Annotated in this window: 36 protein-coding genes, 1 other RNA gene and 2 pseudogenes; 15 read left to right on the top strand and 24 right to left on the bottom strand. The window is 63.6% G+C overall.

The genetic code is table 11. From position 1 onward, the window contains the following. A partial coding sequence (locus tag K288_RS54660; protein ID WP_027579332.1) for a transposase occupies positions 1–281 on the top strand: 281 nt, incomplete at its 5' end. A gap of 354 nt (positions 282–635) precedes the next feature. Here K288_RS54660 and K288_RS45100 read toward each other — a convergent pair. Both K288_RS45100 and K288_RS54045 read right to left on the bottom strand, forming a co-directional pair. After that, positions 636–1,076, bottom strand: a pseudogene (locus tag K288_RS45100) (hypothetical protein). A 151-nt stretch (positions 1,077–1,227) separates the two neighbouring features. Then, positions 1,228–1,392 carry a hypothetical protein gene (locus tag K288_RS54045; protein WP_167529453.1) on the bottom strand — a complete coding sequence of 55 codons (165 nt, stop codon included), beginning with the start codon at positions 1,390–1,392 and terminating at the stop codon, positions 1,228–1,230. A gap of 297 nt (positions 1,393–1,689) precedes the next feature. Here K288_RS54045 and K288_RS0109485 point away from each other — a divergent pair, with 297 nt between their 5' ends. Next, positions 1,690–1,917 (top strand): hypothetical protein, encoded by a 228-nt coding sequence (locus tag K288_RS0109485; RefSeq protein ID WP_244443112.1) that lies wholly within the window; start codon positions 1,690–1,692, stop codon positions 1,915–1,917. A gap of 348 nt (positions 1,918–2,265) precedes the next feature. Then, positions 2,266–2,970 carry a hypothetical protein gene (locus K288_RS0109480; protein ID WP_027579330.1) on the top strand — a complete coding sequence of 235 codons (705 nt, stop codon included), beginning with the start codon at positions 2,266–2,268 and terminating at the stop codon, positions 2,968–2,970. A gap of 39 nt (positions 2,971–3,009) precedes the next feature. On the opposite strand, the gene K288_RS0109475 is transcribed toward K288_RS0109480, so the two are convergent. From K288_RS0109475 to K288_RS0109445, 6 genes and pseudogenes are all read right to left on the bottom strand, one after another. Next, positions 3,010–3,945: a DUF2493 domain-containing protein gene (locus tag K288_RS0109475; protein ID WP_027579329.1), complete on the bottom strand. Its 936-nt coding sequence runs from the start codon at positions 3,943–3,945 to the stop codon at positions 3,010–3,012. A gap of 324 nt (positions 3,946–4,269) precedes the next feature. Continuing rightward, the gene (locus K288_RS0109470) at positions 4,270–5,331 is read right to left on the bottom strand and encodes a toprim domain-containing protein (RefSeq protein WP_027579328.1); all 1,062 of its coding nucleotides are present in this window, start codon (positions 5,329–5,331) and stop codon (positions 4,270–4,272) included. Beyond that, positions 5,331–9,662 carry a strawberry notch family protein gene (locus K288_RS0109465; protein WP_027579327.1) on the bottom strand — a complete coding sequence of 1,444 codons (4,332 nt, stop codon included), beginning with the start codon at positions 9,660–9,662 and terminating at the stop codon, positions 5,331–5,333. Before K288_RS0109465 ends, K288_RS0109470 begins: the two co-directional genes overlap by 1 nt. Positions 9,663–9,938: 276 nt before the next feature. Further along, positions 9,939–10,352, bottom strand: a complete 414-nt coding sequence (locus K288_RS0109455; RefSeq protein ID WP_027579326.1) for a hypothetical protein — start codon at positions 10,350–10,352, stop codon at positions 9,939–9,941. Positions 10,353–10,450: 98 nt separating this feature from the next. Continuing rightward, positions 10,451–12,589, bottom strand: a pseudogene (locus K288_RS45095) (ParB N-terminal domain-containing protein). Positions 12,590–12,762: 173 nt separating this feature from the next. After that, positions 12,763–13,959 carry a hypothetical protein gene (locus K288_RS0109445; RefSeq protein ID WP_027579325.1) on the bottom strand — a complete coding sequence of 399 codons (1,197 nt, stop codon included), beginning with the start codon at positions 13,957–13,959 and terminating at the stop codon, positions 12,763–12,765. A 216-nt stretch (positions 13,960–14,175) separates the two neighbouring features. Here K288_RS0109445 and K288_RS0109440 point away from each other — a divergent pair, with 216 nt between their 5' ends. The 4 genes from K288_RS0109440 (at position 14,176) to K288_RS0109415 (ending at position 20,511) form a co-directional block, all read left to right on the top strand. Then, on the top strand, positions 14,176–15,021 hold the full coding sequence (locus tag K288_RS0109440) for a DUF6088 family protein (protein ID WP_043159535.1): 846 nt from the start codon (positions 14,176–14,178) through the stop codon (positions 15,019–15,021). Continuing rightward, a complete protein-coding gene (locus K288_RS0109435; RefSeq protein ID WP_027579323.1) occupies positions 15,018–16,094 on the top strand; it encodes a nucleotidyl transferase AbiEii/AbiGii toxin family protein in 1,077 nt (358 codons plus the stop codon). Before K288_RS0109440 ends, K288_RS0109435 begins: the two co-directional genes overlap by 4 nt. A gap of 814 nt (positions 16,095–16,908) precedes the next feature. Beyond that, complete coding sequence (locus tag K288_RS0109420) at positions 16,909–18,612, top strand: recombinase family protein (protein WP_027579322.1); 1,704 nt, start codon at positions 16,909–16,911, stop codon at positions 18,610–18,612. Positions 18,613–18,891: 279 nt separating this feature from the next. Further along, a complete protein-coding gene (locus K288_RS0109415) occupies positions 18,892–20,511 on the top strand; it encodes an oleate hydratase (RefSeq protein WP_027579321.1) in 1,620 nt (539 codons plus the stop codon). A 57-nt stretch (positions 20,512–20,568) separates the two neighbouring features. Here the strand turns inward: K288_RS0109415 and K288_RS0109410 are convergent, their stop codons facing one another. The 5 genes from K288_RS0109410 to K288_RS0109390 all read right to left on the bottom strand — a co-directional run bounded on the left by K288_RS0109410 (position 20,569) and on the right by K288_RS0109390 (position 24,971). After that, a complete protein-coding gene (locus tag K288_RS0109410; RefSeq protein ID WP_027579320.1) occupies positions 20,569–21,489 on the bottom strand; it encodes a metallophosphoesterase in 921 nt (306 codons plus the stop codon). Between the two features lie 216 nt (positions 21,490–21,705). Further along, entirely contained in the window at positions 21,706–22,746 is a 1,041-nt protein-coding gene (gene ruvB, locus K288_RS0109405) for a Holliday junction branch migration DNA helicase RuvB (protein ID WP_027579319.1), read from the bottom strand. Between the two features lie 121 nt (positions 22,747–22,867). Next, on the bottom strand, positions 22,868–23,485 hold the full coding sequence (gene ruvA / locus K288_RS0109400) for a Holliday junction branch migration protein RuvA (RefSeq protein WP_027579318.1): 618 nt from the start codon (positions 23,483–23,485) through the stop codon (positions 22,868–22,870). Continuing rightward, positions 23,482–24,009: a crossover junction endodeoxyribonuclease RuvC gene (gene ruvC, locus K288_RS0109395; RefSeq protein ID WP_027579317.1), complete on the bottom strand. Its 528-nt coding sequence runs from the start codon at positions 24,007–24,009 to the stop codon at positions 23,482–23,484. Before ruvC ends, ruvA begins: the two co-directional genes overlap by 4 nt. 215 nt (positions 24,010–24,224) lie before the next feature. Next, a complete protein-coding gene (locus K288_RS0109390) occupies positions 24,225–24,971 on the bottom strand; it encodes a YebC/PmpR family DNA-binding transcriptional regulator (RefSeq protein ID WP_027579316.1) in 747 nt (248 codons plus the stop codon). Positions 24,972–25,173: 202 nt separating this feature from the next. Here K288_RS0109390 and K288_RS0109385 point away from each other — a divergent pair, with 202 nt between their 5' ends. The 5 genes from K288_RS0109385 (at position 25,174) to K288_RS0109365 (ending at position 31,683) form a co-directional block, all read left to right on the top strand. Then, entirely contained in the window at positions 25,174–26,967 is a 1,794-nt protein-coding gene (locus tag K288_RS0109385; RefSeq protein WP_043159533.1) for a methyl-accepting chemotaxis protein, read from the top strand. Between the two features lie 266 nt (positions 26,968–27,233). Further along, on the top strand, positions 27,234–27,698 hold the full coding sequence (locus K288_RS0109380) for a (2Fe-2S)-binding protein (RefSeq protein WP_027579314.1): 465 nt from the start codon (positions 27,234–27,236) through the stop codon (positions 27,696–27,698). 10 nt (positions 27,699–27,708) lie between these two features. Further along, positions 27,709–29,913, top strand: coding sequence for a molybdopterin cofactor-binding domain-containing protein (locus K288_RS0109375; RefSeq protein ID WP_027579313.1), 2,205 nt, complete (start codon positions 27,709–27,711; stop codon positions 29,911–29,913). Next, positions 29,910–31,253, top strand: coding sequence for a cytochrome c (locus K288_RS0109370; RefSeq protein ID WP_027579312.1), 1,344 nt, complete (start codon positions 29,910–29,912; stop codon positions 31,251–31,253). The genes K288_RS0109375 and K288_RS0109370 overlap by 4 nt, the downstream gene beginning before the upstream one ends. A 193-nt stretch (positions 31,254–31,446) precedes the next feature. Beyond that, positions 31,447–31,683 (top strand): hypothetical protein, encoded by a 237-nt coding sequence (locus K288_RS0109365; protein WP_027579311.1) that lies wholly within the window; start codon positions 31,447–31,449, stop codon positions 31,681–31,683. On the opposite strand, the gene K288_RS0109360 is transcribed toward K288_RS0109365, so the two are convergent. Both K288_RS0109360 and K288_RS0109355 read right to left on the bottom strand, forming a co-directional pair. Continuing rightward, positions 31,625–33,109, bottom strand: coding sequence for a hypothetical protein (locus K288_RS0109360; protein ID WP_027579310.1), 1,485 nt, complete (start codon positions 33,107–33,109; stop codon positions 31,625–31,627). The genes K288_RS0109365 and K288_RS0109360 overlap by 59 nt on opposite strands. Before the next feature lie 178 nt (positions 33,110–33,287). Continuing rightward, positions 33,288–33,938 (bottom strand): LysE family translocator, encoded by a 651-nt coding sequence (locus tag K288_RS0109355; protein WP_027579309.1) that lies wholly within the window; start codon positions 33,936–33,938, stop codon positions 33,288–33,290. Positions 33,939–34,218: 280 nt separating this feature from the next. On the opposite strand from K288_RS0109355, the gene K288_RS54655 reads away from it, so the two are divergent. Together K288_RS54655 and K288_RS45085 are read left to right on the top strand one after the other, a co-directional pair. After that, positions 34,219–34,764 (top strand): hypothetical protein, encoded by a 546-nt coding sequence (locus K288_RS54655; protein ID WP_244443111.1) that lies wholly within the window; start codon positions 34,219–34,221, stop codon positions 34,762–34,764. A 146-nt stretch (positions 34,765–34,910) separates the two neighbouring features. Next, entirely contained in the window at positions 34,911–35,660 is a 750-nt protein-coding gene (locus K288_RS45085) for a response regulator transcription factor (protein ID WP_043159531.1), read from the top strand. A 188-nt stretch (positions 35,661–35,848) separates the two neighbouring features. Here the strand turns inward: K288_RS45085 and K288_RS0109340 are convergent, their stop codons facing one another. The 4 genes from K288_RS0109340 to K288_RS45075 form a co-directional block, all read right to left on the bottom strand. Further along, positions 35,849–37,249, bottom strand: coding sequence for an HlyD family type I secretion periplasmic adaptor subunit (locus K288_RS0109340; protein ID WP_244443110.1), 1,401 nt, complete (start codon positions 37,247–37,249; stop codon positions 35,849–35,851). A gap of 20 nt (positions 37,250–37,269) precedes the next feature. Further along, the gene (locus K288_RS45080) at positions 37,270–39,024 is read right to left on the bottom strand and encodes an ATP-binding cassette domain-containing protein (protein ID WP_051334444.1); all 1,755 of its coding nucleotides are present in this window, start codon (positions 39,022–39,024) and stop codon (positions 37,270–37,272) included. 114 nt (positions 39,025–39,138) lie between these two features. Beyond that, positions 39,139–39,603 (bottom strand): hypothetical protein, encoded by a 465-nt coding sequence (locus tag K288_RS0109330; RefSeq protein WP_027579306.1) that lies wholly within the window; start codon positions 39,601–39,603, stop codon positions 39,139–39,141. A gap of 301 nt (positions 39,604–39,904) precedes the next feature. Continuing rightward, positions 39,905–41,305 (bottom strand): hypothetical protein, encoded by a 1,401-nt coding sequence (locus K288_RS45075; protein WP_051334441.1) that lies wholly within the window; start codon positions 41,303–41,305, stop codon positions 39,905–39,907. Between the two features lie 366 nt (positions 41,306–41,671). Between K288_RS45075 and K288_RS0109320 the strand changes: the two genes are divergently transcribed. Then, entirely contained in the window at positions 41,672–43,591 is a 1,920-nt protein-coding gene (locus K288_RS0109320; RefSeq protein WP_160168953.1) for a BTAD domain-containing putative transcriptional regulator, read from the top strand. Positions 43,592–43,763: 172 nt separating this feature from the next. Here K288_RS0109320 and K288_RS0109315 read toward each other — a convergent pair whose 3' ends face one another. The 5 genes from K288_RS0109315 to K288_RS0109300 form a co-directional block, all read right to left on the bottom strand. After that, on the bottom strand, positions 43,764–44,588 hold the full coding sequence (locus tag K288_RS0109315; protein ID WP_027579304.1) for a TIGR00282 family metallophosphoesterase: 825 nt from the start codon (positions 44,586–44,588) through the stop codon (positions 43,764–43,766). A 6-nt stretch (positions 44,589–44,594) separates the two neighbouring features. Then, positions 44,595–45,170: a 5-formyltetrahydrofolate cyclo-ligase gene (locus K288_RS0109310; RefSeq protein WP_027579303.1), complete on the bottom strand. Its 576-nt coding sequence runs from the start codon at positions 45,168–45,170 to the stop codon at positions 44,595–44,597. 172 nt (positions 45,171–45,342) lie between these two features. Then, positions 45,343–45,504, bottom strand: a non-coding RNA gene (gene ssrS, locus K288_RS50170) — 6S RNA. Between the two features lie 91 nt (positions 45,505–45,595). Next, positions 45,596–45,979 carry a cell division protein ZapA gene (locus K288_RS0109305; RefSeq protein ID WP_027579302.1) on the bottom strand — a complete coding sequence of 128 codons (384 nt, stop codon included), beginning with the start codon at positions 45,977–45,979 and terminating at the stop codon, positions 45,596–45,598. Then, positions 45,976–46,299: a DUF4164 domain-containing protein gene (locus tag K288_RS0109300; RefSeq protein ID WP_027579301.1), complete on the bottom strand. Its 324-nt coding sequence runs from the start codon at positions 46,297–46,299 to the stop codon at positions 45,976–45,978. Before K288_RS0109300 ends, K288_RS0109305 begins: the two co-directional genes overlap by 4 nt. Positions 46,300–46,426 lie beyond the last annotated feature (127 nt).

Raw genomic sequence — 46,426 nt, 5'->3', positions numbered from 1 at the left:
GCTACATCGCCACCGGACGCGCCAAGCGCCCCACCGCCGACAACGGCAAGGTCGGCGGACCGCTGACACAGGCGATGAGAAAAAAGATTGCCGATGGCGGCTTCGACACCCCCTACCGGCTAAGAAAGCAGATCGTGGAGGCGGTGTTCGGACAGATCAAGCAGGCGCGCGGCTTCCGCCAGTTCCTGTTGCGGGGCCTGGCAAACGTGCGTGCCGAATGGGCGATAATCTGCACCGCCCACAACCTCGTGAAGCTCGCTAACCTCGCAAGGCCCCCATGAGCGGGATTTCGTGTCGAAATGCGCCAACCAGAAAGCTATCTGGACGGGCTCCTATGCGCCAACTTGGGATCCGGCAAGAGAACGGGCGAACGAAACCTCCCCGCGCGAACCGAAAACGGGCAGTCGCTTCCACGAACATTACTCGGCGGCACGCCCCCACCTACACCAGTCGGCATTGCACCGTGGCTTGGGCGTGGCTGAGCCCGCCATCGTTCACGGGCGCCTCGCGCTGGGCTCGAGAGACGATCGGTCTGAGCCTCACCGCTCCGATCAACAGCACGCCTTCACACGGCGACGGCCGCGTAGCTATCGAAAGTATGATCTGGCCCCGCCTCGTCTTCCGCTGAGACGGGATCAGTCTCGTACCAGGCCTTGTCCGGCTGGTCCGGGCGCGGCCACGCCTGTGAAACGCAGGAACGCCGTGACGCTGACCGCGATGGCGCCGACGACCGAGATGATCATCTGCCAGGTCGCCGACGGCATCACCATTTGAGCGATCCCATGCGTGGCGCATGTAGCCGGCAACGGTTGCCGGCGCAACGAAGAGGAGAATGAGCAGCAGTCGCAACCACGTCCACGGTACGAAGCCGAGCGCGAATTGTCCGATGCCGAAGGTCGCGCCACCCGCCGAACTGCCGATCAAGATACCGCCGAACACACCGCACCGGTGTCGAAGGCCCAGATGCCAACCGTCAGGCCGACAAAGAAAGGCAGCGCAAAGACGGCAAGCGTGAACATGAGCCAGCACAAGAAGCCGATGCCGACGATGACAAGCGGTGGTCCAAGGATCATCATGGTGGTCTCCGCGAGATACAATTCTGACGGTCGCGCCTTCCACCACCACCACCACGGCGCAGGCCGGAGCATAGCCGAAAGGGAATGTGATCGGGAGCGGAAATCCGAAAGGACGTCCGCTCGCGAACCGGCACGCTGCGGCATTCCCTCCTCATGGAAAGGGATCGAATTCGTGGACGACGGCTGCAGGATCGCCGTCGTATTCAGCGGCCGGCATGACGCCGTATCCGCCGGTGCCGGCCCGGAAGATGACGACGCAGACCATGAGGGTGGTGGCGAGGCTCCAGCCATTGGCGAAAGCGAGAGACTGAGACATTGATCCGGCTCCTGTGCTGTGGCGGGCCATCCCGCGCGACAGGCGCCCGATGTGTCCGGCCAGGGGCCGCAATCACCGCGTAGGCGAAGGCGAAGCGGCGGCACGCTTCAGCGTAAGCCGACCCCTCGCGGGTTGATGGCGTCAGGCTCCTGGCCGGACCAAGGATCAGCGCCATGGAAACGGGGTGGCGTCCGCTGGCAGGAGCCGTGTCGAAGCCCACTGTCGAGTGCGGCCGAAACCTCGTTCTCTTCACGGCACGCCGACCGTTCGGCTAAGCTGCGCTTGCGAGTCGACACGATGGCTGAGGTGGGCGCCATGGCAGAGTTCACGGGACGCGAACTGCATCTGGTGAAGAAGGCGCTTGCCATTGCGGTGCTGGCTATTGAAAGGCAGCCGGGACCGTTTCAATCGACGTCTGACCAGAATGACATGAAGGCGCTACTCGACGGGCTGATCGAGAGCGATACCGAGCTGGCCTTCTATGCGCGCGCTGCGCAGATCGCAGTGACTGGCGAGCCGGACTGAATGCGGAAAATCGCGGCAGTCCACCGTCTGGCCGCGTTAGCGATTGAAGCCGAATGGCGGAAACACGGCAACGTCGTGGTTCCGGCGCAGCCGAAAGCGCGGCCCGCAGGGCAACGCACAGGTATTGACGTTCGACGGAGGGGAAGCGTTGTAGCAGGACATCTATCCTCTGAGCATCATGGACGACTACCGTAGCAAAGAAAGAGCGCCTGCGATTTTTCTAGACTTGTCCTGATATTATTTGTCGAGGCATTGCGATTCTTACTGTGGCTGACTTCTCGCCTGCGTCCGCAGCCCGAAGTCGTCACGATCATTCGAGCCTCAACGGGCAGAACGAGGATACGCGATATGGGAGAGATCAATATCCCCCGTGATCAACAAGATGTCCTTGCGGCCATCGATACCAACGAGCTGGACAGGGTTATCGAGCAAGCCATCCGCGGGGAACGATTGGGTGATTTGCACCGTCTCCCTCTCACAGGCTGCGGACCCTACATTGCAAAGCAACTCCATTACTTCGAACAGGCCTTGACGGAACACCGCGAAGCCAAGGCGCCACGAAAGCGCGCGGAAACAGCGGACGCCCTCCGACGCGCGGGCCGTGACCTGTCCTTCGCACTTCAGGCTATGAAGCACCGGTTGGAAACGGAACAGAAGGATGGCCAGCTCTTCCACGTCGATGACGAGATCATACCGCCTTGCCGCTTTGACAAACGCCTGAGTGTCAGAGTGAGCTATCGGTGGCGCCGGACCCTCGATGACGAGTGGAGGTTCGGCAGCATAACATTCGTCCATGACGTAGATGTACGCCCCAACTATGCGATCCCGGTCCCCAAACGAAAGCCGAGTGCCGCCAAGCGGGAGCAGGATCGGCAGGCTCAACTCTATCAAACATGGCAGCACCTGATGAGAGGAGCGCTCTATTCGGTCAGGGACTATTTCAGGGGAGGTGGTAACGGAGACAAGATCCCGGAAACATTCCAGGCGACGGTCGATTCGTACACCCGCGATCTGAACAATTGCAGCACCCAGTTCTGGCGCCCGCAAACTTGAATTCTTGCGTCTACCCGGAGCACTGAAGATGGCGGCGCTTTAAGCGCCGCGCGTGCCGAACCTCCAGACCGGGATGCCGAGCTTTTTGGCCTTGTCGGCGAGATTATCCTGGATGCCGGTGCCCGGGAAGTGCATCACGCCGATCGGCAGCACGTCGAGCATCGCATCGTTACGCTTAAACGGCGCGGCCTTGTTATGCTTCGTCCAGTCGGGTTTGAAGGCGATCTGCGGTACCTTGCGGTTGTCGGCCCATTTGGCGGCGATCAATTCGGCTCCCTTCGGCGATCCGCCGTGCAGCAGCACCATGTCGGGGTGCTTGGTGTGGACTTGGTCTAGCTTGGCCCAGATCAGCAGGAGGTCGTTGAAGTCGAGCCCGCCCGTGAGCGCCACCTTCGGCCCTGCCGGCAAAAGCACCTGGTTGTCGGCGCGCTTCTTCGCAGCCAGGAAATCGCGACTGTCGATCAACGCCGCCGTGAGATTGCGATGGTTGACCTTAGACCCATTGCGCGGCCGCCAAGCGGAGCGGGTGTGCCGTTCGAACTGGTCAGCGGCCTGGTCGCGCATCAGCTCGAAGGTGTTACGTCGCTCGATCAGCGTTTGGCCTTCTGCTGTTAGTCGCTCCAGCTCGACGGACTTGACTTCGCTGCCGTCCTGCTCCCGCTGCGACCGCTGCTGCGCCAACTCATTGTCGTCGAGTTCGCGCTCGATCCTGTCGATGGCGCGATGGAAGACGTTCACCGTCGACCAGAGCAGGTCTTCGAGGTCGGGCTCAAGGCGGGTGTCGGACAGCGCCACCACGAGGGCGTCGAAGATGTCGGCGATGCTGCCGACGAGAACGTTTGCTTCGGGAAGCGGCCGGGGATCGGGCTCGTCGTGGAAGGGTCTATAACCATGGAGCTGGAGTTCCTGGAGGACTTGATCGGTCGGGGATGAGCCATGGTGCGGCTCGAAATCATCATTGTGGTCCGTGGTCATTGCGGCTTTCCTTCGGTGGATTGACCGCGCCCATCGCGGCCTTCATGGCGACAAAGGCGGCAGGCGGAACGGACTTGCACCCGCAGCGCAGCGGAGGGCCGAAGCGGAGCGGAGGACCGACGGGGGCCGGCTATTTTGCCTCGCGATGTAAAGGCGGCTCTGCCGCCGACGGAAAATAGTCGGCCCACGAGGTTGCCGGTCCGGGCCGCTTGCCGCCCGATCGCCCTCTCAGAAGGCCGTGGGTGCGGTCCTCTCCGGCGCCGAGGGAAGCATGACCAGCGGCTCGCGGTGAGACGCGGCCGCGTCGCCCTCACCCTGTTCCGGCTATGCCACCAGCTCCATGAAACGGGCAACATCTTGCGCTACGACCTGCACGCGGCTGGCGACCCGAAGGGCGTCAAATCCGAGCAGGCGAAGATCCTCGTTAAAGTCGCCAAGCCGTGGCGAGATCACGATCGCCTCGATCCCGGCTTCCTGCGCCCGGTCGATCAAGGCTGCCACGGCGCCGTCACCGGCAGGATCGTTGTCGCGGGCGATGTACAGCCGGCGGAGCGTGTCCGGGAGGATGATGGCGGAGAGATGTGCCGCCGAGAGCGCTGCGACCATCGGCATGGTCGGCAAGGCGCAGCGGAGCGACAGCATCGTCTCGATGCCCTCCCCGGCCGCCATGACTTCGCCAGCTACGCCAAATCGAACGGCGTGACCAAGCAGGTCGCCCATCGCCCGTTTCGGCGTGTCGATCGGCGCCTTGCCGAGCGTCATCTCGCTGAAGCCCCCGGGGTCAAGCCAAGTGCGATGTGCGCCGGTCAGATGGCCGGAGAGATCGGTGACGGCGGCGATCATCGCCGGCCAGGTCTCGGTCGCACTGTGCTCGTTGGGCCGATAGTAGCAATACGGGTGAAAGCGCAGACTTCCGGTTTCGTGCAAAGCCGTAATACCGCGATTGCGGAGATACGCTTCTACGAGTGTGCCCAGGATCGACTGCGACATGCCGAACAGTCGCCGTGCCGCCTGTGGTGATCCGAGGGGCGCGGGCGATTTTCTCGATCGGAGGCGATTTGGCTTGGGCTCCAGTTCTGGACGCGGCAGACTCAGAAAGCGTCGTGCCTCATTGACGACATCGCGAAAATCGATGAAACCGCAGCTCTCGCGGATCACATCGAGGAGATCGCCATGTTCGGCCGAGGCGGCATCGGTCCACTTGCCGGCCGGTCCCTTAGCGGACTCCTTGAGCCGTACGAACATCGAGCGGCCGGGCGTATTGCGTACGTCGCCCACCATCCAGTAACGGCCCTGGCGCCGCCCATTGGACAGGTAATGGCGGCACACCGCCTCGGCGTCACGCGCGAGACGGCGGGCCAGTTCGGAGGCGTTGTCGCGGGCCATCAGGCCGCCTCCCGCTCGACGATGCGCTCGATCGGATAGTGGTCGAGCACCTTCGCCAAAACCCCGGCGCCATTCGCATCGGCCCGCACGAACATGCGCAGTTTCCACGAGATGATCTCGCTGAAGAGGCCATAGGCGCGCAGCCGGTCACGCATCGTATCGGTGAAGCCGGATAGCTCGATGCGGTGGGCACCCATGACGCGCATGCGGCGGAGCTGCAGGCCCTCGGCAAGGTCAAGGACGATTCGGCCCTCCATCAGCGCTGAGTAAGCTTCATCGGGGCGCAAACTGGTGGTCCCGGTCACGGAAGCGTTCGCCGCCCAGGCTGACGTAACCCTGCGACCGATGATGCGCTCGCCCCCGTCGGTCTGAAGCCGATAAACCCGCGTCGAGCCGTTCGGGAGCCGCTTCCAGATCGGCAGCAGCAGACCGGCAACAATGTGGAGCGTGCTCTCGGCGAACTCCGGCACGACCGTGACTTCGCCGTTCCATGCTACGGCGAATGTCTCGCGATCCGCCGGCTGCCAGTGGCTCTCATCCATCATCGCCAGAGAAACATGATGGTGCTCCATCGGCCGGATCAGCCGCACGCGGCGTTCGATCTCGCCGTCATCGAGCATGAGGCTCGGCGCCGGAATCTGCACCGCGGCCCGGCTCGAGCGCTCATTGACCAGCAATACCGCGCGAGGATCGGCGAGATACTCGAGCGCTTGATCCAGCGTCATGGGGCGATTGCGACGGCGCTCGGTTATCGTGAGCAGCCGGGTTTCCGCGCCGGTCGCAGGGTGCGTGTAGATCGAGCGCCGGCCGGTGACGACGAAGCTGTCGGCCTGCAGTGTCTCCAGACCGACGTCGTAGACGCCGCTGGCGATGGCACCCTCAACCTTGGCGTTGAGGAGCTGCTCGAAGGCCGTGAACAGCACCCCTTGCAGGTCGATGGTGAGTGCGAGCAACCGGTTCAGGAACGTGGTGATCGGCGGCAAGTCGTCCTTGATGCCGTTCGCGTCCATGAGCTTTAGGCCCGTGGCGTCCTCGAACGTCCGGAGCGAGCAGCCTTCGACCTTGCCGCGCACGAGCAGCAGATAGAGCTGTCGCAGCGCATCTCTGGCGTAGTGGCTCTCCAGATTGTCCTCGGGCCGGAACAGGCCCTGGCCGCCGGTCTGGCGCTGGCCGCGCGTGATGGCGCCGAGCGTGTCGAGGCGGCGGGCGATGGTCGAGAGGAAGCGCTTCTCGGCCTTCACGTCGGTGGCGATCGGACGGAAGAGCGGCGGTTGCGCCTGGTTGGTGCGGTTTGTTCGACCGAGCCCCTGAATCGCCGCGTCGGCCTTCCAGCCGGGTTCGAGCAGATAGTGGACGCGCAGTCGCCGGTTCCGCGCTGACAGCTCGGCGTGATAGCTGCGCCCGGTGCCGCCAGCGTCCGAGAATACAAGCACGCGCTTCAGGTCATCCATGAAGGCGGCGGTCTCGGCGAGATTGGCGGAGGCGGCACGGTTCTCGACGGCGAGGCGGTCACTCCTGCGCACCACGCGCCGCGAACGTCCAGTCACTTCCGCTACGAGCTCTGTGCCGAAACGCTGTACGATCTGGTCGAGCGCCCCGGGAACAGGTGGAAGCGAAGCGAGCCGCTCGATCAGCTCACCCCGGCGGGCGACGGCCTCGCGGCTTTCGACCGGCTGGCCGTCGCGGAATACGGGCCGGGACGAGAGATTGCCCTCGCTGTCGGTGAAGGGCTCGTAGAGCTGCACCGGGAAGGAATGGGCGAGGTAATCCAGCACGTATTCGCGCGGCGTGATGTCGACGCGGACGTCATTCCATTCCTCAGTTGGGATCTCGGCGAGCCGGCGTTCCATCAGCGCCTCGCCGGTCGACACGATCTGGATTACCGCGGCATGGCCATCGGCCAGATCCCGTTCGATGGAGCGGACCAGGGTCGGCGTCTTCATGCTGGTGAGCAGATGGCCGAAGAAACGCTGCTTGGCCGACTCGAAGGCCGAGCGCGCGGCCGATTTGGCCTGGCGATTGAGCGTGCCGGTCTCGCCGGTGATGTTGGCGGCCTGCATCGCCGCCTCGAGGTGATTGTGGATGATGGCGAACGCGCCAGCATAGGCGTCATAGATCCGGCGCTGCTCGTCGGTGAGCTGGTGCTCGACCAGTTCATACTCAACACCGTCGTAGGAGAGCGAGCGGGCGGTGTAGAGGCCGAGCGCGCGCAGGTCGCGTGCCAGGACCTCCAGCGCCGCGACGCCACCGTCCTCGATCGCCTCGACGAACTCGGCGCGCGTGGCGAACGGAAAATCCTCCCCGCCCCAGAGCCCGAGCCGCTGGGCGTAGGCGAGATTGTGGACCGTGGTGGCGCCGGTCGCCGAAACATAGACGATGCGGGCGTTGGGCAATGCGTGCTGCAAGCGCAAGCCCGCACGACCCTGCTGCGAGGGGGCGACATCGCCCCGCTCGCCCTTGCCGCCGCCGGCATTCTGCATGGCATGGCTCTCGTCGAAAATGATGACACCGTCGAAATCGGAGCCCAACCATTCAACGATTTGACGAACGCGCGAAAGCTTCTCGCCGCGGTCGTCGGACCGCAGCGTAGCGTAGGTTAAAAATAAGATGCCTTCGGTGAGAAGGATCGGCCGCCCTCGCACGAAGCGCGACAGCGGTGTGACGAGCAAACGCTCCATACCGAGTGCCGACCAGTCGCGCTGGGCGTCCTCGAGCAGCTTGTCGGACTTGGAAATCCAGACCGCCTTGCGCCGGCCCCTCAGCCAATTGTCGAGGATGATGCCAACCGACTGACGACCCTTGCCGGCGCCAGTGCCATCGCCGAGCATGAAGCCCCGACGGTAGCGGACAGCGTTCGGCGCATCATCGCGGGCGGCGGTGACGAGGTCGAGGGTCTCGTCCACCGTCCAGGCACCGGCGAGATGGTCGCCATGTGCCTCGCCGGCATAGATCACCGTCTCGAGCTGGGCGTCAGAGAGGATGCCGTCAGTGACGAGGTTCGCCGGCAACCGGGGCCGATAGCTCGGCTTCGGTGGGGCGACCGAGGCCATCGCGGCCGACTGCACCAGCTTGGTCGGGTGCGCCTGCGCGCCGGTAATCCGGATCGACTGCAGCCGGTATTCCTCGTAGATGGCGTCGCTGAGGCGCGCGCCCTCGGGCGGCGTCCAGTCGATCGTCTCATAGGCGAGGTCGACGGATTCGGGATCGGTGATCGACGCCTTGGCCGAAAGTGCGGTGGCCCGTGCGAGATAGCCGCGCACGGTGCGAGGCTCTGGCGAGGCTGATATGGGAAACGCGCCGGTCGATGCGACGGTCAGGCGAGGTGGAACGTGCTCGCCGATCCACCGGAGCAGCGTCGCGACGTCGGGTGCGATTCCTGGCGACTCCGGGAAGGCGTGCGGGTCATCGGCCGGCTCCTTGTCGATGACGGTCAACCGCGTCTCGATCGTCGTGCCGTGCTTGGCATAGACCCCGCCGTCGATCGCGGCGGTGAACACCACGCGGCCGCGCCCCTGCAAGCGGGCGAAAGCCTCACGCCAGGCCGAGGCTTCGGGTGAGAAACTTGCGCCGGTGATTGCCACCAGCCGGCCGCCATCGGCGAGACGCGCCAGGGCCGAGGCGATGTGACGGTACGCCGTGTCGGCGATGCGGCCGGAAACATTCGCCATCGCCGAGAACGGCGGGTTCATCAGCACGACGCTCGGAACGATCGGAGGATCCATGTGATCGTCGATTTGAGCAGCGTCGAAGCGCGTGACGGAGATGGCCGGAAAGAGGGTAGAGACCAACTTCGCCCGGGTCTCGGCCAGCTCGTTCAGCACGAGCGCGCCGCCGGCGATCTCGGCGAGGATGGCGAGCAGGCCGGTGCCTGCGGACGGCTCCAGCACGCGGTCCGCTAACGTGACGGCGGCCGCAGTCAAAGCGGCGAGGCCGAGCGGGATCGGCGTCGAGAATTGCTGGAAGGTCTCGCTCTCGACAGAGCGGCGCGTGTGCGTCGGCAGAAGGCCCGCGATCTTGTCTAAAGCGGAAAGTCGTGAAGCCGGAGAGTCGGCTTTGCGGAATAGCGCCTTTCCATATTTGCGGAGGAACAGGACGGTAGCGGCCTCACAGGCGTCGTAGGCCATCTTCCAATCCCAGGCGCCCGCAGCATCGGATGCGCCGAAGGCCGCTTCCATCGCGGCCCGCAGGATTGCGGCGTCGATGCATCGGCCACGTTCGAGATGCGGGAGGAGCTGCTCCGCGGCAACGATGATGACGCTGGCTTTCTCGGGAGCGCGGACAGGCGAGATCGGCGCGACCTGGTCGGCCGCGATCGGGGAAAGGTCGGTCATGAAGGAAGCCTTAAGGAGAGCGGGAACAGGCGAGCCGGACGGCGCTCTCTCTTGGACCGCACCGGCTCAAACCCGTTCCGGCCGTCCTCTCCCTCTCAGCGTTGTGGCCGTGGCCGGCATGAGAAAAAGCGCCTCGCCGGCTGGCGGGGCGCCTTTCACAGAGCGTTCGTCAGTGTCCGAACTGCCAGCATGGCCAGGCAGTATTGCCGTTCGCGGCGGCGACCGCTTCCGTGAGGTAGCTCGCATCGCCTTCGACGACGGTGACGATGTATTGCGTCATGACGCACCTCCCTCGATCGGATCGTTTTCGCCCGCGAGAATGGCCTCGGCCTTCGCGATGGCGGTGTCCGCCCGTCGGCGCCAAAGCTCGACATCCGCTGAGCCGCCCTCCGGAACGTGGGCCAAGATTTTGAGCAGACCGAGCAGCAACTCGAAGTGATCGGCCTTGCGCTGGACCTGCTCGCCGAAACGTGAGGGGATCGGCAGGGCCCGGCCGATATAGGCGGCGTCGCGGCCTTCCCAGATGCCGGTGACATAGGTCTCGCCGGATGCTTCGACGTCCGACTTGTTGTCGTCCCAGTCCTCGTCGACAATCGCGAGATCGCAGGCTTGGTCGAGCGTTTCGGCTTCGTAGTTTCGCTGCCGGTGGATCGGCAGATGATAGGTCGTCTCGATGGTGAAAAGGGGCACGAGAGTCTCCAGAATGCAAAAAGCCCGGCGCGAGCCGGGCTGTGGGTGGATTGGCAGTGAGAGACGCGGGACGACCGAAGCCGGCCCGCGCGGTCGAGCTATTCGGCCGCAATCATGTGCGGCTCGTCCGCTTCATCGACCGGAGTTTCCTCATCGTCGCGGTTGAGAAATTCTGGCAGCGGCTCGCCATCGGCCTCGGGCTCCGCGGCGTCGACGGCCGCGGGCTGCTCCGGGTCGGCCATTCTCAGGGACTCGGGCAGCCAGCCGGTCTTGGCCAGGAGGCGTTCAGCCTCCTTGGCCATGTCGCCCTTCTTGAGATGATCGATGAGCTGGGCCGACCGCTCGCCGGCGCCTTCACGCACAGCCTCGAGGATGCGGCGCTTCGGGACCCGGCCGAGATAGTTCTCAACGGTGGGACGCCATCCGGCTTCCACCATGTCGAGATCGACGGCCCTCGCGATACGATCGGCATCGGCGATGCGCTGCTCGACCATGTGCGGCGTGGTGCCGCCGCCGTAGCGGTCGCCCTTCTCGTATAGCGCGTTGACGCCGAACGACGCGCAATGCGCAAAGAGCGACGCCTGCTCGTCCCCCGTGAGGCCGGTGAGCCAATCCCAGAGGTCGGCCTTGTCCTTCGGCAGGCGCCCCTCCCAGACCTTGTGGCGCGCGTCGATCGCCCTGGCCGCCGACGTGTCCTTCAGCCCCTGCGCCTGCACCGGGAAGCTAGTGCAGCGCACGGAGACCTCCATCGCCGTCCCGTAGGAGGAATAGCGGGAGAAGGCGTCGAGGCAAAATTTGTGCAGCACCGCCTGGAAGGCGACCGCAGGCGTGGTTGCCAACTTGTCGCGCAGTGCCAGCGTCCGCTCTGCCGTGAGCTCGGTCAGCAGGCGGTCCGGCAACGGCTTCACCGCATCATCGTCCTCGGGCTCCGCAACCTGACCGCCGATGGTGATGACGGCGCGCTGTGTGACCGGGGCCGATGGTTCGGCGCCGTCCATGACCGCAGCAGCGGGTCCGCCATCGCTCTCCTGCCCCAGCTCGGCCACGGGCACCTCGTCCTCGGGCCGGACATAGCCGCGGTCGACCAAGAGCGTGCCTTCGGCGTCGATGCCGACGAACGCGCCCGCGCGGGCGATGTCGGCCGGCTGATAAATGACAGGTCGATCATCGAAGGCGGCGAGAGCCGTCTCGATCTCGCCGAGCCGCTGGTCGACCTCGTCAGGCAGCTCGTCCACGCTGTCATGCTCGGCTTCGAGCCTCGCGTATTCAGCGCTGAGCGCCACGATAGTCACCTGCTCTTCAGCCGTTAGATCAGCGGGCACGCCGTCCAGCTCGCGCAAGCCTCGAGTATGGCCGTAGGGGAAGTCGATAGCGACCTCGATCCACTTCCAGCCTTCGGTGGCGATCGTTTCCGCCTCTGCCTTCAGCTTGTCGGCGAGCAGGCTGTCGAGCAGAGCGACGTCTTCGAGCCAGCCGCCGTCGTCCGACTCGAATAGGTCGCGCAGCACCACGCCCCCGGCCGCCTCGTAGACGTCGAGGCCGACAAACGTGGCTCGCCGGTCGGAGGCGCGCACCGTCTTCTCCGTCAGCATGCGGCGGATCTGATAGGGCTCCTTCTGCCAAGAGCCGGAGATCGCCTGCCAGACCTGCTCCTGGCGAGCATGCTCCGCGGTGACGGTGAAGGCCATCAACTGTTCGAGCGACATGCCATCCTCGGCATAGACGTCGAGCAGCGCGGGCGAGACAGACGCGAGGCGCAGGCGCTGCTTCACGACGTTGACCGAGGTGAAGAAGGCAGCGGCGATGTCCTCCTCGGTCCGGCCCTTCTCGCGCAGAGCCTGGAAGGCGCGGAACTGGTCGAGCGGATGTAGCGGAGCTCGCTAGACGTTCTCGGCGAGCGAATCGTCCTCGGCGAGAATGCCGGTCGCGGGATCACGCACAACGCAAGGCACCAATGCGGTCTTGGCGAGGCGCTTCTGCTTTACGAGCAGCTCCAGCGCGCGGTAGCGGCGCCCGCCGGCCGGTATCTCAAAAATGCCAGTCTCGGTGCCTTCGGCGTCGAGGACCGGCCGGACGTTGATGCTTTGGAGCAAGGTACGCCGAGCGATGTCCTCGGCCAACTCCTCGATGGAAATGCCGGCCTTTACGCGCCGGACGTTTGACTGGCTGAGCACGAGCTTATTGAAGGGAATGTCGCGCGAGGACGAGAGGGTGATCTTCTGAACGGTAGTCGCCATGGGTGATACTCCGCGACGGGCGGCCCAAAGACTCTCCTCTGGGCCTCCAACCCGTCACGAAGCTCAGCGCCGCCCTCTTCCTCTGAGGGCAGCACCGGCCAACCGACGATCAGGAAAAACGGAAAGGCACGAAGCCGGAGACACGCCGTTCCGCATCTCCGGCTTTCCGGGTATCAGGCTGCGCGGTCGAGCAGCTTTTTCGCGCGCGCCTCCAGATCGAGTCGTGCGTCCTGATGGGTCTTGCCCCGCGCAACCGCTGTGATGCCTTGCACGAAATCGAAGACGCTCTCGGGCTTGCGTCCTTCCTCGGACAGCACCGTTTCGATGATCTTCGCTGTCTCAGTCTTCGAGAAGCCGCGCTTGCGTAGGAACTCGCTACGGTCATCGTCGGTGCGGGCGACGATCATTTCTCGCGCGGCCCTGATGCCATTGACGAAGGGCATGGATGAGGAATTGGCAAAGCTCGTCAGCGCCGGCACCGCCTCATGCGCGAAGCGGGAGGCGGCGTATTTGGAGTGGCGGATGGTGATCTCCTCGAAATCCTCTACACCCCAGAGATTGCGGTTCTGGCAGACGGCGCGGAGATAGAAGCTCGCCATCCCGAGTGTCTTGGCACCCACCTCGGAATTCCAGCAGTAGAAGCCGCGGAAGTAGAGGTCCGGCGAGCCATCACGCAGCCGGCCGGCCTCGATCGGGTTGAGGTCGTCGACCAGGAACAGGAAGACGTCGCGGTCCGACGCGTAGAGCGTCGTCGTATCCTCGCTGATGTCGACATGCGGATTATAGACGCCGGTCGACCAATCGAGCACGCCCGGGACTTTCCAGCGCGTGTCGCCCGTGCCATTGCCGGCGATGCGCTGAACGGCCGCCACGAGTTCGTGGTCAAAAATACGCCCGTATTCGGGCCCCGTAACCGCGCGAAGCTCGACGCGACCGTCTTCGATCTCGAGCGTCTTGACCTGCTCGCCTCGATGAGAGCTGAGGCCAAATTGGAGATTGATGCCAGCGAGCGGCGCCGGAAGCTGCCGGAGGTAGGCGGCCGGCGCGCCGATCAGGCTCGCGAGTTGGCCGAAGCTCCAGTGGGTCGGTGCGATAGGCGTATCGGAGCCGGGCAACGTTAGCACCAGCCGTTCCGCGTCGTTACGATCCGCCTCGACGCGGATCGCTGCGCTCTCCACCGTCCGGGTCCGGCTACGCTCGGTCCGTCCGCGCACGGCGGCATAAAGGTCCGACAGGGACAGATAGCGCTCGTCCGCCGGCCGCGAGAACCACTCCGAGGATACGCGGCCAACTCGCTCACCGCGGGTCAGGTCCACCTTGTAGCCGCCGATGCGGTCGCGGCCCGTGCTAAGAACTTCGACTTGGGTCATGGGTCGTCTCCATGACGGGCGCCGGAGGCCTCTCCTCCAGCCCTCAACCCGTCGCGGAAAACCCGGTCAGCACTCTCACTCTTTCGGGAGCATTGCGGGGACTCGGATGCCAGGGGAAGGCGTTCCCCCTCAAGTGACTAGACTGTCCGAAATTTGTATATCTATTTCCGACAAGAAGCTTGCCCTTCGTCCGAAAAAGGGCTACAATTTTCGGACATGACCAGCCACCCGCCCGACCTCAAGACCACCATGCTTGACCGCATCCGTGCGGACGCGCCGCGGAAGGTCTGGACGCCTAGTGATTTCGTCGACCTCGCCTCGCGGGACGCCGTCGATAAGACGCTGCAGCGGCTGGCGAATGCCGGAACCCTGAGGCGGATCGATCGCGGGCTCTACGATCAGCCTGGCTTCAACAAGCTCACCCAAAAACCTAACCCGCCCGATCCGCGCTCGGTCATCGACGCCGTCGGAAGACGCGACCAAACGCGGATGCTTGTCGACGGCATGACCGCGGCGAACGATTTGGGTTTGACTGATGCCGTCCCGGCCAAAATCGTGATGCACACCGAGGCGCGTCGTCGCGCGATCAAGCTTGGTAACGTGACGATCACCTTTCGTCCAACCGCAGCCAGCAAGCTATTCTGGGCCGGGCGACCGGCCATGCGCGTTGTCCAAGCACTTCATTGGCTGCGGGATCTCTTAACGCGTGAAGGCGAGAGCGATCAGGTCAAGCGTAAGCTCGCCAGGCTTTTCGAGGATCCGACGGCGGGGTCGCCGCTCAAAGCCGATCTCACCGCCGGCATGTCGGCTCTTCCGACATGGATGCGGGTGTTTCTCAAACCGCTCATCGCACCCGATGCCGGCCTTGGTCGCCGGCACAACGATGATGATCGTGATGATGCTGATCATGGTGGCGTTGATCATGATCGTCATCGACAAAGAAGAGGCGACGGTGATGATGGCCAGCGTCACGCTGCCGCCGCACGTCCGAAGCCGAAACCGCGCTCCACGCGGAAGAAGCCAACTGCCAATCGCGGCACAAGTCGGAGGGCCAAGGCATGAACCCGGCTTTCGATGAGGTTCTCGCGGCCGGGTCGGACGCGATGTTGAGTGCTTTTGATACGACGGCGCTGCGCCTCGGCACGGCATCCCAGAATATCGAGAAGGACTTTTGGGTCTGCTGGACGCTGGATGCCTTGTTCAATGGCCTAAAGGCGGGAGGACCCCGCCTCCTTTTCAAAGGCGGAACATCCTTGTCTAAAGGCTTCGGTCTGATCAATCGTTTCTCTGAAGATATAGATGTAACGGTGTTTCGGGATGATATCGGCGAGCCGGCGACCATCGAGGAGCTCGACGCGCTCAGCGGCAAGAAACGTCGGGCGCGACTTGATGCAATCAAGGACGCCTGCCAAGCTTACATTAATGGCTCGCTGAGCGCTGAGTTGACGCGGATCCTCCAGGATCGGCTTCAGGCGGCCGGCTTCGATGCCGGTGCGGCACGCGTGGAAGCCGACGAGGCCGATCCCGATGGGCAGACGTTGCTGATCTGGTATCCCGCTGCGACGCCGCGGTCGGATTATGTGCGGGCGGCGATCAAGATCGAGTCAGGCGCAAAATCCGCGCTCGACCCAAATACCGATGTGCCGATCAAACCCTATGTCGATGACGATCTGCCGACGCTTGACCTCACCGTTCCGGCTGTGCGCACCGTCGATCCCAAGCGCACCTTCTGGGACAAAGTCGTCATCCTCCATGGGTTGCGCCGCTGGTTCGACCAGCGCGGTGAGCTGCGCGGCGGCGGTCAACGCGTGTCCCGTCACTACTACGACCTGCACCAGCTAGTTCGGGACCCGATCGGCGAAGCCGCTATGGCTGACACAGGGCTCGGCGCGGACTGCGTCGCGCATGCCCGCATGTTCTTCAATCGACCGGACTTTGATCTTGCGAGTGCGGCGCCCGGTTCGTTCGCGTTGGCCCCACATGACGCGATGATCGACCAGTTGCGCGTCGATTACAGAGCCATGAAAGGCATGATCTTCGGCGAACCGCCAAACTTTGAAGCTGTGCTCGCCAGCATCAGTTCGCTCGAAGCTCGCCTGAACCAGAACGGAAGGGGCCAACGAGAGGCGCGATGAAGCCATAAGCGTCCACTCCGACGAATTGCGCCCGCTTTTCCTGAGGCGCGCGCCGCGCCGATAAATGACGCTCGGTATCAGGGGAAGTACTAAGAAATTAGCCCGAACCGATGCTCCCTTTGTCTGACTGCCCGCGAGGCGAATGCGAGCGCTGGGTCGCCGAGCGCAGCGGAAGCCTTCCTGCCCATCAACTCGTCGCCGTCACGCGCAAGTATTTTTACTCCGCTCTGCTTAGCAGATCTGCTCCCGCCCACGACCACCATCGCGGGAGTGCGCTAACGCTCGATCCCCGGCATTGATGTATCTGAAGAATCTCATTTTCATTTGCCGCTACAGCGGCCAACATGAATTGGCTCACAGCCCGCAGATCGAGATTTAAGCGAGCGCTTCAAAAAGGGCAAAAGTCATGCGCCATCCTGATCCTGCAATGATCCCGGTCGGGTTGTGGCCACAGCCAACGGAAGCTGTGGCCAAAGGACGATCTAGATCGGATTGTCGCGCCGGCGAAGGTCATGAAACCACGGAAAAGGGACGGGAGGGATCGAGCCTGGAATCAAGCGCCGCAAATGATTGCCGCCCGGCTGTAGCGCGGGCCGGCACTTTACGTTAACATCCGCTGGCCAGCTTGTAATGCGTACCCGAATCCGATCGCCTCGGGAGCAAAGGGCGATCATCCGACCGCTTGACCCTTCCCACCCTCAGAGCTGGGACAATCCCGATAATGAGGAAATTTGGCTTGAGTTGGCGCGCGCCATTGGGCGGCAGATTGCACGGGACGAAAAGGATGGTCACGGGCAGCCGATAGGGGAACGGCATGACGACAGCGTCACCCAAAATGAGAGCCGTACTATACGCGCGCTATTCCAGCGACATGCAAAAGGCGACCTCGATTGACGGTCAGCTATTGCTCTGCCGAAAGGTCGCCGAACGCAATAAGCTAGATGTTATCGATGAATTCGTCGACGCCGCAAAGTCTGGTCTTACCGAAGATGCGCGGGACGGCTATCAACGATTGCTAAACGGTGTTCGAAACCATGACTTTGACGTGGTCATCGTTGAGCATTTCGACCGCTTGTCGCGCGATCCCGCAACGATCCAGCGCCTAAAGCAGGTTTTCGAGTTCAACGGCGTTGAGCTGATGGATCAGAAAGGCATTTACGCCACCGCTACCGATATCAGCATCGCAAGTCTCTATAACACGATTTACAAGCCGCAGCTTGCCGACAAGGTTCGGCGCGGCCATGACAACGCTGTCGCTAACGGAAAAATTCCCGGCTCATACGCGTATGGCTATCGGCCGAGGCCTGGTGCGCCCGGCGAGCGCTTGATCGATAAGAACGAAGCAAAGATCGTACTTCGCATCTTCAAGGAATATGCTTCGGGCCGTTCAACCCGAAATATTGCAGCTGATCTCTCCCGCGAAGGTGTACCCTCGCCTGGCGCCACCCGTCACAAGAACAAGGCCGGTCGCACCACTTGGAATCATCAGTGCATCACTGGCGGTCGTCATGGTCGCGGCATTATCGGCAACGAGTTGTACATCGGCGAGATACATTGGAACGTTCGCTCGACAATTCTCAACCCGGAAACGCAGAAGAAACAGAAGCGCCGCAATCCGGAAGAACGGCACATCATCGTCAAGAATCCCGAGCTGCGGATCATTCCACAAGCACTCTGGGATACGGTGCAGAAGGTTCGCAGCGCGCGCGCTGTCCATATGTTCGGGCCGACCGGCAAGCCGCAGCGTCGCTCAATGATTCCGCGCAACAATGAGCACCCGCTTGCCGGTGTCCTCCGGTGCGGCGTTTGCAACGGCCATATGCGAATTGCGCAATCATCCCGGAATGGCGCGCCGCGCGCCGCATGCGCCAACGCGCATCAGCGAGGCACCTGTGAGCACACCCGTAGCTTTGACATGGACGTTCTACTTGAGGATGTTTCCATCAAGATCGACGTGAAATTGCTTTCGGCAAAAGCCATTGAAGAGGCGATGAGTGCTTGGCAGCAGGAACGCAAGAAAGATCGAAAAAAAGTTAGCGAACGCACCAACCTCGAGCGTCGACGCCGTACGCTAACTGCCGAGATAGAGCGCCTATCATATGCCATCGCAAACAGCCGTCGTAAACCCGATGAGCTGCTCAAGCGGATCGATGCGTGCGATATGGAGCGAGAAAACGTTGATGCGCGCTTGCGGCTGCTGGGCAACGGCAGCGAGAACGTGATCCCGTTCGACCACCCGAAGTTCGGTGAGCTTTACCGTTCGGAAGTTAAAAAATTGGTCGCCGCGCTCAAGATCAATTCGAAGGCGATCGAAACCCGGATCGCCTTCCGTAACTTGATTGACTGCATTGTGGTGCATCCAGTTCGCAAGCGGATGCCCTACGAATACACGCCCTACCTGAACAGTGCCGCCCTTTGCGGCATGAAGCTTTTCCCCGAAAACCGCCGCAAGGGAGAAGAAATCGGCATGTTTGCCTACTACGATAACGGCAAATCAGGGAAATCCGTGTCCTCGTAATAGACACGGACCTGCATGTGATGGCGGCCGTCGCGGACCTCGCCGTCGAGATGAGCTGTCTGCACCGTTGGACCTCGGAAATCATCAATTGATCGTGACATGCCCTCGCATGGAGCCGACGTCAACGCCGGACCGCGCGAAGATTGATTGAGGTCAAGACCGGCGAGATCGCCGCGGCCTATCCGAGAAACACAAGCAAAGAAGGCTCCAGTCGCCAGAACTCCCGGAACCCGTCTCCGGCGGCGCCACCTGTCTCAATCCTGCGAAAGCGAACATATCATGGCAAACACGGATCGATCCGCACAGCGAAGCGAAACCAAGGCCTATCTGGTCGGCGGCGGGATCGCATCGCTGGCGAGCGCCGCCTACCTGATCCGCGACGGCGGCCTGCAGGGGCGCAATATCACGATCTTCGAGGAGACGCCGCTGCTTGGCGGCAGCCTCGACGGCGGCGGGTCGCCGGATCAGGGTTACGTCATTCGCGGCGGCCGAATGTTCACCTATGAGGCCTATACCTGCACGTTCGATCTGTTGTCGTTCATCCCGTCGCTGAGCGATCCCGCCAAGACCGTCAAGCAGGAGATCTACGAATTCAACGAGAAGCACATCCCGCATTCGCATGCCCGGCTGGTGCGCGGCGGCCAGAAGGTCGACGTGTCAAACATGGGATTTTCCAACCAGGACCGCCTCGAGCTGATCGAGATCATGGCGGTGTCGGAAGCGTCCCTCGGCGACAAGCGGATCGAGGATGTGTTCTCGCCGCCGTTCTTCACCACCAATTTCTGGTACATGTGGGTTACGACTTTTGCGTTCCAGCCGTGGCACAGCGCCGTCGAACTGAAGCGCTATCTGCATCGCTTCATTCAGGAGTTTCCCCGCATCCACACGCTCGGAGGCGTTCGCCGCACGCCCTATAACCAGTACGATTCGATCGTGCTGCCGGTGACGAACTGGCTAAAGGCGCAGGGCGCGAACCTGCAGACGGGGACCGTCGTCACCGACCTCGACTTCGTCTATGGACCGAAGGGCAAGGGTGTCGAGCGGCTGCATTGCGTCCGCGACGGCAAACCGGAAATGATCGCGGTCGGCGCCGACGATCTCGTGTTCGTCACCAACGGATCTATGACGACAGCGTCGAGCCTGGGATCGATGACGCGGCCCGCCGCGCTATTGGCCAAGGACGGCAAGACCGACGGCAAGACCGACGGCTCCTGGGCGCTGTGGGAGAAGCTCGCCGCCAAGGATGCCCGATTCGGCCGGCCCTCGGTTTTCAACGGCAAGGTCGACGAGTCGAAATGGCTGTCGTTCACGGTGACGATACGCGATCCGACCTTCTTCGAGCTGATGGAAAAATTCACCGGCAATGTCGCCGGCACCGGCGGCCTTGTCACCTTCACCGATTCGAACTGGCTGATGTCGGTGGTGCTCGCCGCGCAGCCACATTTCATCGGTCAGCCAGACAACATCAAGGTGTTCTGGGGCTACGGGCTGTTCGTCGACCAGATTGGCAACTTCGTGAAGAAAAAGATGTCGGATTGCAGCGGCGAGGAGATCCTGACCGAGCTGCTGGGCCATCTGCGCTTCGAAACGCACAAGGAGCTGATCCTCAAGACCTCGAACTGCATCCCCTGCATGATGCCCTACATCACCAGCCAGTTCATGCCGCGCGTGAAAGGCGACCGGCCGCCGGTCAAGCCGCCAGGCACCACCAATCTCGCCTTCATCGGACAATATTGCGAGATTCCCGATGATGTCGTGTTCACCGTCGAATACTCGGTGCGCTCGGCGCAGACAGCGGTGATTGCGCTGCTCGGCCTCGATAAGAAGGTCTCCCCGCTCTACAAGGCGCAGTACGATCCCGCCGTGCTATTCAGCGCGGCCAAGACGCTGGCTCACTGAGGCTGTGACAGTTATCGGAGCGCAAGCGCGACAGAGCTTGCGTGCGCTTTTCGATCACTAAGCCACCGCCGGCCCGGCCTTGCCGAGCGTCACCAGCACAATCTCCGGGGGAACGCCGATACGGAACGGCATGATGCTGCAGCCGAGGCCGCCGGAGACGATGACGTCGCAATTGGTGCGCAGGTGTCCGTAGGCGAGTTCGACGCCATGCCGCGGCGGCACCGCGGGCGACCAGCCGAGCAGGCGGACCTGGCCGCCATGGGTATGGCCGGACAATTGCAGCGCCACGCGCGAGGGGACGCGCAGCGCAACGTCGGGCTCGTGTGCCAGCAGGATCACCGGCGCATCGTCGGTGACTTTCGCAAGCGTCGCGCCGAGATCGTCGACGCCGATGCGACGCACCGGGCGGAAGCGTCGCGCCGGCATATAGGCGAGCTGATCGCCGAGGCCGGCGAGCCAGAACGGGCGACCCGCCTTGGTCAGGCGCGCGGCGTCGTTCTCGTAGACGGGAATGCCCACCGCTTCCAGTGCACGGTGGGCCACCGTCAGCCCCTGCCCCTCGCGCTGCACGGCCTTGTCTTCCCAATAGTCATGGTTGCCGAGGATCGCGTGCACGCCAAGCGGCGCCTTGAGGTTCGCCAGCACCGCGGCCCACTCGCTCGCCGGAATGAAACGGGTGACATGGCGGTGGCCGGCGACGTAATCGCCGAGCATGACGATGATGTCGGGCTCAAGTGCGTTGGTGCGTGCGACGATCGCCTCGATGCGCTCCAGCGACATCCACGGATCGCAGGCGTGCAGGTCGGCAATCACGGCGATCTTGAGCGGGAGATCCGCCGGCCATCCTGCCGGCGTGAGATGGTAACGCGTGACGCGGAGCCGCAATACCGGCTCGACGCCAAAGCCATAGGCCGAGGTCGACGCAGTGAGGGCGGTCAAACCGCCGAGGGATCTGAAAAATTGACGCCGTGAAAACATGGGGGTGATCGGTGATGCCCCCCGTTGATGGGGTCCGATTGGAGCGAAATTGCGGTGCGTTTGTGCAGATTATCAGGGGTTCTGCCGCACGAGGGTGTGAACGGACCTTTTGCCGTAGCCCGGGTGGAGCGAAGCGCAACCCGGGACTCCTGCGCCAACGTTCACGAGCGGCCCCGGGTTACGCTAGCGCTTCACCCGGGCTACGAGAATCGAAGATCAGTCGTCGTCGCCGAACAGGCCGAATTGCGAGGGATCGCGCGAGGGTTCGGCGAGGCCGAGGTGGCGGAAGGCGTGCGAGGTGAGTAGCCGGCCGCGCGGGGTGCGCTGCAGATAGCCGCACTGGATCAGATAGGGCTCGATGATATCCTCGATCGCATCGCGCGGCTCCGACAGCGCAGCCGCCATCGTCTCGACGCCCACGGGGCCGCCGCCATAGTTCATCGCGATGGTGCTGAGGTAACGGCGGTCCATGGCGTCGAGGCCGGCAGCATCGACCTCGAGCGCGGAGAGCGCGTGATCGGCGATGGCGCGGTCGACCGACGTTGCGTCTGCTGCTGAGGCAAAATCGCGCACCCGGCGCAGCAGGCGCCCGGCGATGCGCGGCGTGCCGCGGGCGCGGCGGGCGATCTCGTTGGCGCCGTCAGGGCTCATGCCGATGTTGAGCACACGGGCGCCGCGGGTGACGATCTTCTCCAGCTCCTCCTCGGTATAGAAGTTGAGCCGGACCGGAATGCCGAAACGGTCGCGGAGCGGATTGGTGAGCAGGCCGGCGCGCGTGGTGGCGCCGACGAGGGTGAATTTCGCCAGGTCGATCTTCACCGAGCGCGCCGCCGGCCCCTCGCCGATGATGAGGTCGAGCTGGAAATCCTCCATCGCGGGATAGAGATGTTCTTCCACCGCCGGGCTCAGGCGATGGATCTCGTCGATGAAGAGGACGTCGCGCTCTTCCAGATTGGTGAGCAGCGCGGCGAGATCGCCGGCTTTGGAAATCACCGGGCCTGACGTGGCGCGGAAGCCGACGCCGAGCTCGCGCGCGACGATCTGCGCCAGCGTGGTCTTGCCGAGCCCGGGCGGGCCGACGAACAGCACGTGATCCAGCGCCTCGCCGCGCTTGCGCGCGGCCTCGATGAAGATCGAGAGATTCTTGCGCGCCTGCGCCTGGCCGACGAATTCGGACAGCGATTGCGGACGCAGCGCCGTGTCGCCGACATCATCGGCGCGGCGCTCGGGCGTGACGATGCGGGAGGGGCCTGTCATCTGACAAACCTAACACGAGACGCGCAGATTGTAGGGCGGGCAAAGCGCAGCGTGCCCACCATGACGAGCGGAGTGTGGATGGTGGGCACGCTGCGCTTTGCCCACCCTACGGTCTGAGCATTCACTTCGCGAGCTCCTTCAGACCGAGACGGATCAGCTGTGCGGTTTCCGCCTTCTCGCCTGCGCTGCGCGAGGCTGCGGCGATGGCGGCGGCGGCCTGTGGCTGGCCGTAGCCGAGATTGACCAATGCCGAGATCGCATCGGCAACCGGACGCGGCGCGCGCTCGTTGTCTATGGCGCCGGCGAGGTGGACCACGGCGGGATCGACATTGGCAAAGGCAGGCGCCTTGTCCTTCAGCTCGCTGACGATGCGCTCGGCGACCTTCGGCCCGACGCCCGGCGTGCGGGCCACCGCTGCCTTGTCACGCAGCGCGATCGCGTTCGCGAGGTCGGTAGGCGGCAGCGTGCCCAGCACGGCGAGCGCGACCTTGGCGCCGACGCCCTGCACGGTCTGCAGCAGGCGAAACCATTCGCGCTCGTTGTCAGTGCGGAAGCCGAACAGCTTGATCTGATCCTCGCGCACATAGGTCTCGATCGAGAGCACCGCGGCCTGGCCCGGCGACGGCAGCGCCTGCAGCGTGCGCGCGGAGCAATGCACCTGATAGCCGACGCCGCCGACATCGAGGATCACATAGTCCTCGCCGTAGGAATCGATGAGGCCTTTCAACTTGCCGATCATAGGCTCGCGACTCTCAGCCGCAGCGCGGTGCTTTGGCGGTGATGGGCGTGCGTGATCGCGACCGCGAGTGCGTCGGCGGCATCGGGCGATTGCGGCTCGGCCTTGGGCAGCAGGATCTTCAGCATCACGGCGATCTGGTTCTTCTCGGCGTGTCCGGCGCCGACCACGGTTTTCTTGACCTGGTTCGGCGCATATTCGGCGACCTCGATGCCGAACATTGCAGGCGCCAGCATGGCGACGCCGCGCGCCTGGCCGAGTTTCAGCGTCGCGACGCCGTCCTTGTTGACAAAGGTCTGCTCGACGGCGGCCTCTGCCGGTGTGAAATCGCCGAGCACGGCGGCCAGCCCCTCATGGATCGCGAGCAGCCGGCTCGCCAATGGCAGCCGTTCCGACGGCTCGATCGAGCCGCAGCCGATGAAAACCAGCCGATTGCCCTCGACCTCGATCACGCCCCAGCCGGTGCGGCGGAGGCCCGGGTCGATGCCGAGGATGCGGGTGGATTTGCGAATCGGCTGGACTGTCATGGGGTAGTGATAGCCGCTGCGTTTCGAGAACGAAACACAAACGGGACGGTCATCCCCTGCCCGCTCGTCGTGTTCTGCCTGTCCCCTTTGCTGTCATACCCCGCGAAGGCGGGGTATCCAGTAAACGGCGCTGGCGATAAGAACTCGCCCTTCGGTGATTACTGGATCGCCCGCCTTCGCGGGCGATGACAGCGGAATATGGCGCAGGATATCCGTCAGCCGCCCATCTTCGCCATCAGGGCGTCGGAGATCTCGAAATTGGCGAAGACGTTCTGCACGTCGTCGTGCTCGTTCAGCACGTCGATCAGCTTCAACAGCTTTTCGCCGGTTTCGTCGTCGACGGCGATGGTATTTTGCGGCTTCCAGGTCAGCGCGGCCTTGCGCGGCTCGCCGAATTTCGCTTCCAGCGCCTTGGCGACCTCGCGGAAGGATTCCTGGGACGCATAGACCTCGTGGCCGCTTTCGCTCGATACGACGTCGTCGGCGCCGGCTTCGATCGCGGCGTCCAGCATGGCGTCGTCGGACGCGGCCTTGTGGTCATATTCGACGATGCCGGTGCGGTCGAACATGAAGGAGACCGAGCCGGTTTCGCCGAGGTTGCCGCCGGCCTTGGTGAAGTAGGAGCGGATGTCGGAGGCGGCGCGGTTGCGGTTGTCGGTGAGCGCCTCGACGATCACGGCGACGCCGCCGGGGCCATAGCCCTCGTAGCGGATCTCGTCATAGTTCTCGCCCTCGTTACCGGCGGCCTTCTTGATGGCGCGCTCGATATTGTCCTTCGGCATGTTTTCCGCCCGCGCGGCAACGATCGCGGCGCGCAGCCGGGGGTTCATCGCGGGGTCGGGGGTGCCGAGCTTGGCCGCGACGGTGATTTCGCGGGCCAGCTTGCCGAACAATTTCGACTTCTGGGCATCCTGCCGGCCCTTGCGGTGCATGATGTTCTTGAATTGGGAATGACCGGCCATGCGAGGTCCCTTGGGAATCGTCTTTCGAAAAAGGGGGTAAGGCGCGGCGTTATAGGCCCCCGACAGGCCAAAATCAAAGACTTGCGGCATGATCTGGCATACCGGGAGTGCCGCCTGCCGGAAAATCAGGCAGCCGTTAACCACGATTTCACCCACGTATGGGAGAGTCGAACGGTCCATTTCAACTTGCAAGAGAATCCCTATGGCGGCGTTCGGTTTGTTCCGCAAGCGAGTGCCGGAGCCGGCGGCGGCGGTCGAGCCGAAGGTTCCGGCGGCGACAGCGCCAGCGCCGGCGCCGACCGATAATCCCTCCCAGGATACCGGCTCGGCGCAGGAGACGGCCCAGGAAACGGCACAAGAAATCCTGGAACTGCTGGAGCTCGAGCTCGGCGGCATGATCCGGCAGCTCGAGCGCGCCGCCCAATCGGTGGCCGGCGGCGCCCAGGCGACCGCGACGACGCTTGCCACGATCCGCGAGCGCACGGATGCGCTGACCGGCCGCACCAATGCGGCGCAGACCACGGCCGAGACCTTCTCACAGGCCGCCGACAAGTTCACCGATTCGGCGCAAGGGATCGGCGCGCAGGTGCGCGACGCTGGCCGGCTCGCCGACGAAGCGGGTGCTGCGGCACGCGAGGCCCGCGCGAACGTCGATCGGCTGCGCGAATCCTCAGCCGCAATCGGCAACGTCGTCAACCTGATCGCACAGATCGCGCGGCAGACCACCCTGCTCGCCCTCAACTCGACCATAGAGGCCGCACGTGCCGGCGCCGCCGGCAAGGGCTTCGCGGTGGTTGCGACCGAAGTGAAGGCGCTGGCGGTGCAGACCCAGGGCGCGACCGAAGAGATCACCAGGAAGATCGAGGCGCTGCAGAAGGATGCCGCGGGCTCGGCGGACGCCGTGCACCGCATCGCGCAGACGATCGAGGCGATCCGCCCGGTGTTCGAGCATGTCAGCGGCGCCGTGGCCGAGCAGCACAAGACCACCGGCGAGATCGCGCAGAATGCCGCCTCCGCCTCGAGCTTCATCGTCGCGGTGGGCGACAGCGCCGCCGAGATCGATCATGCCACCAGGGAAGCCGAAACGCATGGCAAGGACGTCGCCCAGGCAGGCCGGGCGGTGACCGGCTTTGCGCAAAAACTGAAATCGCGCTGCGCGGTGCTGCTGCGGCAGGGCGACCGCGAGGACCCGCGCAAGGGCGAGCGACTGCCCTGCAACCTCAAGCTTGAATTGCAAGCGCGCGGCAGCGTCATCACCGCGCCGGTCTATGAGATATCCATGGACGGCATCCTGATCTCTGGACCCGAGGCCGAACGGCTGCAACTGCACCAGAGCCTTGCCGCCACGCTGGAGGATGTCGGCACGGTCAAGATCCGGATCACGGACAAGACCAAGGCTGGCGCGCAGGCGCGCTTCGAGGCGCCGGCGGCGAAGCTGCGCGAAAAGATCGAAGACAAATTGTGGGCAATCCGCGACGAGAACACCGAGTTCGTCATGCGCGCGATGGAAGCCGGCGTGGCCCTGACCAGGATCTTCGAGAACGGCATCGCGAGCGGCGCCATCACGATCGAGGACATGTTCGATACCGACTATGTCGAGATATCCGGCACCAATCCGGTGCAGTATCGCACGAAGATCCTTGATTGGGCTGACCGCGCGCTGCCGCCGTTCCAGGAGGCTTTCCTCGCCAAGGATCCGCGGATGGCCTTCTGCGCCATGATCGACCGCAACGGCTATCTGCCGGTGCACAACAAGATCTACTCGCACCCGCAGCGGCCGGGCGATGTCGCCTTCAACACCGCAAACAGCCGCAACCGCCGCATCTTCAACGACGCGGCCGGGCTCGCCGCCGGGCGCAACCAGCGCGCCTATCTGATCCAGAGCTACGCCCGCGACATGGGCAACGGCAGCATGGTGATGATGCGCGAGATCGACGTGCCGGTCCGCGTGCGCGGCCGGCACTGGGGCGGCTTCCGCACGGCCTACAAGCTCTGACGCCTGTTTTCTAGCCAGTTGCTGGCGCAACTTGTGCACCCCACGTCGTCTTTTCAAAACGCACGGTTCTTTCGTGCGACCGTCATCGATTTCCGGCACCATACTCTAGAATGTGAGACACGACGATGTGATGATGTCCGTCATCTCATGTTGCGGTCAGCACGAACTGGCATTGCGAAACACATCTTCGCTTCCTAGCTCGTCGCGACGCAATACGATTTCGTTGATGCGTCCGCTGCCCGCGGCGTTGAATTTGGGGAATGCTTATGGCGACGACACTCACCATCAATGGCGAACAGAAATCCTTCGATGCGCCACCCGAAATGCCGCTGCTCTGGGTGCTGCGCGATATCCTGGGCATGACCGGCACCAAGTTCGGCTGCGGCATCGCACAGTGTGGCGCCTGCACGGTGCATATCGACGGCAAGGCGGTGCGCTCCTGCGTGCTGCCGGTGAGCGCGGTGCGCGACCGCGCGGTGACTACGATCGAGGCGGTCGGCAATTCGCCTGCCGGGGCGAAGGTGCAGAAGGCCTGGCTCGATCTCGAAGTGATCCAATGCGGCTATTGCCAGTCGGGCCAGATCATGGCGGCTGCAGCGCTGCTTGCCGCGACGCCGAACCCCGACGATTCCGATATCGATGCGGCGATGGCCGGCAACATCTGCCGCTGCGGCACCTATGTGCGGATCCGCGAGGCCATCAAGCAGGCCGCCTCCGGACGCCAGTCGTAGGGGACGCATCATGCTGACAACAGAAAAACTCCGCCAGGAAAACAGCGCGGACGGCGTCTCGCGGCGTGCGCTCCTCACCGGTGGACTCGCCACCGGCTTCCTGCTCGCCTTCCATCTGCCGCTGCGCGCGGCGAGCTATGCCGTGAACGAGCCGGTGCAGCCGGCCGACGTGACCGCGGGCAAGTTCGCACCGAACGCCTTCATCCGCATCGACGAGACCGGCAACACCACGCTGATCATGCCGCAGGTCGAAATGGGCCAGGGCACCTACACCTCGATTTCGATGATCCTCGCCGAGGAGCTCGATGCCGACTGGACCAAGGTCGCGCTGCTGCACGCGCCGCCGAACGACAAGCTCTACGGCAACCCCACCTTCGGCCTGCAGGTGACCGGCAACTCCAACTCGATCCGCGCGTGGTGGAAGCCGCTGCGCACCGCCGGCGCCAGCGCCCGCGCCATGCTGGTGCAGGCCGCGGCCGCCGAATGGCAGGTCGATCCCGCAAGCTGCACGACGTCCAGGGGCGAGGTCACGCATGCCGCCAGCGGCCGCAAGCTCGGCTATGGCGCGCTGGCGCTCGCCGCGCAGGGCCAGACGCCGCCCAAGGATGTCCCGCTCAAGGACCCCAAGGACTTCGTCTATATCGGCCAACCGCTGAAGCGCCTGGATACGCCGGAGAAGGTCAACGGCAAGGCAGTCTACGGCATCGATGCGCTGCTGCCCGACATGAAGTTCGCAACCGTCGCGGCCTGTCCCGTGTTCGGCGGCAAAGTCGCCAAGGTCGACGATACCGCCGCGCAGAAGGTGCCCGGCGTGCGCAAGATCGTGGTGCTCGACGATACGGTCGCCGTGATCGGCGATCACATGTGGGCGGCGAAGAAGGGCCTCGCAGCGCTCAAGATCGAGTGGGACGAAGGGCCGAATGCCAGGATCGGCTCGAAGGAAATCTGGCAACATCTGCGCGCCGCCAGCGAGAAGGATGGCGCGGTCGCCAAATCTGTCGGCGACATCGCCAAGGGGCTTGCGACCGGCGACAAGTTCGAAGCCAGCTTCGAGATGCCGTTCCTGGCGCACGCCTCGATGGAGCCGATCAACGCCACCATCCACGTCAAACCGGATAGTTGCGAGGTCTGGACCGGCACGCAGATCGCGAGCCGGGTACAGTCGGAAGCGGCCAAGGCCGCCGGCCTTCCGGTCGAGAAGGTGATCGTCAATAACCACCTGCTCGGCGGCGGCTTCGGCCGCAAGCTGGAGCCGGACATGGTCGTTGCAGCGGTGAAGATCGCCAAGCAGGTCGACTATCCCGTGAAAGTAGTGTGGACCCGCGAGGAGGACATCCAACACGACGTCTATCGCCCTGTTTATCGCGACACCGTCACCGCGACGCTGGTCGACGGCAAGGTGGCGGCGTGGAAATACAAGGTCGCGGGTTCGGCGGTGCTGGCGCGCTGGCTGCCGCCGGCATTCCAGAAGGGCATCGACATCGACGCGGTCGATGCCGCAGTCGATGCGCCCTACGACATCCCGAACTTCCATGTCGAATATGTCCGTGCCGAGCCGCCGGCGGTGCCGACCGGCTTCTGGCGGGGCGTCGGCCCGAACAACAACGTGTTCGCGGTCGAATGCGCGATGGACGAACTGGCGCGCAAGGCCGGCAAGGACCCGGTGGAATTCCGCCGCGCTATGCTGGCGAACAAGCCGCGTGCACTGGCGGTGCTCAACACCGCCGCGGAGAAGGCCAATTGGGGCCAACCGCTGCCGCCGCGTGTCGGGCGCGGCGTCTGCCTGCAGCCGTCGTTCGAGACCTTCATCGCGACCGTGGTGGAGGCCGAGATCGACGAACTGGGCGAAGTGGCGGTGCGCCGTGTCGTCTCCGTGGTCGACACTGGGATCGCCGTCAATCCTGATACCGTGAAGGCGCAGATCGAGGGCGGATTGATCTTCGGGCTGACGGCGGCGCTCTACGGTGAGATCACCATCGACAAGGGCCGCGTGCAGCAGTCGAACTTCCATGACTACCGGATGCTGCGCATCGACCAGACGCCGAAGATCGAGGTGCACGTGGTCAAGAGTGGCGAGCCGCCCGGCGGCATCGGCGAGGCAGGCGTCAATGCCGGACCGCCGGCGCTGCGCAACGCGATTCTTGCCGCAACCGGCGTGGCGCTGCGGCGGATGCCGATCGATCGCTCGCTGATCGCCATGGGGAAGAAGGCATGAGACCGGCAATGCGTATCCTGTTGAGCCTTGCCGTGATCGTCATTGCGGCAGTTGGGATCGGCGTCTGGATCGTTCGTGGTCCCGGCCCGCTTGATTTCTCCGGCGGCAGCAAGGTGGCCGTCGCCGACTACCGTGCCGGCAAACCGACCGGTGTGCCGGCGGCGCTGGAGAAAGCGAGCCTGGTCGAGCGCGGTGAATATCTGGCGAAGGCGGCGGACTGCATGGTCTGCCATACCAAACCAGGTGAGAAGGAATTTGCCGGAGGATTGGCGTTCAAGCTGCCGTTCGGCACGCTCTATTCGACCAACATCACCCCCGACAAGGAAACCGGCATCGGCAATTACAGCGACCAGGATTTCCTGAACGCGGTCCAGCGCGGCAAGCGCCATGACGGGGCAATGCTCTATCCGGCGATGCCCTATCCGTCCTACACCTACATGACGGACGAGGACGTGCTGGCGGTGAAGGCCTATCTGTTCAGCCTGCCGCCAGTGCGCGCGCCGGCGCCGGAGAACACGCTGGCGTTCCCGTTCAACCAGCGCTGGGCGATGCTGTTCTGGTCGGCGGTGTTCAACCCGGACACGCGCTTTGCGCCTGATACCTCGAAGAGTCCCGAATGGAATCGGGGCGCCTACCTCGCCGAAGCGCTCGCCCATTGCGGCGAGTGCCACACGCCGCGCAATCTCGGCTTCGCGCTCGACAACCGCAAGAAGTTCGCGGGCGCCGTGACCGCGGGCTGGCGCGCCTTCAATATCTCTTCCGACAAGGCCACTGGTCTCGGCAATTGGAGCGATGACGCGCTCGTCTCCTACCTCGCGACCGGCCACGCACTCGGCCACGGCTCCGCTTCCGGGCCGATGGGCGAAGCGGTCGACCAAAGCCTGAGCCAGCTCGCGCCGGAGGACATCCGCGCCCTCGCAGTCTACCTGCGCAGCGTGCCACCGCAGCCCTCGCCCGATCTGCCGGCGACCACGGCACCCGCCGCGCCCGCCTCGCACAAGGACGGCGTAACGCCGGATGCCCGCGGCAAGATGGTGTTCGAAGGCGCCTGCGTAAGCTGCCACGGCTGGAGCGGCGAGAGCCTGGTGTCGCCGATGGCGACGCTGACCGGTGCATGGTCTGTAAACGACCCCGCCGCGACCAACGTCGCGCAGATCGTCATATCCGGCACCAAGCGCTATACGCCGGACGGCGCGCTCTCGATGCCGGCATTCGGCAACGCCTATTCGGATGACGAGATCGCGGCGGTCGCCAACTACGTCACCGCGCGCTTCGGCGCCAAGGGCTCGAAGCTCACGGCAAAGGACGTGGCGGAGCTGCGGCAGCAGACGGCGCAGTAAGCCCCGTGCCGTAGCGTGCAGTAGCCCGGGTGAAGCGCCAGCGTAGCCCGGGACCGCTGCTCGACGTTGACGGAGATGCCCCGGGCGGCGCTTCGCTCCACCCGGGCTACGAGCGCTACCCATGTCGTCGTTCGTTCATGCAGGGCCGGTAACAATTCGGATGCCGACCCGATATTCAATTATGGAGATTGACATGAGCGACGACGCGCATCCCGAGCTCGACATTTTGCAGGCCAATTACAAGAACGCGGTGGAGACCTGGATCGCCGCCATCCGCAAGGAGGAAGCGCTCGCTTCGGTCAATCATTCAGTGGCGGAAGTCGACCAATGGGAGCAGGCCCATATGGACGAAGACGCGATGCGCAGCCAGGTCAAGGCGGCCAAGGCCGAATACGAGAAGGCGCTGCGCCGGGAATTTTTCGGCTTTTAGAAGCCGCGCGATCGGCCTTTATCGTCTCAGCCAGTTCGACGGCGAACAGGGACAGCATGAGGCCCACCATCGGCACTCCGGGAATCAGGTAACGCGAGACATCGAGGGTGTGGGCGCCGGCGGCGGCTGCGATCGAGGCTGCCCACATCACGACCACGATGCCTCCGCGGGTGACGAAAGCTCGGCGCCGACGCCGCACAGCGGCCACCGTCCAGAATATGACGGCGACAACGAAGGCGGCGGATAGGGCCCTGAACAGATAGGCTGACACCGCCGGGAAATCGGACATCAGGCCGATCCGAACTGGTCCGCCTTGCAGATCGATCGGCTGAGCCGCCCGGCCGTGCCGCGTCATGATCTCAGACACGTGCGGCACGTCGTCGTTGGACACCGGTATGACGGGTTCGAGTCCATAGGGCGGCCATGCCAGCAAGAGGCCATAGCCCATCTGCCGGACGACTTTTCCTGCGTAGGCCAGCGGCCGATCGCGCACGGCAGCCAGGAAGACGCGCCAATAGGCGGCAGCCGCACTGTTGGCATTTCCGGTCTTGTCGGCGAGATCGCGATCCAGTTCGCTGTCGAACAGGCACGCATCGCCGAAGAACCCGAGCACGGGCCAGCGGCCCGGCTCCGCGGCGAAGTCGGCGGCAAGCCGCGCCATCGCGGCATCAGCGCGATCACCCGCCGCCGATACGATCTCGGCTCGCGCCGCGTCGCTTGCAAGCACGATGTTCAGGTGATTGCAGAACAATGTCTTGGGGACGAACACAGCCGAGGCCTGGTCGGAGCTGGAAGCTCCGAAACGGGAGCCGGCAGCGAAGAGCACCAGCGCCGTCGCGACGGCTGCGGCCATCACGGCAAGGCGAACGGGCGTCTTCGGCTGGACGAGGCAGGCGCCCACCAGGATGGCCGCGAACGGGACGAGCAGCCCCTGCGACCTCAAGCACGCCGCGGCCACCGCGCACAGGATGGAGGCAACGACCGCGCAGCATCGCGCCGCCCCGTCGACGCAGATGGCAATGAGCAATCCTGCCGCTGCCAGATTGAGGAAGACCGCAAACAGAAGGTCCGCGGTGAGGACGTTCCTGAACAGCAACAGGCCCGGATACATCGCGACGAGGATGATCGGCACGAGCGCGGCAGCGCGGCGCGTCGCCGCCTGCGCGGCTATCGCAAGCGCCAGCATCAGAACGACCCAGGCCGCCTGCTGCAGGCGCACCACCGTTCCGAGATCGCCTCCGAACGCAAACGTCACGGCCAGGAACGCCGGGTAACCCGGATCGCGCCCACCCGCCACGGTCGGCTGCCCTGCCTCGAGCGTGCGAAGCGCGGATTCCACGAAGGGCGGCGTGTCGCCCCAGATGACCGGGACCGCCGGCCTGAACGACACGAGTATTGCCAGGAGCAGCGCGGCCCACGCCAGCACGGCCCATGGCCACGGCGGCCTGACTCCGCCCAGGGAGATGGCTCCGCCCCTCGTCCTCGTACGTGTTGGAGCTTCGCGGTCGGACCGCACGATCACCGTCCACGGGATGAAGTCCCGCCCCGGCTTCAGGCTAGACCAGGACGCGCCACAAGACCATCGAGCGGTGGCGGTTCGTCAATCAGTTCGTCGGACGCTTCGCCAGAACGAGCCCGATGCCTAGCGCGATCATCGCCGCTCCCGACGCCTCTCGCAGGCGGCGGATCAACGCAGGACGTGCTGCCGCTCCTTCGCGGATGCGGCTCGCCGCAAAGGCGACCACGACATCGGCGAGGGTGTTGAGCGCGACCGACACGAAGCCAAGCACCACGAATTGCAAAGCGACGTGCCCTGCGGCCGGGTCTACGAACTGCGGAACGAAGGCCAGGAAGAAGGCCGCGGTCTTCGGGTTCAGCGCCTCGACCAGCATTCCTTCACGAAATGCCCGCCACGGCCCGATCGGTGGTGCCGCCAATCCACCATTTAAACTCGCCGACGCGTCCCAGCGAGCGGATTGGAAAGTGCGAAGGCCGATCCAGATCAGATAGGCGGCGCCGATCAGCTTCAGTGCTGTGAATAGTTCCGCGCTTGCGAGCACGATGGCGGAAGCGCCCAGGCTGCCCGCGAGGACGTGGGCCATGCCGCCCAATCCGGTGCCAAAGCTGGAGGCCACGCCTTCCGCACGACCGCCAGCGAGCGTGCGTGCAGCGACGTAGAAGATGCCCGGACCGGGCGTGACGGCGAGCACCAAAGCGGCGGCGAAGAAGAGCGCGAGTTGAGTCAGGTCTGGCATGACGATGAGCTTTACAGCATCACGGGCCCAGAGCGCAGATCCTGATCAAACGTCCCACGGATTTTGCGGACCACATCATGCGCTTTGTGCCTGCTCGCGCCGCGTTAACCATGGAGGCGCGCGACCGAACAACGGTTCCAAGCTTAATGCGCGCTTAACGCTTTTGCGAGACACATAGAGGATCAGCGCAAAATCAAGTCGCAAGAAGTGCGAGTGGAAGTCTGCCCGCCCCGAGGAGAGGGATTGCATGGGACTGCTTCTCATTGGCTTGGTGGCAGGAATGCTGATCGGCTATGGCATGCCTGTGTCTACGCAGGCGAGCTTGCAGATGTGCGGGTCGAAAATCTGCTTCGATGGCAGCGCGCCACCTCCGACGGAGCCGAAGGCGATCGCGCCCGCGCCCGCGCCCAATCCCGCGGCGAAGACAGCGAAGGCTGCAACGGCGGCGAAGCCCGAGAAGCGATCACCGCCCCGTCGGGACACACGGCTCGCGCGTGCCAAAAACCCCGCGCCGAAGGCGATGGCGGACCGCCCCGCTGCTGCTGAAACATCCGATGCCGTCCTGAGCAAAGCGAAGATGTCGGTGGCTGCAAAAATGGAAGATCCGGCGTCGGCCGAGTTCACCGACGCGAAGCGGGCAATCAGGAAGAATACGCTGGGGCGGTCGGTGGACACGATCTGTGGTCATGTCAGGGGAAAAAAGGCGTCGGGCCAGGACACCGGGGAGAAGCCGTTTCTGTATCTCGTGAAGGAGGATGACGTCTACGTCGTCGACGGCAAAGCGGACTCAGCCGCGGCGATCGCATATCGGAATATTTGCAACTGAGGCGTGACACCGGGAAAGCGGACCCCGGTGACCAACGTGCGCGCTCGATCGGCAAGAGGCTCGCGCCTTGAGCCGGTTGCGCGACGCTAATTCATTGAGATGGAAATGATTGGGGTAGGTCAGCAATTCCTTCTATTGAGGATATTATGGACGACCTTGTCTCTGCTGCGGAGCGGCTCAACGGATCGTTGCCGTTGCCGGTCCTGCTCATCATCGATCCGCTCACGCTGGCGCGGACCTGCATTCTGCACATTCTCCGGCAGGAGCTGATCGGATTCGAAATCGTCGAAATGGCCACGACCGACACTCTCGGCTGCGCGACGGGACGAGACGTTCGGCTGGCAGCGCTCAGCATCGGGGACAAGTCGGTGGCCGATCCCTCGGTCGCCGGCGATCTCGCCCTGCTCGCCGATTGCTGCCCCAACGCCTCGATCGCCCTGTTCTGCAACCGGGATGATGAAGCCACCGCGCTTGCGGCCCTGCATCGGGGAGTTCGCGGCTTTTTTCCGACCTCGATCCCGGTCGAGCTCGCTGTCGCCGGCCTGCGTCTTGTTCTCGCCGGCGGCGTCTACAGGCCGCTTTCAATTGAGGGAAAGAATGAGTCTTCGGGCTGCGAGCCGGTCTATCCTCGCCCGTTGGCGCCGATATATCTGGCAAACAAGGACCAGATCGAATTCACGCCGCGCGAGCAACACGTGCTTGCGGAATTGGAGCTCGGCCTGCCCAACAAGCTGATTGCCGCCAAACTGAAGCTTTCGGAAAACACGGTGAAGATGCACATTCACCACATCATGCGGAAATGTGCCGCTCGCAATCGCACCGAGGCTGTGCTGCGCTGGCGCGCAAGATCGACCGGTCACCGCGCACCGGAGCCCGGTGCCTTCTCGGCATCCTGACTTGGCTGGTTCACTAGCGCATTTTCGGTTCTGATTGAATCAGAACCGAAGCTCTAGCTCTTGTTTTGACGCGTTTTCTTCACGCGAACCGGCGTCCACTTCGCTCGAAAACGCTATAACTTCTCCCGCTTGCGGGAGAGGGAGCGCAGCATCCATCGCGGATGCGATCCGGCATGATCTCATCATGCTCAATCTTCACTGAAGGCGGTGTGGAAGCTGTCGAGCAGGGGCCGCAAAGCGTAGATCGCCACGGTGCCGCGCCCGGTTGTGATGAACACCTGGGCCGGCATTCCGGGAATGATCTTCAAGCCATTCTCGACGATCTTGGAATCCTGGACGCGGATTTTCGTCGCGTAATACGGTTGGTCGGTGCGCTTGTCGAGCAGGCGGTCGGCCGATACGTGCATCACCGTTCCCTTCAGACGCGGGACACGACGCTGATTGTACGGCAAGAGATGCACATCGGCGTTCAGCCCTGGATGAACAACGTCGATGTCCTCCGGCTTGAGGCGTGCGATCACGACAAGCCTGTCCTGCCGGGGCACCAGATCCATCAAGGGAGCGCCGGCCCCGATGACGCCGCCCGGCGTGTGAATCCGCAGGTCGGTGATCACCCCGTCCTCCGGCGCCTTGACCTCCGTCCGGGACAACTGGTCCTGCGCCGCCAGCAATTTTTCGCGCAGCTGAAAGCCCTGGTTCTGCGCCTCGCGCAATGACTGTGCGATCTCGTTCTGCCGGTCGCTTTCCAGCTTCAGGAGTGTCGCCTGCGATTCGCTGATCACCTGCTTGGCGCGCGAAATATGCGCGATGATCTCGCCGCGCCGTCCCTCGATATCAGCCAGCTCCCGTTCGAGGTTCAACAGGCGCGGACGGCGCTCCAGCCCCTTGTTGACCAGGATCGTCACCATGTCCAGCTCTTCGCGCACGATCGCGGCCCGCTGCGCCACCGCGTCCTCCTGCGACTTGAGGCCCTCGATCTCCTTTGCGACCTGAAGTCTTTTCTCCCTGAGGATGGTGGCCTGGGACTGGAACACCTGCCGGCGGGTTTCAAAGATGTTTTGCTGTGCCACCAGCACGGAATCGACCGAACCACTCGTGGTTCGGATCCTGTCGAGCCAGGCCGGAAACGAGATCAGTTCCTGGCCCTGCTGCTCGGCAAGTAACCTTGCCTCACGCGCGGCCGCATCCCACAACTGCCCCTGCAGGCTTTGCACTTCGGCGCGGGGCCTGGTGTCGTCGAGCGCGATCAGCGTCTGTCCCGCCGTCACAAGATCGCCGTCGGCGACCAGAATTTTCCTGACGATGCCGCCCTCGAGGTGCTGGATCGTCTTCCGGCTCGATTCCGATTCGACCACGCCGGACGCGATCGCGGCGCTTTCAAGCGGAGCAAAGGCCGACCAGATTCCGAGACCCAGCACAAAACCTACGACCAGGAGATTGCCTGCCAGGGTGACGCGGCGGAGCCTGAGACGCGGCGAGGCCTGCGTCGGTGCCGGACACCACGGAAACTGCCGTTGCTCGAACTCGTCAATCGCGGTGATCACGACCCGGCTCTCGCGCCTCGGCAGGATGGCGGGCGGTAACCGCACGAGGGCTCGTAGGTTTGCGATCACGGGACAGCCGTCTCCTGCGTAACCACTTGGGAAGCCACTTGCGGCCGGCTCAAATGCCGCTCGAAGATCTCCTCGCTGTCACCGAACGCCGTGACCGCGCCGTCCTGCATGATGGCGATCTTGTCCGTCGCCGCCAGGATGCCCATGCGGTGCGTGACGATGACCACCGTGGCGCTGGCGATCTTCAGTTGTTCGATGGCATCCAGCAGCACGCGCTCGCCGGTGTAGTCGAGGCTGGCATTCGGCTCGTCCAGCACGACCAGCCGCGGCTCGCCGAAAAATGCCCGCGCCAGCCCGAGGCGCTGGCGAAATCCGCGCGAGAATACACCCCCGCCATTGGTGACGACCGTATCGTATCCCAGCGGCAGCCGCAGGATGCTCTCATGGATCCCGGCGAGCTTTGCGGCATGCATGACCTTGGGCAGATCAGCGTCGTCCAGCCGCGCGATGATGTCCTTGATCGTCTCTCCGACGAGATCGATGTCCTGTGGCAAGTAGCCGAGGTAACGGCCCTGCCGCCCTCCGCGCAGGACCGAGATGTCGGTCTCGCCGAGGAGAACGCGCCCCTGCCCCGGCAACAGGATCCCGGCAATGATGCCGGCCAATGTGGACTTGCCGGAGCCCGATGGACCGATGATGCCGAGGCATTCTCCCGGCGCGAGACGGAACGAGACGGTCTTGACCGGAAACCACGCGCCCTCCGAAACCTTTGCGCCGATATTGTCGACGACGAGATCGCCCGTCGGCTGTTCCGAAGGACTGTCCGCGTTCTCGGATGCAGATGGAACAGCAGCGAGGATGGCGGTCAGCCGCTGGTAGGCATCCAGGGCTCTTCGCAGTGCTTTCCAGCTTGCAACGGCGCCTTCGACCGGCGCCAGCGCACGGCTGAACATCAGCATCGTGACAAAGATGATCGCCGCGCTCTTGCCGTGATCGAGGACCAGCCACGCGGCCGCGCCCATGATGAGAACCTGCGCCAGCGAACGCGTCGGCTTCGCGATCAGCATGATGATCTCATTCCGCCGCTGTGCCAGCTCGTATTCGCTTTGCGCGTTGCGCGCATCGAGATAGACGCGGCGCGCCATGTCATCGAGCATTCCCATGCTGCGGATCAAGTGAACGTGGCCTGCGACCGTCGCAAGACGGCCGTAGCTTCTGGAGAGGGCAATCGCGGATTTCGCCAGCGCCTCCTCGGTCAATAGATCGCCGGCAACCGTAAGGCCGAACAGAAACAACACGGCGCACGCGCCAATGCCTCCAAGCAGGGGATGCACGAAAAACAGCACGGCGAGGAATGGCGGGATCCAGAGCGCATCGAGCAGCGTCAGGGACGCGCCGGATTCGACGAACTGGCGCGCTGCCGTGAGATCGCGATAGGCATCCGAAGCGCGCGCGGAATCGTTGCGGAAGGCATGGTCGAGGCAGGCGGACAGCACGGTGGGACGAAGCCGGTCTTCCAGCCATGCACCCAGGCGCGCCAATACGGACCGGCGCAGCGCGTCAAGCACCCCGCCCACCACGACCGTGAGCGCGACGATCAAAGTGAGCATCAGGAGCGTTTCGTTGCTGCGGCTCGGCAGCACGCGATCATAGATCTGGAGCAGATAGATCGAGGGGGCGAACAGCAGCAGATTGTAGCTGCAGCTATAGGCGAACACCATCCCGAGCGAGCCTGCGCAGGTCCGCAGCGCCGCCTGCAGCGGCGTCCAGGGAGTCTGCAGCAGAGTTAACCGGAGCTGCGGCACCAGCATGATCGTCACCGCCCGAGCTTCTCGGCTTGACCTATTTTGCGCGGATTGCTTCGCGGGAAAATCGGAGACCGGCGGCACGAACCGCCGGCCTCAGTCGCCTTAATGAGGCGCCGATCAGAACGTATCAATATGGACGTCAACGTCTCCGCCCATGCCGAGATTATCACTCCCGCCATCGCCGCCGATGCCCGCCGCGACTTCCTGGTGCATGTCTGCCTTCAGGTAGTTCGACTGATGCGCCGTCGTGTTGGCGTACACCTTGGAGGTGTCGTAACCGCTGGACGAGCTCTGATCGCCGTTCGACTTGGCGTCGCCGCCTTCAGCCTTCGAGTGCTTCCACGCCTTGGCGTCGCCGCCGTCGGCATCCCAGGATGCCTTTTGACTGACGTAGTCGCCGGTCTTGACGTGTACGTCAGAGCCTTCAGCCTTGTTCGATGGATCGAACTTGATGGATGGTGAATTGCTGACACTTCCCTTGAAATAGCCGTCGCCGCCGTTTCCGACGCTCTGGCCACCCGTGTCGATTGATTTGAAATCGATCGAATCGGAAACCTTGAGAAATCCCTTGCCTTTCGACATTTGAGCCTCCGTGCTGAGTTTGCCGTCGCGCGACATCCGTCCCGGTTCTGGAGGCGGACGTGCCGAGCGAATCTGATCCCCGCCAACGCGCGCGCGATAGATGCCAAATAGGATGTCATGCGGTTCGACAGGCCTACGCCCGAAAGGATTACATGCCCTATCGAAATTCGGCGAGGGTCGGTTCTGACGAAATCAGAATCGAAGCTTTCGATTTTTGTACTGACGCGTTTCTGCGCGGATATGTCTACGCAATCTGCACAAACTTGATTGCTGTGCGAACCGGCATTCGCTCGAAAACGCTCTATCCGATCAGATGAAGATCTGACAACAGGTGCATCGCGGCATCGCCGCCGAACGCAAGATTGTCGTGGCCGCCGCTGCCGCCGATTCCGGCGATCTGAACCGCGCTCTGATCGATATGGACGTTGTTGATCTGGTCCGCTTCGGCGGTCGAATGAGGCCCGGCGATGGCGATGTTGATGGGAGCATAGATCGCGACGCTGACGTCGATGAGACTGCCGGAGAAATGACCGCTGCCGCCATTGCCGGCGCTGTTGTGTCCGGTTGCAATCGCATCCGAGCCGCCGCCCAGCAGTGCGGAGATGATCGCTGCGGTGCCGCCCGCCGCGACATTGCCGCTGCCGCCGTCGCCCCCGACGCCGGCCATCTGGAACGAGGACTGGTCCAGATGCACGTCATTGAGCTGGTACGATTGGCTGGTGGAATTATATCCCGCGACCGAGATGTTGACGGGATCATAGACGGCGATGGACTTGTGAACGAGGTCGCCGTGAAATTGGCCGTCGCCGCCGTTGCCGGCCTGATTGCCGCCGGTGTCGACCAGGTTCGATCCGCTTCCACCGCCGCTGGATTGACCGTGAACGGATACGTCGCCGCCGCCTGCGGCATTGCCGTCTCCGCCCTGCCCGCCGACGCCTGCGATTTGCACGGCGGACTGATCGATCTCGACCGTGTTCGACTGGGTGGCGTGCGCGGTGCCGCCGGGAGCCGCAAATGCGAAGTTGACGGGATGGTAGATGACAACGGGCGCATCCAGCAGCGTTCCAAGGAAATGACCGTCGCCGCCGTTACCGGCGTGATTGTCGCCTGTCGTGATCCCGCTGGAGCCGGACGAAGAGACATCGACGTTTCCGCCGGCGGCAGTGTTGCCGTCTCCGCCATTTCCCCCGATGCCGGCCATCTGGAAGGCGGACTGGTCGATATTCACATCATTGGTCTGCTCGGCGATGGCGATTGAACCATATCCCACGGACACTGCGATGTTGATCGGCTGATAGATCACCAGCGAGGCATGAATGATGCCTCCATAGAAAAATCCGTCGCCGCCGTTGCCGGCCTCGTTCGTCCCCGTATCGATTGTCCCGATGTCGCTCTTGCTTGGATTGGAGTGGTGTGCGGGAGAGCCGCCGGCCGGCGCCTTGTCGGGCTGGTGGACGTCCGCATTGCCGTGAAGGCTACCGCTTCCATTCGCAGGAGAATCAAAAGGCGCCGCGGATGCGCTGAGCGGCGAGCCGGACGAGGCGCTGCTGACGTCTCCAGCATCGCCGTGGCTATCGGTCGAATGATGATGCAAGCGAGCCGGCGAGAACTTGGTACCGTACGCGGGATTTCCATCGTCCCAGGGATAATGGGGCGGCTGATCATGCAGCCGGATACTGTCCGACATCGAATCGAACTTCATGGTCGCCTCCCTGATCGGGATCGCTCCGCACAGCGCGACGGATCGCTCCAGACCGTGAGGCAATGTCACGCCAGACGCGTCAAAAGCCGAGCCATCAATTCGGATGCAACATTTCGGGTGAGATCGTACAAACGAAATCAGGTCGAAGAGGCAGAACAGACCGCACGGCGCGAGGAAGGCTCTAGACGGTGTTGCGGTACGGCTGTCGCCGGATCACGTCGCTCCTGGTTAATGCCGGCTGCCACGTCGATTGCGGTCGGGTCCAGCGGATCTGGCGCTGCGAGGGCTAAAAGTACCCCAGCAACCTTCCATTGTTTCGCGGTCCTTGATACCGCAAATGGTTGCTGTCATCCTGAGTATCGAAAAATGATCGTTCCAGGAAAATTACTACATTCGACTTTGCCGAAAATCAGAGATCAAGACAAACAATCTAAATTGCAGCCAAAAGAGCATCCTGTGGCCCCGGAATTCGTCCCCGAAGGAATAGAGGCAGAAAACGCCGATGCACTGCGCCTGTCATCCGATCTGGCGGCGGCCTACGCCCTGCACCAGTCGCAGAACAACGAGCCGGACAAGGACATCGCGGACACGTTCCTGTCCGCAAACAAAAAACTGATCGATCTCCAGATTTCCTATTTCGAAGAGGAAAAGATCAGGGAAAGACACGGCGCCGCCCGGAAGCGCATCAGCGACATTCTGCGCATTATCGTGCAGTGTGCGTTTATTGTGATTGGATTTGGGGTGGCGGCCGGCGTCGCTGCCATGTGGGGCGCCGCGATTCTCTCCAACGCCGTCGTCGTCGATGAATTTGAAGCGCCAACTTCGTTGGCGGAAAACGGACTTAGCGGCACCGTTGTCGCCGGCAAAGTTCTCGATGAACTCCTGAAGATCCAGGACAGCACGAAGTTCTCTGCCGCCCAGCGGCAGATCAAGGACGCCTGGAGCAAGTCGATCGAAATCAAAGTGCCCGAAGCCGGCATCTCGCTCGATCAGATCAACAACGCCTTGCATCGCACGTTCGGTCACGACACGCACATCGATGGCGCGCTGACCAAAACCAAGAAAGGCACGCTCCTGCTCTCCATCCGCGGAGATCGCATTCCGCCGGCGACATTCGAAGGCGATATAGACGATATCGATACCCTGACCAAAAAGGCCGCCGAACACGTCTATGGCTACGCTCAGCCCGTGCTGTTCGGAAGTTACCTGGTCGCCGCAAATCGCCAGGACGACGCCATTGCGTTTATCCGCACGGCCTACCCTCGAGTAACGGACGCCGACCGGCCTGTCTTGGCAAACCTCTGGGGCGAGGCGCTGTTCATCCTCGGCCGCCCCAAGGAGTCCGACGAACGCTTTCGTTTTGCAATGAGCCTCAAACCGCACTACTGGCGCGCCTGGAACAACCTGATCGGCACCCTCCCACAAACGGAGGGAGAGGAGGCGGCATATCAATCCGGGTTGAAGATGATGGCCGAGGCCAAGAATGTCTCATCACGGTTACAGCCGACGCTCTACGACCAGACGAATTTTGCTCAGATGACATTAGATCCGGGTGCGGTCATCGCCGGTCTTTTGGCTGACCGTAAGCTGGCTCATCGCGAAGGCGCACAATATAATGCGAGCTCGTGGATCGCAGAGCAGGAAGCGGTCCGTCACGACTGGACGGCTGCTTACCTGTACCTGGCGGAGTCGCCCCCCGAAGACGCGACGACGTCTTTCGACGCCGAAACCCTGCCGGGCTATGAGGCCCTGGATGCCGGGGATTACAAGACGGCCATCGCCAGGTTCGAAGCGGCTTTGAAGCTGTGGCGCGGTTCAGCTCAGTTGAAGACATTCTATTCGGACTTCGAATGCAGCCTCGGACATGCCTACACGGAAGCGGGACAGGTTGAGAAGGCCATGCCGCTGCTGCAAGACCAGAGGTTCGTGCGATGCCGTGCCTTCATGGCCGACGCGCTCGACCGGAGCGGCCAATGGGACGCGGCGCTGGACGCTTACCGCAAAGCGCAAGCTGCGGCTCCAAGCCTTGCTTTTGCCTACTATCGCGAAGGCCTGGCACACGTCCGTCATGGGGACCAGATGCATGCGCTCCAGCAGTTCGAAACAGCTCATCGACTGTCGCCACACTGGGCCGAACCTCTAAAGGCGACAGGCGACGTCCTTTCAAGTCAGGCGAAATGGAACAAGGCGGTGGAAGCCTACAACAAGGCCCTGCAATGGGCCCCAGCCTGGACTGAACTGAAAAAAGCGCAAGAGCAGGCGTCCGCAAAACTCAGCACCCGGTAGCTCATATCCAGCAACTCTCGAAATCTGCCGCCTTCAACATGCACCGTGCCCAGAGGCGCATGCCGTACAAGCAGTGCGGCTGCTCGGGAAGATACCGAGTGGCGGCTTCTTCGCCTTCGTCCAACTTGCGTCAATCAGGCTGTGGCTGCGCGTTAATGAGCCACGTCCCGTTCTAGCTCACCCAGAACCCCGGCACGGCCGGCTCGAGGCGTCCGCCGGCGCGTACAGGCGCGATGCGGAGCGCGAGGCCGGTGGCGTCGTCGGTCTCGACCGCAACCCCGCTCAGCGTCGCTTCGCCGGAGGCCGGCTCGAAGCGGCCGGAGGGGATGCCGGTCTGGAAGCGCTGCAGCGGCTCTTCCTTCTGCATGCCGATGATGGAATCGTAATCGCCGGTCATGCCGGCGTCGGTCATATAGGCGGTGCCGCCGGGCAGCACCTGGTGATCGGCGGTGGGCACATGGGTATGGGTGCCGACCACGAGGCTGACGCGGCCGTCGCAGAAGAAACCCATGCCCTGCTTCTCGGAGGTGGCCTCGCCGTGGAAATCCAACACGATCGCATCCGCCGCCTGCCGCAGCGGACAGGCCTCGAGCTCGCGCTCGATCGCCGTGAAGGGATCGTTGGAGGGCTCCATGAAGACGCGGCCGATCGCGTTGAGGACGAGCGCGCGCTTGCCGTTCTTGGTATCGACCAGAGTTGCGCCGCGGCCCGGCGCGTGGCGCGGAAAGTTCAACGGGCGGATCAGACGTGGCGCGCGCTCGATGAACACCAGCGCTTCCTTCTGATTCCACGCATGATTGCCCAGCGTGATCGCGTCCGCCCCGGCATCCAGGAAGTCCTGGTAGATCGCCTCGGTGATGCCAAAGCCGCCGGCGGCATTCTCGCCATTGACGATGACGAGATCGAGCGACCAGTCACGGATCATGCGGGGAAGATGTTCTGAGATGGCGGTGCGGCCGGTCTTGCCGACCACATCACCGACGAAGAGGATACGCAAATCAAGCTACTCCCGGAAATCGAACGCCTTGCGCTCCGTTAGCACATAATCAAGCGCGACGTCGTGCGACAAAGCCGGAACCGCCTTGATTTCCTGCACTGCGAAGGCCAGACCGATGCCGATCACGTGCTTGGCCTTGCGCAGATGCGTGAACGTGAAGTCGTAGTAGCCAGCGCCATAGCCGATCCGGTGGCCGACCCGGTCGAAGGCCGCGAGCGGCACCAGCATGATGTCGGGGATCAGCTCAGCCGCGGCCGGCGACGGTTCGGGGATGCCGAGCACGCCAAGCGTCAGCCGATCGCCCTTGGCCCAGGCGCGGAATAGCAGGGAATTGCCGCGCGCGGTGACCGCCGGCAGCGCAAGCTGCGCGCCCTGCGCCGCAAGCTGCAGCATCAGCGGTATCGGATCGATCTCGCTGCGGATCGGCGAATAGCCGGAAACGATCGTGCCCCGCGCGATCTCAAACGGCAGGCCGCGCTTGGCGATCTTCGTGGCGGCAGCCGTGCGCTCCTCATCGCTCAGCGCGTCACGTCGGGTGAGCGCGGCGCTGCGGAGCTCAGCCTTCGGAGAGATGGCGCGCATGTGTTTCCTCCGCCGCCGCTGTCATCATCCGCGCAGGCGGATGATCCAGTAATTCCAGAGACGCTCGTGCTCTAACGGCAACGCCGCCGCGTACTGGATACCCCGCTTTCGCGGGGTATGACGGCGGTATTGGAGTCGATCACGCCTGAGAAACGCAACAGTAAAAACAGAGCGCGAAGCCACAGAAGCCGTTGGAGCGTTCGATCCCGGAGTTCCCTACGAAAGTAGGTGGGCACCATATGTCCGGGTCCACGGACCCGGCCAGGGACAGTTCCCTAAAGGATCGATAAGGCCCCGGGGATAATATAGCTCCTGACGCGCAACGCAGCTTCGCAGGGGGTAATGTAGCGACGACTGCGGCGTTCCGCCAGCGGGAAGCGATTTCGGGTGGACTTACCCTCACCTGAGGGGGGTGATGCAGCAAGCTAGCCGATCGCGATACCGCCACCGACGGTACGGTTGAGCACCTGCGTGGTTTTCTCGATCCGCTCGGCGGCGGCGTTGAGTGCGTTCGAGATCGCGACCTGCGTGGCGCGGGCGCGGTCGACCGCGGCAGCTCCGGAGTTGCGCAAGGATTCGACTTCCTCCTCCAGGCTGCGGATGCGTGCGCCGGCGTCGGCCAGTTCGTCGCAAGCGGTGAGCGCCGCCATCACGGTGAGGCGGGCATCACCGATCTCACCGAACTTGCCACGCAGCGATTCGATGCGCGATTCGAGGTTCTCCGCGAGCTTCAGGAGACGAACCTCCTGCCCCTCTTCGCAAGCCATCCGGTATTGCCGGCCGTTGATGGTGACGTTGATGTGGCTCATCGCGTGTTCTCCCCGCCATCGAGCACGGCGCGAATGGTGCCAATCGCAGCATCCAGCTTCTCGGCGATCTCGCGATTGGTGCGCTCGAGCTTGCGCGTCTTCACCAATGAGTTATCGAGCTCGTCCGCAAGCCGCGAGCGATCAGCGCCGAGCGCCTGGATCCGACTCGCCAGTTCGTTCTCGTCGCGATCAGCCTCGCGCCGTCGCTCGACGGCGCTCTCCAGCGCATCCAGCGCCGCCATCAATCGCCGTGTGGCGGCATCGATGTCGGCGATAGCGGGCTCAACACTGGCAGCCGCGCTGGTGGAACGATCGCTCATACGAGACAAGGTGGACCCTCGATGGCGTGGCCGTCCGCGAATCCTTGCGGTGCGGCAAGCGCTTAGGCGATGAAATTTACGTGGTGAACGAGGCCGGCGCAACGCCGCCGGAAAACTATGCACCGAT

The organism is Bradyrhizobium sp. Ai1a-2, assembly GCF_000426245.1.
Taxonomy (GTDB): domain Bacteria; phylum Pseudomonadota; class Alphaproteobacteria; order Rhizobiales; family Xanthobacteraceae; genus Bradyrhizobium.
Note: the sequence above shows the minus strand (reverse complement) of the source record. Positions and strands in the feature narration are given on the sequence as shown.

Bases quoted from the DNA above. Each gene is read 5' to 3' on its own strand.
- K288_RS54045 (WP_167529453.1), bottom strand. From the start codon at position 1,392: ATGTCTCAGTCTCTCGCTTTCGCCAATGGCTGGAGCCTCGCCACCACC.
- K288_RS0109485 (WP_244443112.1), top strand. From the start codon at position 1,690: ATGGCTGAGGTGGGCGCCATGGCAGAGTTCACGGGACGCGAACTGCAT.
- K288_RS0109480 (WP_027579330.1), top strand. From the start codon at position 2,266: ATGGGAGAGATCAATATCCCCCGTGATCAACAAGATGTCCTTGCGGCC.
- K288_RS0109475 (WP_027579329.1), bottom strand. From the start codon at position 3,945: ATGACCACGGACCACAATGATGATTTCGAGCCGCACCATGGCTCATCC.
- K288_RS0109470 (WP_027579328.1), bottom strand. From the start codon at position 5,331: ATGGCCCGCGACAACGCCTCCGAACTGGCCCGCCGTCTCGCGCGTGAC.
- K288_RS0109465 (WP_027579327.1), bottom strand. From the start codon at position 9,662: ATGACCGACCTTTCCCCGATCGCGGCCGACCAGGTCGCGCCGATCTCG.
- K288_RS0109445 (WP_027579325.1), bottom strand. From the start codon at position 13,959: ATGACCCAAGTCGAAGTTCTTAGCACGGGCCGCGACCGCATCGGCGGC.
- K288_RS0109440 (WP_043159535.1), top strand. From the start codon at position 14,176: ATGACCAGCCACCCGCCCGACCTCAAGACCACCATGCTTGACCGCATC.
- K288_RS0109435 (WP_027579323.1), top strand. From the start codon at position 15,018: ATGAACCCGGCTTTCGATGAGGTTCTCGCGGCCGGGTCGGACGCGATG.
- K288_RS0109420 (WP_027579322.1), top strand. From the start codon at position 16,909: ATGACGACAGCGTCACCCAAAATGAGAGCCGTACTATACGCGCGCTAT.
- K288_RS0109415 (WP_027579321.1), top strand. From the start codon at position 18,892: ATGGCAAACACGGATCGATCCGCACAGCGAAGCGAAACCAAGGCCTAT.
- K288_RS0109410 (WP_027579320.1), bottom strand. From the start codon at position 21,489: ATGTTTTCACGGCGTCAATTTTTCAGATCCCTCGGCGGTTTGACCGCC.
- ruvB (WP_027579319.1), bottom strand. From the start codon at position 22,746: ATGACAGGCCCCTCCCGCATCGTCACGCCCGAGCGCCGCGCCGATGAT.
- ruvA (WP_027579318.1), bottom strand. From the start codon at position 23,485: ATGATCGGCAAGTTGAAAGGCCTCATCGATTCCTACGGCGAGGACTAT.
- ruvC (WP_027579317.1), bottom strand. From the start codon at position 24,009: ATGACAGTCCAGCCGATTCGCAAATCCACCCGCATCCTCGGCATCGAC.
- K288_RS0109390 (WP_027579316.1), bottom strand. From the start codon at position 24,971: ATGGCCGGTCATTCCCAATTCAAGAACATCATGCACCGCAAGGGCCGG.
- K288_RS0109385 (WP_043159533.1), top strand. From the start codon at position 25,174: ATGGCGGCGTTCGGTTTGTTCCGCAAGCGAGTGCCGGAGCCGGCGGCG.
- K288_RS0109380 (WP_027579314.1), top strand. From the start codon at position 27,234: ATGGCGACGACACTCACCATCAATGGCGAACAGAAATCCTTCGATGCG.
- K288_RS0109375 (WP_027579313.1), top strand. From the start codon at position 27,709: ATGCTGACAACAGAAAAACTCCGCCAGGAAAACAGCGCGGACGGCGTC.
- K288_RS0109370 (WP_027579312.1), top strand. From the start codon at position 29,910: ATGAGACCGGCAATGCGTATCCTGTTGAGCCTTGCCGTGATCGTCATT.
- K288_RS0109365 (WP_027579311.1), top strand. From the start codon at position 31,447: ATGAGCGACGACGCGCATCCCGAGCTCGACATTTTGCAGGCCAATTAC.
- K288_RS0109355 (WP_027579309.1), bottom strand. From the start codon at position 33,938: ATGCCAGACCTGACTCAACTCGCGCTCTTCTTCGCCGCCGCTTTGGTG.
- K288_RS54655 (WP_244443111.1), top strand. From the start codon at position 34,219: ATGCTGATCGGCTATGGCATGCCTGTGTCTACGCAGGCGAGCTTGCAG.
- K288_RS45085 (WP_043159531.1), top strand. From the start codon at position 34,911: ATGGACGACCTTGTCTCTGCTGCGGAGCGGCTCAACGGATCGTTGCCG.
- K288_RS45080 (WP_051334444.1), bottom strand. From the start codon at position 39,024: ATGCTGGTGCCGCAGCTCCGGTTAACTCTGCTGCAGACTCCCTGGACG.
- K288_RS0109330 (WP_027579306.1), bottom strand. From the start codon at position 39,603: ATGTCGAAAGGCAAGGGATTTCTCAAGGTTTCCGATTCGATCGATTTC.
- K288_RS45075 (WP_051334441.1), bottom strand. From the start codon at position 41,305: ATGAAGTTCGATTCGATGTCGGACAGTATCCGGCTGCATGATCAGCCG.
- K288_RS0109320 (WP_160168953.1), top strand. From the start codon at position 41,672: ATGATCGTTCCAGGAAAATTACTACATTCGACTTTGCCGAAAATCAGA.
- K288_RS0109310 (WP_027579303.1), bottom strand. From the start codon at position 45,170: ATGCGCGCCATCTCTCCGAAGGCTGAGCTCCGCAGCGCCGCGCTCACC.
- K288_RS0109305 (WP_027579302.1), bottom strand. From the start codon at position 45,979: ATGAGCCACATCAACGTCACCATCAACGGCCGGCAATACCGGATGGCT.
- K288_RS0109300 (WP_027579301.1), bottom strand. From the start codon at position 46,299: ATGAGCGATCGTTCCACCAGCGCGGCTGCCAGTGTTGAGCCCGCTATC.